This window comes from Cohnella laeviribosi DSM 21336, assembly GCF_000378425.1.
GTDB classification, from domain to species: Bacteria; Bacillota; Bacilli; order Paenibacillales; family Paenibacillaceae; genus Cohnella; species Cohnella laeviribosi.
This window is the reverse complement of record NZ_KB899808.1, coordinates 1-57343: the sequence shown is the minus strand read 5'-3', so window position 1 is coordinate 57343 and position 57343 is coordinate 1. Positions and strand designations below refer to the sequence as shown.

The following is a 57343-nucleotide window of genomic DNA, read 5'->3' as shown; positions in this document are numbered from 1 at the left end:
AAGGGCGTCAAGATCTCATGGGGAGCTTATTTCAAGACCGGAATCGCCCTGACGGTTCCCGTCCTGTTCGCGACGCTGACCGGGCTCTTCTTATGGCTCAAAGTTGTCGGTTAACCGAACCGTTAAAAAAACAACATTTTACGAAGGAGTCTCAACAGATGAGCAACAAACCGCTTGTTTATTTTCTGTGCACCGGGAATTCTTGCCGCAGTCAGATCGCAGAGGGCTTTCTGAAGGCTCTTGGCGGAGACAAATACGAAGTGAGAAGCGCAGGCCTCGAAGCGCATGGCTTGAATCCGCGTGCGGTGCAAGTCATGAAGGAAGCCGGCGTCGACATCAGCCATCACACATCCGACGTCATCGATCCGGAGATATTAAACCGCGCAACCTGCGTGATTACGCTGTGCGGCCATGCAGACGAGCATTGTCCGGCGATCATGAATCCTAACGCGGCCAAATGGCACTGGGGCTTTGACGATCCGGCGAAGGCGACCGGCACCGAAGAAGAGATCCTGGCGCAATTCCGCGCCGTACGCGACGCTATAAAATCCCGGATTGAGAAGTTTGTTCAAGAGGGACGATAACCATTTGCCCGCCTATTTCGCGGTTTATGAACAAGCCCGAGGAAGCGAACGACGGACGGACCGAACTGTCCGCTCCGTTCATCGTTTCCCCGTCAACGTTTGGCGCGCTTATGGAGCTTTTTCGGGATTTGCCGGATCAAGCGGTCTCTTTCGTCGTATACCAGTATGCACAACCCTTTGACGGAGCGGCGGGTAGCGAAAAAAAGCGCAGTCGCTTCGTCCCGCTTTATCGGCCCTCCGATTCTTTGGCCGTTGTAGCCAAGATAATATGTTTTCACTTTGTACCCTTAATAAAACCAATGAAACAATATAAGTCATATAACTAAATTCTAGCATGCCGTTTCGACATTTCCCGCAATTTCTTTTATCCGCACACGCCCCCTGCCCCGCTTTTTGTCGGACTTCGCCGTTTTTTTGTCGTCCCTTGCCGATCGGATTGCCCGTTATTCGCCAACTGCACTATGCCCGCTCCCGCCCGGTTGCCCCTTTCGCTTCGCTCCGGCATAAGCTGATTGGGCAAGATCGATCTGCCGAAAGGAGCGAGCAAGTATGCCCGATTACCGGATCATCGTCGATTTGTCGGATCGAAAGCTTTATTTGCTGGACGGGGACGTCGTCACCAGGGCGTTTCCCGTCGGCATCGGCCGAATGGTCACCATGACGCCTTCGGGGGAATATACGATCATCAACAAGCAAGCCCATCCCGGCGGCCCGTTTGGGGCGTTCTGGATGGGATTGTCGCGGCCGCATTACGGCATCCACGGCACCAACGATCCTTCTTCCATCGGTCATGAAGTATCGCACGGGTGCATCCGGATGCACAACGAAGACGTGCTGGCGCTTTCCGCTCTGGTGCCGATCGGCACGCGCGTCAGCATCCGCCCCTGATGCCGCCGGCTTCGGGAACGTGCGCCGCGTCGCCCGAAGCCGCGTTTTCGCATGCAAAAAAGAGCCGTTCCCGGGTGACTCTCCCTTCGGACGGCTCTTTCGCGTCGCTCGGCAAGATGGAATGATGCCTTGTTTATTCTTTCATCGGCCTGAGGATATCGCCTATATATTTGGCCATGCGCATGCTGATTTCCGCCCGCATCACTTCCCGGACGATCCCCAGCCGTTCCTGATAGCCCCGGCAGACGAAATGGTGGTACACGACCAGGTCCCCCATTTCCTCGTCGAGGATTTTAATTTTTCTCCTGCTTAGTTCCCGCCGCAACTCGTACATGTCCTTGTTGATCTTGTTCATCAGCACCTGCGTCGCGCCCAAATACAGCCGCTTTAGCAGATGGGACGAATGCTGAAGCTCATCCATGCATTTCTGCACCATCGTCATCATATAAGGAAGCAGCACATAGTCCCGGACCATGGTCAGCTCATCCGGACTGGGATGGCCCGACGGCTTCTCGTGCCGGGAATCGTATTGCTCCTGATGCTCGGGAAGCAGCATTTTGGACTGCCACCGCTCGTTGCCGTCGAGTTTGCTCACTTATAATGACCTCCTATCTGCTCGGCCCGCTCTCTCGCCACCCCGGAGGGCAGCAAGGAGGAGGCGCGCATAATCGCGTCGCTTCCGTACCGGTCCTTAATCTTGTCTGTGGCTTTTTCCAGGCTGTAGACCGCGCAACGATCCTCGAACAGTGTAAGCTGGAACGTGCGGTCGTCCGACAGTTCGGTCAAGGACACGCTCAGATGGCTGACGGGCAGGCCGCTCCAATGCTCGATGAACAACTTGCGGGCGGCGGCAGCCACCTCGTGCGTCAAAGAGCTGGGCTGCGGCAGCGTCATCTGACGGCTGAACCCCGACGTGCGGCTTCCGTCGGTCTCCGCCGCCGCAACCGACACGACGCGCCCCATGCAGCCGTGCCGCCTGCTGCGCCGGCACACCTCCACAACCAGCTCCAGCAGCACCACCTCGATGTCCTCGAGCCTGCCGTACAGGCGGCTTCTGAGCGCTTTGCCGTGGCTGATCGATTTCAGCTTGCCGCGCACGCCCGGCACGACAGGGCTCGGGTCGATGCCCCGAGCCGTCTGCCAGTAATATTCCGCCTGAATGTCGCTTTGCCTGCCCATCTCCCGGCGCATCCGCCGCTTGAATTCGTCGAGCGGAAGCCGCGCGATATCGCCGATCCGGTTCAGGCCCATCCGCATGAAGTGCTTCGTCATCCGCGAGCCCACCATGAACATCTGGTGAACGGGCAAGGGCCACAGATCCGGCTCCAGCCGGTCGAAAGAGAGGGTGAAAATGCCGTCCGGCCGCTTCTTGGCGAAGTTGTCCGTGGCCATCTTGGCCAATATCTTCGTCGGACCGATGCCTACACGCGACCATACGCCTGTCGTCAGGAGAATGCTCCTCTGGATGCTGCGGGCGATCTCTTCGGCTTCGCCGTACTGCATGACCGAGCCGGTTACGTCCAGAAACTGCTCGTCGATGCTGTAGGGCTCCACCTGTTCGGTAAACGATTCGTAAATCTCGGTCATGAGCAGGGAAATGGAAAGGTACGTCTGCATCCTCGGGCGGATCACAACCAGTTCGGGGCACTTGGCCAGCGCCTCGCCCACCCGCTCCGCCGTCGTCACGCCGCGGGCCTTGGCGACCGGGCAGGCGGCCAGAATAATGCCCGACTTGCGGGCCGGATCGCCAACCGCGACCGGCTTGCCGCTCAACTCCGGACGCCCCGCCTTCTCGATCGACGCGTAAAACGACTGGGCGTCGACCAGAAAAATGATCCGTTCAGCAGACATGCCCGCCCACCGGCGCCTGCGCCAAAATCCCGTCCGCATGAAAGGTCCGGAACGCTCTCCTGCCGTAATCGTAAGCCCGCACCCGGCCGCCTTGCACCGAGCGCACGGCGATCAGGCGCTGGGTAATGGCCCCTTTGCGGTCCACGTATATGATCTCCACCGTTCGCCCGATCCATTTCTCCATCGACACGCTCATCGCTCCTATCCGCCATCTGATCCGGGAACGTTTGTTCTCATTCTAATACGAACAATTGTTCCCTTTCAATGAACAATATATTCCTGTTGACGGGATGGGTTGCACACAAAGTTTGAAGCCCGAAGCGCCCTCCCCATAGACGATCCGCTTGGCCAGTCCCGCGCCTGCGTTGCGCCCCGGCCCCAATTGTGCTATCAATGAAAGGAGCGGACCGTAACGGTCCAGAATACGCGCACAAGCGAGGGGAACCCGAAACGTCATGAGAACAGCGGATCAAATCAAACGCAAGTACAACGAGCTGGCTGTCCGCAAGCGGCAGCTGGAAGAGGCGGCGAACGCGGACGGAGGCGAGGCTTCCGCTTCCGCCCGGGAGATGATCGCCCGGCTGGAAGAGCAAATGCTGCTGCTCGAATGGGTGCTGAACGAGCCGGTCGGAAGCTACCATGTTTAATCTTTATTCGCATCTGTTCGCATCGCATCCGCGAAGCCATTTCGCCCCGGCGCCGGATTCGTCGGCGAACAACGCAAAAAGCCCGTCGTAAACGGGCTTTCGGGGCGCTAGTTCGCCAGATTCCACTCCTCGTGGATTTTGGGAACGTCGGAAATGAGCTGCTGCGTGTACCGGTGCTTCGGGTTTAGAATGACATCCTCGGCAGGGCCGCTTTCCACAATCCTCCCTTTCTCCATAATGTACAGCGTATCGCTCACGTAGTAGGCGAGGCCGACGTCATGCGTAATGAAAATAATCGTCATGTTGTTTTCCTTCCGCAGCTTCAGCAGCATATCGAGGATCGTCGATCTCGAACAGGCGTCGATCATGGACGTCGGTTCGTCCGCAATCAGGATTTTGGGATGCAGCATGAAAATCCGCGCGATCATGAGCCGCTGCATCTGTCCGCCGGAAAGCTCGAACGGATATTTGTTGTGCAGTTCCTCGAACTTCAGATTGACGAAGGAGCAGGCTTCTTTCATTTTCCGAAACTGTTCTTCCTTCGTCAGCTTGAGCCCCTGCAGCTTCATGCAATCGGTCAGCAGCTTCTCCACTTTGTGAAATACGTTGAACGACGAGAACGGATCCTGGAAAATCGCCTGTATGTCTTTCCAGTACTTCTTCCGGTCCGCATGGCTTTTCAGCTGCCTCGGTTTTCCTCTGTACCGGACCTCGCCGCTCGTTTCTTTCAGCAGTCCCATGAGCATTTTCGCCAACGTCGTTTTGCCGCTTCCACTCTCGCCGACGATCGAGACGATCTCGCCTTCGTGGAAGGAGAAGCTGACATCCTGAACGGCCGTCTTCTTATGTTTCCCGTACCCGAAAACCTTCGTGATGTTCGTGCCGCTCAGCAGCACGTCAGCGTTCTTCACTCGCATACCACTCCTTTAAGGTGCCGGGCCCGAAGATGCACCTGTAAACGCGCTCGCCCGCCGTGCGGTTATCGATCTTCCCGTGCCTGCACGCGTCCGCGGCGTAGGTGCACCGGTCCGCGAACCGGCAGCCGTCAATGGCCATCTTCAAATTCGGCGGCGCTCCGGGAATGGCGGCCAGCTTGTGCGCTTTCATGCCTTCTTCCGGAACGATAATGGAGCCCATCAGCCGCTTCGTATACGGGTGATACGGGTCGAAGATCATCTGGCGCGCCGTGCCCCGCTCCACGATTTCGCCGGCGTACATGACCATAATGTCGTCGGCGACGTGATAGAGCAGCGGCAGCTCGTGGGTGATGAAGATCAGCGACTTGATGAACTTCTTCCCGATTAATTCCTTGAGCAGTTTGATCACCGCTTTTTGCGAGGTGACGTCAAGCGCCGAGGTCGGTTCGTCCGCAACCAGCACGTTCGGATTCAGAATCGTCGAAATGGCGATCACGGTCCGCTGCTTCATCCCCCCCGACAGCTCGTTCGGGTAGGCGTTCAGGACGTCGGGCGAAAGATGCAGCGTCCGAAAACGCTCGGCAGCCATTTCCCGAACCTGGCTTTTCGTCAGCTCGGGGCGATGCTCCTTCATGATATCCTCGATAAAATGAAGGATCTTCAGCGTCGGATTGAGCGCGTTCATCGCCGCCTGCGGAATATAGGCGATTTCCCGGCCCAAAATCCGCTTCCTTAGCTGCTCCTTGCTCAGCTGCATGATGTCGATGCCGCCAATCATGATCGACCCGCTGCTATAGTAAAGCGGCGGAAAATAAAATCCCATGAGGCTTAAAGCGAGCGTCGACTTCCCGCAGCCGGATTCGCCGGCGATTCCGAGCGTCTTTCCTTCCTCAAGCGCAAAGCTGACGCCGTCCACGGCATGAACCTTTTCTTTCAGACGGGTTTTGTAGTAGGTCTTCAGTTCCTTGACTTCCAGAACGGTTCGGCGGGCGGCGGGAACATCGCTTTGGGCAATCTCCAGCATGTTTGGGCTCATGCGCTAGCTCCTTATCTTCGGATTGAAAATCTCGTCCATTCCCGTATTCATCATATAGAGGGAGAACGTGATCACGGCAATGGCAAAAGCGGCCGGAATGAAGGCCCACCAAGCGCCGGAGACCGGAGCCTCGAAAACGAGCGCCCAGTTCATCATGATCCCGAGCGATATCGTATTGTAAGGTCCGAGCCCCAGCATCGAAATCGACGCCTCGGCCAATATGCCGGAAGCGACCTGGAGGATAAACGCCATGACGACGTAAGAAGCGATATAAGGAAGAATCTCGAAGGCGATAATTCTCGGCGTGCTGTGCCCGGAAATTTTCGCGAGGTTCACGTGGTCGCGGTTGCGCAACGATACCGTTTGCGCCCGTACCGCCCGCGCCGTCCACGGCCAGCTGGTCAGCCCGATGATGAGCGCCACGACAAGCGAGCTTCGGGAATTGACGCTGACGGAGACGAGAATCAGAATTATAAAAGAAGGAATGACGATAAACATGTTCGTAACCGCCGTCAGGACGTTATCGATCCATCCCCCGACATAGCCCGAAGCGAGACCGATGATAAGACCGATCGCGGTGGCGCACAGGCCGGCGATAAGGCCGACCGCGACGGAAGTCCGGATTCCGTACACGAGTTCCAGAAACAAGTCCCTGCCGAAATTGTCGGAGCCCAGCGGCAAGCCGGAACCGGGAGGCTGAAAGGCAAGCGCCTTCATCTCGAACGGGTCGCTCTTATTGACGAGCGGATAAATCACGACGAGCGCGAGCATGAGCAGCGTCGCAATCGCGCCGATCAGAAATTTGGGCGATTTCAGCAAGATGCGGACGGAATGCGTCATCTCAGTTTTCCTCCATTTGAGCCGCCTTGATCCTCGGATCGACGATGCCGTATATCATCTCGATCGTAAAGTTGGCCAGCAGCACGGTCAGCGCAATCAGCAAGGTGCAGCCGGAGATCAGCGGGTAATCGAGCTGGCGAATGGCCGTAAACAGCCACGTGCCGATGCCCGGATAACTGAAGACGATCTCGCAGATCAGCGACCCGCCGACCATCGTGCCGAGCGACAAGGCCAGTCCCGTGATCTGGGGCAGCATGGCGTTCTTGAATACGTACCTGGCGACGCGGGAGTCCCGAATGCCGAGCAATTTGCTGTAGAGCACATAATCGGCGTTCAATTCGTAAATCGACATCTCCCTCATCCCGATCGCCTGGCCGCCGATCGTCACGAGCACGATGGAAAGAAAGGGCAGCGTATGGTGTCTGATGACGGAACCGATAAATTCGAGACTGAAATGCGGCGCCATCTGAAAGTCGTAGCCGCCGGAAATCGGAAACCATTTCAGCGTAATCCCGAACAAGTACAGCATCATAATCGCCAGCGTGAAAAAAGGAATCGAGTTGATGAACAAAGCGGCGGGAAACAGCACTTTATCGAAAAGGCCTTTGCGGTACGCCGCCACGGCGCCGAGCACGTTGCCGAGAATCCAGCCGACCAGAATGGCGGGAAGCTGCAGTCCGACCGTCCAAGGGACGGCCGAAGCCAAAATATCCGACACCTTGCGCGGATACAAACCGAACGAAGTGCCCAAATCGCCCATGAAGAGATGCTTCAAATAAATCCCGAACTGGACGATAAGCGGCTTGTCGATCCCGAATTCTTTCATGAAGTTTTCGTATACTTTCTTGATCGAGTCGCTGTCCGTCATGCCCTGCGAGACCTGGGAAGCGATCGTGCTGACCGGGTTGCCTTCAATCAGCCGCGGCAGCAGGAAATTGAGCACAAGCGCGACAAGCAGCGTAGCCAGATACCATCCCGATTTCTTTACAAAATATTTCGTGTAGGCATTCAAGCGTTCCGCACCCCCGCGCTAGTTCGTGATTTTGTACAGCGCTTTGATGCCGGCTCCGTCCATTGCGATTTGCGGCGGGATGTTGCTGCCGTCGCCGTCGACCGGGAACCCTTTCCATACCGATTCGTTGACCGTATAGAACACCCACGGACGGTACATGAGCGGGATGGAAGGAACGTCCTGCAGCCAAATTTTCGTCAGCTCCGTGTACAGCGCCTTGGCTTCCTCATCGGTTGCGGTCGGAATTTGGTCGATGATTTCGTCCGCTCTGTCGTTTTTATAGCGGCCCCAGTTCCAGAACGCCATTTCCCCGATCGGGGCGACGCCTTTCGAGTACATGATCGTTCTTGCTCGGCTCCAAGGGTTGGCAGGCGTGACGCTGCCGGCCGGCGTATTCATGATGATGTCGAATTTGCCCGTCTGCAGATCGTTGTTCCATACCGGAGCTTCCGGGAATTTCGTTCGGATTTCGATGCCGATCGCCTTCGCGCTTTGCGCGACGATTTCCAGCGCGGCGTTCCAGTCGGACCAGCCGTAAGGGCATTCGATATCGTACGGCCCCAGCCGCTGGCCGTTCAGCACGCGAATGCCGTCTTTGCCTTTCTTGGCGCCGATGCTGTCCAGCAGTTCGTTCGCCGCCTTGACATCGGTCGTCCACTGCAGCGGCCGAATCGCATCCTGGTCGACGAATTTGGATTCCGCCGGCGTATCCAGCGTCAAGGACGGCTTCATGTCGGCGGAATAGCCGCTCATCGCGAGCTGCGAAATTTTCTTGTAGTCGATCGCCATCGCGATCGCTTTCCGGACGTCCGCGTTGTCAAGCCCTTTCTTCGACAGATTGAAGAAGATGGACGGCATCGAGCCCGGCAAATAGTACGGCGCGTCCTTCAAATACGTTTTGACCGGCGCTCCGCTCTCCCACATTTTCCATACCTGAGGCGTAAACTGCTGCGACACGTCCACTTGGCCGTTCTTGAACGCCAGGTCTCCGGCCGCGTTGTCCTTGTAGATGACATGGGTGATGTACTTCGGTGCGGGAAGCTTGCCGAACAGCGATTGGCCCCAATAATTGTCGTCGCGGATGAGCGTGATCTTCTGGTCGTTGTAAAAATAGATTTTATACGGTCCGGTGCCGACCGGGTCCGCATTGAATTCTTTGCGGATGGCAGCTAGGTCGTTGCCCGCTTTCTTCTCGATTTCTTCCCAAATGTGCTTCGGCAGCATCGGGATCAGCTCGATGCTTTCCGTCACGGTCAGCTTGTTGGGGTTATCCGGCTTTAGCGTAATGGTGACCGCATGAGGGCCGTCCGCCACGACGTCTTGGATATAATCCCAGTAGCTGGTCCAGTTAATCTCATATTTCTGGCCGAGCTTATACGTGTACACCACGTCGTCGGACGTAAACGGCTGGCCGTCGCTCCATTTGGCGTACTTGTTGAGCTCGATTTTCAGCGTTTTGTCGTCGGTCCACGTATAAGAGCTGCCGAGCAGCGGTTCCAGCTTGCCGTCGATCATATTGATCATGAACAGCGTTTCGTAAATCAGTTCCCGCGAGTTTCCGTAGTTGATCGGAAAAGCCGGGTTGCCGCTGAGCAAGTTGAAGTTGGTCGGGGCGCCCCATTGCAGGCCGTTGATATAAAGGGTTTCATTCCGGGGCGTTTCCTTCGCGTTGTCCGCTAAGGCCCCCTGACCGGTATCGCCCGCAGCCGCGCCGATTCCCGACGGATTCGCCGTGCCGCTGCCGGTGGATGGATTGTCCGTTTGCGCATTCGTCTGCGACAGCGATTCTTGCGAGTTCGAACATGCGGCCAAAAGCGAAAAGGTCATCAGCAAACCGACAAGCACAGCCGTAGCCGCTTTCATTTTCATGCTTCCCGCTCCCCCCTATGCGCTTTCGCGTTTCCCTTCCCAAACGAAAGTAAACGCTTTCAAAAATGAGTATAAAATGGCGCCCCGGCACCGTAAATCCCTGTACTTTTGTGATTATATCCATTTTTTTGCGATCGCCGTCAGGGCTGTTCTACGGCGAGGCTGTAGGTGTCCTGGATTTGCCGCGCCAACGTTTCGGGCGTCAGCTTCGAACCCGGCGTCAGGAGCTCCTGCAGCCCTTTGTTGAGAGACTGAACGACTTCGGGCGGCAACCGCACGTCGTATACGGGCGTCATGTCCGCCTTCTCCAGCAGGTCCAAATATTCCTCGAACAGCGCGGAAGAGCGGCTTCTGTCGTAGCTTGTCGCCAGCGATGCGGAGATATCGCCCCGCTCCGCCGCCATATTCGCCGCCGTTTCGCCAGTCAACAGCTTCACAAGTTGAACCGCCGCTTCCAGCTTCGCTCCCGTCAAATTCGCATTGAGCGCAAGCGCCCATCCGGAGCCGCCGGATACCGCTTCCGCCCTTCCTTTTCCGCCGGTCACGGCAGGCAGGACGGCCAGATGCGTACGGTCCAGAATCGGCTTCGGCGCATCGGCCACGACAGATGAGACCGCCCAGCCGCCCTCGAGGAACATGGCCGCCTTGCCGACATAATAGGCCGTCCGCTGCTGGATATTGTCGAGGCTGTTGAGGTTGGCGTTGAACGCCCCGATGTCGGAAAGCCGTTTGACGGCCGCCAGCGCGTCGACAAACGGCTTGTCCGTAAACTTCGCGCCGCTGTTGTCTTCGATGGATGCAAACCACTCCGTTCCGGTAAACCGGTCTCCGAGCGTGCTGAGCAAGCAGGAGACGGCCACCCACTGGTCTTTATTCCCCATCGCAATCGGCGTAATGCCCATCGCCTTGATCTTCTCCACCGCATCGACGAAGGCGTCAAATGTCGCAGGAAAAGCGTCGTAACCGGCACGTTTGAAGATCTCCCCGTTGTAATACACGATGGACGTCGCCGTCATCTGCATCGGAACGCCGGCGAGCGCGCCTCCGATCCGAAAATCGTCGAAGGCTTCCGGGCGAAATCCCCGTTTCCATGCCGGATCCTTCGCCAGCAAATCGTCAACGGGCATAATGAGTTTGTTTTCCAGAAACATTTCGGCATCCGATCCGAGCATCATAAACACGTCCGGCAGCACGTTTCCGGCGGCCAGCGTTTTGATTTTCGTCTTGAGCAAGGCGTTGTCGAGGATATCCTCGGAAATTTCGATCTCCGGATTCTCTTGCTTGAACCGCTCGATCAGCGTCCGATGAACGACATCCACGGCCGCCGTCGACGTCGTCGTCCATGAATCCGTCAGCGTAAGCGTAATTTGGGAACCCGGACCGGCTCCGAAGCTGTGGTTCGCGGTTGCAACATTCCGGAAATCATGCGGACCGCCGCAGCCGGACAAAGCCGATGCCGCGGCGAGCAAGGCGCAAAGAAGCGTTGCGGCGATTTTTCTCATACGGTTCCCCCGTTTCCGTTTCCGCCGGAAAACCGGTCTTGCCGGTTTCGGTAGTCCCGCGGAGAACAGCCGGCATACGTTCTGAAGATCAGCGAAAAATATTTATAATCCCGATAACCGACTTTTTCCGCGATTTCATAGGTTTTAAGCCAGGTGTCCGCCAATAGCCGCTTCGCCTCTTCCACTCTGATCCGGTTCAGCCATTTCATGAACGTAACCCCCATCTCTTCCTTGAACACTTTGCTCAAATGGGCCGGCGTCACGCACACGTGGTCGGCCGCTTCGCGAAGTCCGATCGGTTCGCCGTAATGGCTCAAGACGTACCGGATCGCCTCTTTCACCAGCTTGGATTGGGCCTTCGCTTGTTCGGACGCCACAGCAATCGTTTTTCCCGCTTCGCTGCAGGCCTTGCGCCGAATGGCGTTGGCCGCTTCTTCATAACAGCCGGCAATGGCCGAAAGGCGGCGTACCGGCTGCCCGGTGTAGATCGATACGGGCAATTTCAAATATTGCAGGAGGTTCGAGCGGATCTCTTCGCAGACGGCCTGTATCGACGTTCCCGGCTGAAGATTGATCAGGCCGATCAGCGTTCCGGGCTCCCCGAAGCTGACAAATCCCGGAAAACGGGAGACCAGCGTTTCTTCCGTAATGTTGAGAAAGGCGAACGCGAGAGCTTCGTATTCCTTCCTGGACAGGCGCTGCGCATGAAGCCAATCGCCATCCGCTTTCACGACAATCACTTGGTAAGCCGGTCCCGTAAGTTGGATCTGCAGCGTTCCGGCCTTTTCGAGAATGTCTCCGGCATCCGATTGTCGATCGATCAGGCTGTTCATCAGCTTCGATTTCATGAAGGGCAAATGTTCGTTGAACAGCTTGTTCTTGATGAGTTCTTCCTGCTTGGCGAGCCGCTTGCTCCGCTCCCGGTCGCGGAACCCGGAAAGGAGCTCGACCAGTTTCTCGGCGATGACCGGCTTGAGCAAATAATGGCGGATGCCGATCGACATCGCTTCCTTGGCATACTGAAAATCTTCATATCCGCTCAGCAGAACCATCTCGATGTCCGGATATTCGCTTTTTACCGTTCTTGCCAGCTCGATTCCCGACATGACGGGCATCCGGATGTCCGTTAAGATCAGATCAACGGGATGCTGTTGCAGTTTGTCCAACGCCTCTTTGCCGTTTCGGGCCTCTGCCGCGATCGCGATGCCGTGCTCGGACCAGTCGATGGAAGTCATGATGCCTTTGCGCACGATGATTTCGTCGTCTACAACCATCACTTTATACATCCTTCATCGTTCCTTTCTCAAAGGGTTGCCGGATGGTCACGGTCGTCCCTTCGCCAGGCACGCTTTCGAATGTGACGCCGTACCGGGCGCCGTAATTGAGCTTGAGCCGGTCATGAATGTTTTTCAGCCCGAGCCCTTGATGCTCAGAGGCCGGCCGGTCCAGCACCGCCTGAACGGCCGCCGCGTCGGCGCCGGCTCCGTCGTCGCTCACCCGATAGACAAGGTCGTTCCCTTCCCGGAAAATGCGGATCTCGATCCGGCCGCTGCTGCCCTTTGGCTCGATGCCGTGGCGGATCGCATTTTCCACGACCGGCTGCAGCACCATCTTGGTCACTTTGCAGCCCGATGTTTCCGGCTCGACGGCAATCGCAAACGCAATCGTTTCTTCGTAGCGTTTTTGCTGGATCAGGATGTAATGCCGAAGGTGTTCGACCTCTTTTTCGACCGTCGTAAACCGGCTTCCGCTGTTCAGTCCGATCCGGAACAGTTGGGACAGGGCGCTCACCATGACCGACGTCTCGAAAGCCTTCTCCATCCTGCTCATCCAATAAATAAGATCGAGCGTATTGTAGAGAAAATGGGGATTGATCTGCTCCTCGAGCGCTTTTAATTCCGCCTCCTTCTGCTTGATCTTGGACACGTGCACTTCATTGATCAATGCATTCAGCCGGTGCGACATGCGGTTGAAGCTTCGGGCGAGCAGGGCGATTTCGTCGTTTCCCCGCACCTTCATCTCCATATGGAATTGTTCCCGCTCCACATGCTTCATCAGCACGCGGAATTGCTTGAGCGGTTCCAGCACTCTCGCGGCAAATAGAAGGATAAAACCGAAGCAGACGGCAAGGCTGGCTAAGATCGAATAGAAGGTGACCCTTTTAATGACGTTGCCGGGCTTCGAAATCCGTTCGTACGGCGTCAATTCGACGATGTGCCAATTTTGCGTTTCCATCCGGTAGAAAATCCCAAGGTACTTCCGTCCGTCGATGCTCGTGTTGAAAAAGCCCTCCGTCCGGCCGTCCATGCCCGAATGCATCCGAAACGGTTCGATCCGTCTTCCGACCTCATCGGCTGAAAGCGCCGACAGAATGACCTTCTCCTGATCGATCAGGTAAAAGAGGCTCCGGTCCTGCATTTTCGTTCGGTACAGTTCCCTGACGCTGCTCTCGAGCACGTTGATTTTCAATATGCCGAGGGACCGGCTGATATGATGGATATCCCGAATGTCGCGAATCATGGAAATCACGTTCACTTCTTTGTTCTGCACGAACACGCTGTCGAAATACCAGCTCTCTTTGCCTCTTAACGCTTTCGCTTGAAGCAGCCTGTCGTCCGGGACCAGATTCACCGCCCCCCTGTTGTCGATCCCCGTTTCGCTTCGATCCTGGATGTAAATGGAGTAAATATACTTCTTATTGAAGGCCTGGTCGTTGAGAATGGAAAGAATCCGCGCGTAATATTGCTGTTTGGATTCAGGGCTCGGAGCCGTAAGATAGGCGGCCACCTCGCGGTTTTGAATCAAATTTAACGAAATGGTGTTGACATCGTTGATGATCATATCCAGAGTGTTGGAAATTTGTTTCGCGTTGACCAGATTCAGCTCGATGGCTTGATTGCGGACGACCTTGACCGCTTCGAAATACGAAAACCCGCTCACAATCAGAATGGGAAACACCGTGAGGACAATGGAGAAGAGCATGACTTTGGTACGGATGCTGATAAAACGTTTTTTTCTCACGTTCCGACACCGCCGCTATTTGGGATCGTCTTGGCCCGCCCGTTCCCGGATGTAAGCGCATACTATTCTTTGTTTTATGTTCGCCGCAGAACGTTTCGACTCCTTCGCAAACGGGCTTGGGGTTCGCCCATTGGACAGAGATTTGGATAATACTCCTGTCCAAGAATCGCGTTGTACTGAAAAGAACATGCGCTTCCGCGCGGAGCTTCAGCATAGCCGTTATTGCGGGACTGAGCGAAAGCGGCATCATACCGCTTGGAAGAAAGTTCGTTCATCGCAACCGCGGCCATACAGCAGCCGATGAGCAACCGCAGCCTATGCGTCTATATCCCCATTGTGAAACTATATAGCAACTTGATAGCAACTCGGCTACGCGTATAGGCTGCGTGGCTACATTGGAAAAATCCAACCGAACACACCGTTCAGGCGCCGGAAGCCGGTCTATGTTGGATATATCCAGTCATTTGGCCCGCAGAAGCCGAATCCGCAAGGCTCTCGGGCCCTTTCATTGGAGAAAATCCACCATACGTTCCGGTAAGTGGCGAAAGGAGCCGGTATCCTGTACAAAATCCAATATAGCCGCCGTTCAGGGCCATGAGAGGTACTGGACGGTCTACTTGGCGGCTGAGCACCGCGGCTCGGGGCGGCCCCCTCCAAGCGGAACTCCCATTGCGAACGGGCTTTAACGCGTGGATGCCCCATCTTTTCAAGCTGAACGGCAGCGCGGGTTCGCTCGTTGATCAGAAAGGAACCCAGCGAAGACGGTTCAGAAGCCATCCCGAACATGACCTTCAAATAACGGAAACCAAATAGGGGATGTTAAGGTATCCGTCGCCAAGAAAAAAACGCCCCGAAGGGCGTCGAAACAGACATAAGCCAAGCCCGCGCCAACCCGCTAGCCGATCCCGTAAAACCGCTTGGCGTTCGCCGCCAGCCGCTCGGCCGTATCCTTCTCGCCAAGCCCGCGAATCGAGGCGATTTCGCGCGCGACGGCGAGCACCATCTCCGGCACGGTCTCCCGCCCCGAGAACGGACCTTCGAACGGCCACGGGCCGTCCGTCTCGGTCATCAGCAGCTCCAGCGGCACGTTCGCCGCAAGCTCGCGAATCTCCGGTTCGTACAGCACGTCCGGCGTTATCGAAATCATATACCGATTGGCGGCGATCCGGCGGACGGCAGCCTCGCTCCCTTTGAACCAGTGGAAGTGCGCGCGCCTTACCCGGTACCGCTCCAGCAGGTCGAGCGCCTTGTCGGCATCCTCGTACACCGCGTGCAGCGCGATCGGCCGGTCCAGCTCGGCCGCCAGCTTGACGAACGCTTCCAGCTGCGCAAGATAGGGCGCTTCGTCGAACGGCTCGCCGGAAGCTTCCGCTTCCGTGCGCATATAATACGGCAGCCCCACTTCCCCGATGGCAAACGGCTCGTGCTTACGCTTCCGAATCCAGGCGAGCATCCGGTCCAGCTCCTCCGCCTTCAGCGGCGGCTGCTCGGGATGATGGCCGTAAGCCGGGAGAATGAGGCCGGGATAACGCGACGCCAACTCCCCGAGAACGGCAAACGATGGAAATCCCATCGAGACGGCGACCATGCCTTCCACGCCGGCGCTTGCCGCCCGGCCGACGAGCGGCAAGCGCCGGTCGTCCGGATATTGGTCGAGATGAATATGGGCGTCAACGGCCATGAGCGGCACCCTCCCCCAACATCGCCAGCACCCGTTCCTTCAATTCGACGAACGCGGGGTCCTTCCACACGCCGACCCGGCGGGGCCGCGGGAACGGAACCGCAAGCTCGGCCAGCACGCGGGCCGGAGCCGGAGACAGCACGTAAATCCGATCCGACAGCGTCAAGGCTTCCTCGATGCTGTGCGTGACGAACAGCACCGAGCGGCGCTCCGCCTCCCACAACTGCAGCAGCCACGCTTGCATATCGGCTCTCGTCAGCGCGTCGAGGGCGGCGAACGGCTCGTCCAGACACATGATATCGCGGGGCATCAGCAGCGCGCGCAAAAACGACACCCGCTGCTGCATGCCGCCGGACAGCACGTGCGGATATTGCTTCGCCACGGCGCCGAGACCGATCCGCTCCAGCCATCGGCTTGCAAGCGTTTCGGCCTCCTTCGCGGGAACGCCGGCGGACGCCAGCGCCGAGGAGATGTTGGCCGCAACCGACATCCACGGAAACAGCGACGCTTGCTGCGGCATGTAGCTGATCAGCCCGCGGCGGCCGGTCGCCAGCTCTCCGCCGATATAGATTTGCCCCTCGTCGGGACGTTCCACGCCGCCGATCAGCCGGAACAGCGTCGTTTTGCCGCTGCCGGAAGGGCCGATCAGCGTCACGAACTCGCCTTCCCGCACCGTCAGCGAAATGCGGTCGAGCACGGGATGCCGCTGCTTGCCGCGCGCGTAGCTCTTGCTGACGCCGTCGAGCCTAAGCTTCACTTCCTGCTCCCCGTTCATGCCGCTTTGCCTCCTTTTTCCTCGGACCGCGGCGGACGCCAGCGGATCACCAGCCGTTCCAGCAGCGCGGCGATGCCGTAAAACAGCAGCGACAGCGCGACAATGCAGATGATGGCGGAAAATACGCCGGCGGTATCGTAGCCGTTCTTCTTCAGGACGAGATAATGGCCGATGCCTTCGCTGCCGCCCAGCCATTCCGCCACGATCGCCGACGAGATGCTGTAGGTTGCCGTGATTTTCAGGCCGGAAAAGAAATACGGCAGCGAGGCGGGCAGCTCCAGCCGGCGAAGCACTTCCCAGCGCTTCGCGCCGATCATGGCCAGATATTCGCGCAAGTGCGGTTCGGCCTGCCCGAGTCCGGCCAGCATCGACCAAGCGACCGGAAAATAACAGACGAGCACCAGCAGGATGAGCTTGGGCAAAATCCCGAAGCCGAACCACAGCATCAGCAGCGGGCCGAGCGCGATTAACGGAATGTTCTGCGTGATGATGATGACGGGCGATAAGGCCGTCCGCACTCCCGGAATGAGATGAAACAAAATCGCCGACACAACGCCGAAGCCGACGCCCAGCCCGATCCCCTTCAACGCCAGCGTCAGCGTGGCCGCGGACTGCTCCGCGAGCCGGGCGGCGTCCGTCCCCATTCGCTCCGCGATGTCCAGCGGGCTCGGCAGCATCCACGGATCGATCGCAAACAGCGAGCAGGACGCCTGCCAGACAAGCGCAAGACCAAAAAGCGTCGCGACCGGAAGCAGGACGGAGCGGTACGATTTATTGGCCATCCGGATATTTCTGCAGCAGCCGAGCCATGGAGGCGCCATCCTCCCGGTCGACCAGCAGTTTGATTTGGGAGAGGACGGACGGGCTGCCGAGTTCGAACATCGCGGCGTTCATTTGCTTGACGATGTCGAGCAGCGTGTCCAGATCGCCCTCCATCGTCGTTTCCAGCGGTCCGACCCGGTACGGGACGCCGGAGGCTTTGATGATTTCGATCGCCCTGTCCACATAAGGATAAACGTCCGTATCTTCCGGTTTCGTCTTCGGCAAAATTTGGATGCTTAGCAGCGCTTGCGCCATGATGGTTCCCTCCGTTAGCGGCGCGGGCAGGCGCTTCGAACGCGCGTTGCCCGCCGCCTGTTTTGTTCAAAGCTTATTGCACCGCAGCGGGTTCTCCGCCGCTCGTCTTCCGACGCTCGTCCTCCGCCGTGTCCGGCCTCCGTACGGCCTTGTACGGCTCGCCGTTATTTCGGCAAAAATTCGTTCGTAAACATCGCGTCGATGTCGAGATCTTTCGTCAGAATGCCGTGCTCCTTCAAAAACTCGGTATACCCGGCCCATACTTCCCGCTTCTGCTCGCCCCAGCGGGGAGCGTCGTCCTGGTATTTGTCCGCGAGCCATTTCTGGCTGGCCTTGACCAGATCCGCGTTCAAATCCGGCACGGCTTTCAGCAAAATGTCCGCCGCCTCGTCCGGATGCTCGATCGCGTACCGGTATCCTTCGGACGCCCCTTCCACAAACGCGCGCACGACATCCGGCTGCTCCTTGATCATGTCTTCGTTCGTTTCCAGCAGCGGCGTGTAATAATCGAGCTTCTTATTAAAATCGGACAGGTAAACCATGTTGATCGGGATGCCGCGCAGCTCGGCTTCAATGCCGGTCCAGCCATAGAAAATCCATTCGAAGTCGATATCCTTTTTCACCGCTGTGAAGAAGTCGGCCATGCCCGCGTTGACGAACTTGACCTTGCTCACGTCGGCGCCCTGCGCCTTCATCATCGAGCCGATGACTGCTTCCTCCGCGGGCGAGCCCCAGCCGCCGTACGTGTGGCCTTCGAAATCTTTCGGTTCCTTGATATTCTTCTCTTTCAGCGAAGCGAAGCCCGACGTGTTGTGCTGAATGATGGCGGCCAGCGAGACGAGCGGAATGCCCTGCTGCCGCGCCATCGTCAAGCCCTCCTGCGCCCCGACGCCGAATTCGGCTTCGCCGCTGGCCACCATTTGATCCGCGCCGCTTTCCGGCGGCTGCACGATCTCCACCTTCAGCCCGCGTTTCTCCCATAGCCCTTGGGCGGCGGCCACATACAGTCCCGTATGGTTCGTGTTCGGCGTCCAGTCGAGCACCACCTTCACTTCCTTAAGCGGGGCGGACGAAGCCGAAGACGAGGGAGCGGGCGAAGCGGAGCCGTTCCCCTCTCCGCCGCCGTTGCCGCCGCAGCCCCCCAGCAACAGCAGCGCCGCCGCCGCGGCGATCCCCTTTGTTTTCCAGCTTGTCCACATTCCTTGCCAGCGCATGACCATCTCTCCGTTTCCTCTCTTTTCCGTTGGGCGTTACCGGACAACATAAAAAACCGCCCCCCGATACCGGAGGGCGAGCTGATGTCTATCCAAACGCATATCGATCGAATGCGTTCGCGGCCACCTTCCTACGCTGGAATTATCCAGATCAGGTTTACCGGTCGAAAGCGGACTCAGCTTTCCTCTCAGCATAGTTCCCTAAGCTCCCGGGGCGGTATGCGGTTGTCCGAAAAACGAATCCATGCTCTTTGAATATACCGCGTAAACACCTTCCCGTCAATTGAAAGCGGAACATTGAAAGCGGGATAACGCCGCAAGACGGAATCGCAGCGCCAGCCTGCCGTTCACCGCTATTGCGCAGGCAGGACTGGCTTCGATCCGGAATTCCGAGTAGGATAAACATAACGATTCCATTCGACGTTCCTGCAAGGAGGAAAAAGGGACATGTGCGGAAGATATACGATCACGGTAACGCTGGAGGAGCTGATCGCGCGGTATAGGGCCGATCACGTCGCCGTCCCGTTTCACGCCCCCCGCTACAACGTGGCGCCGGGGCAGCTCGTGCCCGCCGTCGTCAACGACGGAAAGGCCAACCGGCTGGGCGTTTTGAAGTGGGGGCTTGTGCCGCCGTGGGCCGACGATGCCAAAATCGGCAGCCGGATGATCAACGCGCGGGCCGAGACGCTGACCGAGCGTCCCGCCTTTCGCGGCGCCATTCGGAGAAAACGTTGCCTGCTGCCGGCCGACGGCTTTTACGAATGGAAGGCTTCGGCCGGGCAGAAACGTCCTTACCGCATTCGGCTGCGCAGCGGCGAGCTGTTCAGCATGGCAGGCTTGTACGAGACGTGGACGTCTCCGGACGGGGACGTTCTGCATACGTGCGCCGTCGTGACGACCGCTCCCAACCGGCTCATGGCGGACATTCACGACCGGATGCCGGTCATCCTGCGGAAGGAAGACGAAAGCTTATGGCTGGACCGGCGGGTGCAGAACCCGGCCGAGCTTCGCCGGCTCTTCGTTCCGTTTCCGGAAGACGAGATGGAAGCCTACGAAGTCGACGGGCGGGTCGGCAATCCCGCAAACGACGATCCGCTCTGCATCGAACGGAAAGCTACCTGAACATCGACCACAGCTTGATCAGATGCAGCGTATTTTGGGGATCGATTTTTTGGCTCAAAATAAAGTTGACGATCTGCTCTTCCTGCACATGAGTGAGCGGTTCGTTCAAAATTTTGGCGGCCGCCTTGACCAAACGCGCGACTTTGAGCCGGTCCTGCAGGTCGTATTTGTTCAGGCCCTCGATCAGCCGTTTGATTTTATCTCTCGTGACCGGATTTTTCATTTTGAACTTGATGCGTTCCACCAGTTCGGGCTTGATGCCGAACTTTTGCCAGCTGGCCATCCGTTCTCACGTCCTTTCGGCATTCTTGACTATCTTATGCCAAACGTCCGGCGAGGATGACCGCACCGGGCAAAAAACGCTCCGCCGCCCGCCGCATCATTCGGCCGCTCCGTCTTCGGGCGCGGATCCGTTTCAGCCGGGGACGCGCCTAATCCAGCGGCTCGCCGTTAAACTGCGCTTCGCGCTGCAGAAAATCCCGCAAAGGCGCGTAGACCGGGGACGACCAAAATTCAGCCCTTGCCGTCAGCTCGGCGGCATCGTCCCGGGCCCGTTCCAGCACCTCGAAATCCTCCGCCAGATTGGCGATCCGGAACTCGGGCATCCCGCTCTGCTTCGTTCCGAAAAATTCCCCGGGGCCGCGAAGCTCCAGATCCCGCCGGGCAATCTCGAAGCCGTCGTCCGTCTCCGTCATCGCCTTCATCCGCTCCTGGCCGGTTTCCGACTTCGGGTCGGCAATCAGCACGCAGTACGACTGGTGCTCGCCTCTTCCGACGCGCCCGCGAAGCTGATGCAGCTGTGACAGTCCGAACCGGTCCGCGTCCATCACGACCATCAGCGTCGCGTTCGGCACGTCAACGCCGACTTCGATGACCGTGGTCGACACAAGCACCGCCGTCTCTCCCCTCGCGAACGCATCCATCGCCGCCTCCTTCTCCGCCGCCGTCATCCGGCCGTGCAGCAGTCCGATGCCGAGCTCCGGCAGCGCCTGGCGAAGCTGGGCATGCAGATCGATCGCATTTTGGACGTCCAGCTTCTCGGACTCCTCGATGAGCGGGCAGATAAAAAAAGTCTGCCGTCCAAGCTGCGCTTCGCGCCGGATCAGCCCGAGCACGCGGTCCATCTTGTCGTGCTTGACCCAGTAGGTCAAGATCGGGAGCCTGCCTTTCGGGCGCTCGCGAATGGTCGACACGTCCATGTCCCCGAACATCGTAATCGCCAGCGTCCGCGGAATCGGCGTCGCCGTCATCGACAGCACGTCGGGATTCATGCCTTTGCGCCGCAGAATGCTGCGCTGCTGAACCCCGAAGCGGTGCTGCTCGTCCAGCACGACAAGCCCCAGCCGGCGGAAATGAACATCCTCCTGAATGAGCGCATGCGTGCCGATCACGATGTCGATCAGCCCCATTTGCAGTCCGGCGATGACATCCCGGCGCTTGCGCTCGGTCAGGCTGCCGGTCAGCAGCGCAATTTGAATGCCGTACGGTTCGAACAACTTGCCGAGCGACCGGGCGTGCTGCTCCGCCAAGATTTCCGTCGGCACCATCAACGCTCCCTGGCACCCCGCCTTCACCGTCGCATAGAGCGCCACCGCCGATACCACCGTTTTTCCCGACCCGACATCGCCCTGCAGCAGCCGGTTCATCGCATAAGGCTGCCGCATGTCGCGGGTAATCTCATTGATCACTTGCTTCTGCGAATCGGTGAGCTCAAACGGCAGCCCGGCCGCAAACGCCCGTATGTCCTCGCTGTCGATCTTGTGCGCGATGCCGTCCGGCTGTTTCCGGTTCATCGCCCGATAGGCCTGCAGCTTCAGCTCGAACAGAAAAAGCTCCTCGTACACCATCCGCCGGCGCGCTTCCTGACCGGCCTGCGTATCCTCGGGTCTGTGAATGCGCAAAATCGCCTCGCGGCGCGGCAGCAGCTTGTACCGCTCGATCAGCTCCGGAGGCAGCAGCTCGGGGATCATCGCTCCGTACTGGTCCAGCGCCTGCCCGATCCGCTGCCGCATCCACGCCTGCGTCAAGCTGCCGCCGACGGAATAAACCGGCTGCAGCGTGCCCGACTTCGCGTTCCGGCGATCCGGAAACTCCGATTCCGCCACCGTGATTTGCCGGCGCCGCTGATCCCATTTTCCCGTCAGGACGATCTCCCGCCCCAGTTCGAGCTGATCCTTCAGGAAGGCGCGGTTGAACCAGACGGCCGTCACGATCATACCTTCGATCGCCACGCGGCACAGCAGCCTCGACTTGCGGCCATAACGTTGCAAGGACGGCAGCGTGGCGATCGTCCCCCGCACCGTCACCTTCTCGCCGTCCTTGACTTCGGATAGCGAGCGGATCCGGTAATCCTCGTAGCGGAACGGATAGTATTCGAGCAAATCACCCACCGTATAGATGCCCAAGGCGTGCAGCTCCCCCTCTTTCCGGGCGCTCACGCCTTGAAGTCGTTTGATCGGAATCGAAAATAAAGATGAAGACATGTCCGAACCCTTCCCCGTCAAGCTCGCGTTTCCTGTCCGTCCAAGGAAGCGGATCTGACGAACAATCCCACGGTGCCCGGTCCGGCGTGCGTGCCGATGACCGGCCCGATCTCCGAGCGGAAAAACCGGCGGATGTCAAAACGCTGTTGCAGCATGCCGATCAACTCGTCCGCCATCGCCGTATCGCCCGGCGTCACGACTGCGGTCAGTTGCAGCGGATTCGCGCCGAATTCCGCTTCCAGCATTTCGGCAATCCGCGCGAACGCGCGCTTCTGCCCTCTCGCCTTGTCGAGCGGAGTGATGACGCCCTCGTCGTCAATCGTCAAAATCGGCTTGATGTTCAGCAGCGTGCCGAACAGAGCCGAAGCCTTGCCGATCCGGCCGCCCTTGTGCAAATATTCGAGCGTATCGACGAGAAAATACAGCTTCGTCTCCTTGCGCATCCGCTCGATCCGGTCCACGATATCCCGTACGGACGCCCCCCGGCGCGCCATCTCGGCCGCCTCGACGGCCAGCATGCCGAAGCCGTAGGAAGCGGACTTGGAATCGATGACGGTCACGTCCCCCTCGCCTTCCAGCATCGACTTCGCCAGCAGCGCCGACTGATACGTTCCGCTGAACGCGGACGAAAGATGAATCGAAATCACCGGACGCCCCGCCTGAACGTGGCGGCTGAAGACCTCATAGAAATCGGCGGGCGAGGGCTGCGAGGTTTTCGGCAGTTCGCTCGACGCCTTCAGCTTTTCATAAAACTGCGCAGGCTGAAGATCGACGTTGTCGAGATACGACTGCTCGCCGAAATGGACTTTTAACGGAATCATATCAATGCCAAGCCGTTCCCGGACATCGCGGGGAATATCCGCCGTGCTGTCCGTCACGATAGCCGCGTTCATCGGCAATCCTCCATTATGGTCAAAAATATGGTCAAAATTTGCGGTTCTTCCTAATCCGACTCGATCATAAACCAATAAGGATACAAAGGCTGGCCGCCCTCGTGCCGCTCGATTTCCGCCTCCGGATACCGGTCTTCGAGCCAGGCGAGCAGCTCTTCCGTAACGGATTCTTCGGCGCCTTCGCCGGTCAGAATCGTGACCACCTCGTCGCCCGAAGCGATCAGGTCCGCAAGCAGCTTGCGGCAGGCTTCGCCCAGATCGTCGGCGGCCGCCACGATCGTCTTGTCCTTGATGCCGATATATTGGCCGCTGCGAATATCGACGCCGTCCATTCGGGTGTCGCGCACCGCCCGCGTAATCTGCCCCGTGGCGACCCGGTCGATCGCCTGCAGCATCCTTTCCTTGTTAAGCGATGCGGAGTCCTCCTCCCGGAAGGCGAACATGGCGGCAAGCCCCTGGGGAACGGAGCGCGTCGGGATGACCGTGACCGGACGATCCGCCAGCCCCGCGGCTTGCTCGGCGGCCATCAGAATGTTGGCGTTGTTCGGAAGAACGAACACATGTTCGACCGAGAGCGAGCGGATCGCCTCCAGCAAGTCTTCCGTGCTCGGGTTCATGCTCTGCCCGCCGTTGATGACAACGTCGACGCCGAGGCTGCGCAGCAGATTCCCGTTGCCCTCCCCCGCGCTTACGGCCACGACGCCGAAAGCCGCGATTTCGTAGGCGTTCGGATGGGGCGCTTGTCCGGGCGGAAGCCTATCCGCGCCGAACGGGTCCTCCACCGCGGGAACGCCGGAGGCGGCTTCGACGCCAAGCGCTTCTCCCCAGGCTCCCGGCCGTTCTTGTTCCGTCTCCGCCCGCGGACGTTCGTCCGCCGGCCGAAGCAGGTCGCGGTGCTGATCCCGCATGTTGAGAATATGAAGATTCGTCAATTCCCCGTAGGCGAGCGCCGCGTTCAGCACGTCGCCGGGACGGCGGGAGTGCACGTGCACCTTGACGATGTCTCCGTCGTCGATCAGAATGATCGAATCGCCGTCCTTCTCCAGCTCCTTGCGGAAAGCGGCCTCCGAAAAACGGCTTGATGCGGAAGCCGTCTTGCGGATAAAAAACTCCATATCGTACGGAAAACGAATCGACTCCGTGTCGATTTTGGACTGGGCCGATTGCCGGACCGCCGCGGACGAGCCGGGCGCGAACGCGCCGGACGCGGCCCGGAAATCCGCCGACCTGCCGCCCGCTCCGGACACGTGCGCGCCGCCTTCCCGGCCGCTCTCCGGAGCGGACGCGCCGGACCGCAAATAAGCCGCAAATCCTTCGTAAAGATAAACAAGCCCCTGGCCGCCGGAATCTACGACGCCGACCTGCTTCAGCACGGGAAGCATATCGGGCGTGCGCGCGAGCGTTTCCGCCGCCTTGTCGCGCACTTGCTGCATCCACTCGCCGATATCCGCCGTCCGGCGGGCCAGGGCAGCCCCATGGCGCGCCGCCTCCCGGGCGACCGTCAGAATCGTCCCTTCCACGGGCTTGACGACGGACTTGTAAGCGGTGTCAACTCCCTGCTGCAAGCCGGCGGCGAACAGGGGCACTGTCAATTCCCGCTGCCCCGCCACCGCCTGGGCAAACCCCCGGAACAACTGGGAGAGGATGACGCCGGAGTTCCCTCTGGCCCCCATCAGCAGGCCTTTGGACAACACCTCCGCGGCACGTCCGATTTCGCTTTGCGGCTTCCGCCGAAGCTCTTCCGCGCCGGCTTTCATCGTCATGCTCATATTCGTTCCCGTATCGCCGTCCGGCACGGGAAATACATTCAGTTCATTGACTTGCTCGGCATGCCTCGCAAGATGGTCCGAACCTGCCAGCACCATGGCCGACCAGTCCGCTCCGTTCAAGCTGCGTCTAGTCAAATGTAAATTCTCCTTCCAAAGATACGATCGGCTTATCGGGGTGTTCGCTTTCTCCGGTCGTGTCCTAGCGGTTTACGCGGACGCCTTGAACAAAAATGTTGACATAATCGACCTTGAGCCCTACCACTTCATCCAACACGTATTTGACCTGCGTCTGAATGTTATGTGCAACTTCCGAAATTTTGGTTCCATAGCTGACAATCACATACAGATCCAAATGCAGTTGCTCGCCTTCGCGTCGAACTTCGACACCGCGCGACAGATTTTCCCGACCGAGCAATTCGGCGATCCCGTCTTTCAGTTGCTTGCGGGAGGCCATCCCCACCAATCCATAACAATCCAACGCCGCCGAACCGGCAATAACGGCGATCACTTGATCCGAGACGTTGATTTTTCCGTTTTCGTTCGCCAGTTGCATGGGCATGGAAATTCCTCCTTCAAGCCTATTGTGGATCATAACCCATTTTACTATAAAAAAAGTTCGGTTTGAAGCGAATATGATCGATTGCAACGCCACATGGCGTATGCTATGATAGGGAAGTGTTTGCAAGGTCTTCGGCAGGGAGGTGGAGTTTGAAATGGCACGCAAATGCTTCTTGACGGGCAAACGTCCGGGATCCGGCAACCATGTGTCTCACGCCAACAACCATACCCGCCGCACTTGGGGGGTTAACGTTCAAAAAGTGCGCATTCTGGTGAACGGTAAACCGAAACGGGTTTACGTCAGCACCCGCGCGCTCAAATCCGGCAAAGTGACTCGCGTATAATCGGCCTGCATACGGCTCATGACAAAAGCACCTGGTTCCAGGTGCTTTTTGTTGTCGTTAGGCGCTATTTTATAGGGTATGCGGACGGGTGCCGGCAAAGCCGGCGCCTCCCGGGGACGTTGGCGTTCCCGGCGAGGCGTCAGTTTTTCTGGAACGTGTTCAGGATCGCTTTGACAAATCCGCCCAAAAACTTAGGCAGCTTGATGGTGTAAAATTTCATCCTTCCACCCTCCTCCGGTCCCTTCGCGGCAAAGCAGACGTTGGTCCGCGCAGCGGCGGTCGATCCGCAGTGCGCACGCTGTTGATACCATTGTATGCAGCCGCCGCATTGTCCTATACCGGGAACGGAGGCGGTTTTTCAACTTTGGGCGGACCGCCGCAAGGCCGAAATCGCCGCGGCGCGATCCTTCTGCGAGAAGATCGAATTGCCGGCAACCAGCACCCCGGCCCCGTTCTCCGCAACCTGCTTGGCCGTCTCCGCGTTGATCCCGCCGTCGACCTCGATATGGACGTGAGACAGCCCGCGGGCATCAAGCGTCTCGCGAAGCGCGCGGATTTTGGCGAGCGTGGCCGGAATGAACGCCTGGCCGCCGAAGCCCGGATTGACCGTCATGACCAGCACCAGGTCAACGTCTTCGAGCACGTAATCCAGCACCGAAATCGGCGTGTGCGGATTCAGGGCGACGCCGGCCTGAAGGCCGAGCTCGCGGATCGCATGCACGGTTCTGTGCAGATGGACGCAGGCCTCCGCATGAACCGTAATCCGGTCCGCTCCCGCCTGCACAAGATCGGCAAACAGCCGCTCCGGCGTGTGAACCATCAAATGAACGTCAAAGGGAAGCTTCGTATACGGGCGGACCGCCGCCACGACCGGAGGCCCGAACGTCAAATTCGGAACGAACTGGCCGTCCATAATATCGATATGTATCCAGTCCGCTCCGGCTTTTTCCGCTTCCCGGATTTCCTCCCCGAGTCTGGCGAAATCCGCCGACAGAATAGAGGGCGCAATAATGGCCATCGCTTAGTACCTCCGTCGATTCTCTTTCCACTCCGTCATAAATTCAAGATAATTCGCATAGCGGCTCTCCGCGATTTCGCCCCGCTCTTTGGCGGCGAGGACGGCGCACCCCGGCTCGTGCACGTGGGTGCAGCCGCGGAATTTGCAGCCCTCGGCAAGCTCCCGGAACTCCCGGAAACAGGAGCCGATCTCATCGACGCCCAGCTCCGCGAAGTCAAGCTGGCTGAAGCCCGGCGTATCCGCGACGTAGCCTCCGCCCGGAAGCGGCACCAGTTCGACATGCCGCGTCGTGTGGCGTCCCCGCCCGAGCTTTTTGCTGATTTCGCTCGTTTCCAGCTTCAGCCCCGGAACAAGCGCGTTGAGCAGCGACGACTTGCCGACGCCGGACTGCCCCGCGAACACGCTGATCCGTCCGGAGAGCCGACGCTTTAGCTCTTCGATACCTTCCCCCCGCCTTGCGCTCGTCACAAGCGACCCGTAGCCGATCGATTCGTACAACTGCCGGGCCGCTTCGACCGACTCGACGATGCGTTCCCGGTCCGGTTCCCCGTCGGCGGCATCGAACTTCGTAAAGACGATCAGCGCATCCAGGCCGGCGGATTCGGTATGAACCAAAAACTTGTCAAGCAGAAGCAAATTCAGATCGGGATGAACGACCGAGAAGACGAGCACCGCCAGATCGACGTTGGCGACCGGCGGACGGACCAGCTCCGTCGAGCGGGGCAAAATCTCGTCTACGATCCCTTCGCCGTTCTCGGTTTCGCTGAACTTGACCCGGTCGCCGACCAGCGGAGAGACGCCCCGCTTCTTGAAAATGCCGCGGGCGCGGCATTGAACCGGGTCTCCGCCTTCGTCGGGCCGAACGTAATAATAACCGCTAAGCGCCTTAATAATCATGCCTTCGGGCATGGACGATCCCCTTTGCTCATGGCTAATCTCCCTGTGTTTCATCCGTATCCGGCGTATCGGATTCTCTATCCTTATCCTTATCTTTATCCTTATCCCTGTTCCTGTCTCGATCCGGCTCGCCTGCCGAAGCCTGCGGGCCCTCCGAATAGGACGGGTCGACGGTAAAGGACGACGTCTGCGTATCCTCGTACGGAATGGGAATATCGGCCAAAAATTGGTCGTCCCGGTAAACCGTGATTTTCCCCTGCTTGCTCGGCGACAGCACCAGCGTCACCGGAAACGTCTCCGTTCTGGTGATCTTTTGGGTCCCCCACTCGATATTGTCGCCGCGCGCATCCGAGTAAACGATGCGGATTTTGCTTTGGACGCCTTCCGCCGCAGGGGGAACGGTCACGTTGTACGTGATCGTCTTCGCATCGGCCGGGTAGCCGCTGCTGACCCAGATCTTCACTTCCGTTCCGGCTGTGACCATCTCGTTCTGCTCGGTCGGAAGCTGCTTGAACACCTTGTTTTCCGTCGTGTAGCTGGGCTCGTAAATAATGTTTTCCTTCGGCAGCACCAGATCCTTCTGCATAATGGCCGCCTTGGCCTCGCTGAGCGTCATGCCGATCAGGTTCGGCATGAGGAACGATTCCTCGCCGAGGCTGACCGTCAGCTCGATCGTATCCGTCTCGGGATTAAGCTCGGTTCCTTCTTCCGGCGACTGATCGATGACGGTGCCCGGATCGCTTTTGTCGTGCGTTTCGTTTTTGGCGATCTTGTCCCGGTCGAAGCCCAGACCGACCAGCCTTTCCACCGCCTCGTCATAGGACTCGCCCTCGACCTTCGGCATTTCGACCAGCTCCGGTCCGCTGCTGACCGTCAGCTCGATGACCGCGCCCTTCTTGACCGCCATGTCCTGCTTGTTTTGCTTGATGACGACGCCCGGATCGTAGTCGGAGCTGGGCTCGGTCGCCACCTGCCGTCCTTCGAGACCGGCGTTCTCCAGCATTTGCTGGGCTTGTTCCAGCGGATAGCCGACGACGGTGGGAACCTCCACGTCGTCCGGGCTCAACTGCCCTCTTAACGTCATAATCGCCCAAATGAGGATGCCGATGAGCACAACCGACAGCACGCTGAGCACGGTCGGCATCACCCAGCGCCGCTTCGGCTCCTCCTCTTCTTCCTCTTCCTTGGGCTCCGGCTCCTTGCGGGCGGCCGTTTCCTGTCCCGACATCCGCATCTCCGGCTTCAGCGCCGGAATCGCCCGCGTTTGCTCCTCTTCTTCGTCCTCGTCGCTGTCGAACGACAAGGGCGGTTCGTTCAACCGTTCCGGCAAAAGGCACGTTTCCAGATCGGCCAGCATCCGCTTGGCCGATCCGTAGCGTTCGTGCGGATTTTTGCGCATCGCCCGAACGATGATATTTTCCACGCTTTGCGGGATATGCGGGTTGACGAGCCGCGGCTGCTCGAACGGCTCCTGAAGATGCTTGAGCGCCACGCTGATCGGGCTTTCCCCGAGAAACGGGAGCCGCCCCGTAAGCATCTGGTAAAGGACGATGCCGAGCGAATAAATGTCGGATTTCTCGCCGGTGGCTACGCCCTTGGCGTGCTCGGGCGAGAAGTAGTGCACCGATCCGACGACGGAGCCCGTCTGGGTGATGGTCGAAGAGGTAACCGCTCTGGCGATGCCGAAATCGGTCACCTTCACCCTGCCGTTGTTGCCGATAAGAATATTATGAGGCTTGATGTCGCGATGAATGATTTGGTTTTGGTGCGCGTGGTCGAGCGCGTCGCAAATTTGCGACGCGATGCGCACCGCCTCCTCGACCTGCAGCGGCGCCCGTTCGCGGATGATTTCGTTCAGGTTGTGGCCGTTCACGTATTCCATGACGATATAGTGCACGTCATCTTCTTGCCCGACATCGTAGATGCTCACGATATTCGGATGCGAGAGCGACGCCGCAGCCTGTGCTTCTCTGCGGAAGCGGCGGACGAACTCGTCGTCGTGCATGAATTGCTGCCGGAGCACTTTTACGGCAACGTACCGGTTCAGCAGATTGTCCTTCGCTTTGTAGACGAGCGCCATACCGCCGCCGCCGATTCGGTCGAGCAGCTCGTACCGCCCTCCCAGCGTATGACCGATCATGACGCGCCTCCTTCCGCATCGTCGTCTGCTCCGTAATCAATGAGCGCAACCGTAATGTTGTCGTCGCCTCCGGCGAGCAGCGCGAGCGTGATCAAACGCTCCGCAATCTGATCCATATCGGCTCTCGGATCCTTCAGCGCCTCGAGAATCAGCCTTCTTTCCACCAGCGAGCTAAGCCCGTCGCTGCACAAGAGAAGCCGGTCGCCGCGCTGCCAGTCGATCCGGCTGACGTCGACGGCTACGTCCCGGTCGGTGCCCAGCGCCCGGGTCAGCACATTGCGGCGGGGATGGTTGGCGGCCTCCTCCTCGCTCAACTGGCCCGACTTGGCCAATTCGTTCACGAGCGTGTGATCTTCCGTAAGCAGCTCGAGCTCCCCGCCGCGCATCCGGTACGCGCGGCTGTCGCCGATATGGCCAATCATGGCGGCCCGCTCGTTGGCCAGGGCAAGCACGACCGTCGTGCCCATATTGGACCATTCCTCATTGCCGGAGGCCATCTCGTAGACCGCCAAATTCGCCTTGCGGACGATCTCCCTCAGCCGCTCGGCGCTTGTCTCCGAGGAAAGATCTTCGTTCCATGCGGACAAGGACTGCGTCAGACTGTCGATCGCAAGACCGCTGGCCACGTCCCCGGCCTTGTGGCCCCCCATGCCGTCGGCGACCACCGCCGCCGTGATGCCGTTTTCGAGCTTGCCGGTCCAGGCCCGGTCCTCGTTGACCTGCCGGACTTTGCCTACATGACTGCGCCATGCCGTCCTCACACCAATCACCTCGCCTGGGTCTCCATGTGCTTCGCCCGCAATTGGCCGCAGGCCGCCGCAATGTCATGACCTTGCTCTCTGCGAATCGTCGCATTGATCCGGTTGCGGACCAGAATGCGATGAAACTCGAAGATATCGTCCCGCGGCGTGCGCACGTAATTCCGCTCCGGCACGTAGTTGACCGGAATCAGGTTGACGTGGCACAGCATGTTCCGAAGCACCTTGCTCAGCTCCTCCGCATGCTCGGGACGGTCGTTGACCCCGCCGATGAGGGCGTACTCGAACGTGATTCTTCGTCCTGTCTTCTCGATATAATAACGGCAAGCGTCCATCACTTCGCTGAACGGATACCGGCGATTGACCGGCATCAGCTTGGATCTCAGCTCGTCGTTCGGCGCATGAATCGAGACGGCCAGATTGATCTGGGTATTCTCATCCGCGAACCGGAACATGTTCGGAACGATGCCGCTTGTCGACACCGTAATGTGGCGCTGTCCGATATTCAGCCCCTTCGGGTGCGTCATCAGCCGAAGGAACGTCATCGTCGCCTCGTAATTTTCGAACGGTTCGCCCGAGCCCATGATGACGATGCTGGATACGCGCTCGTTTTCCGGGTCGAGCAGCTTCTGCGCCTTCACGACCTGCGCGACGATCTCGCCCGGCGTCAAATTCCGCTTCAGGCCGCCCAGCGTGGACGCGCAGAACGTGCAGCCGATCCGGCATCCGACCTGCGTGGTAACGCAGACGCTGTTGCCGTAATTATGGCGCATAATGACCGTTTCGATCGCGTTGTTGTCGTGCAGCCCGAACAGAAATTTGACGGTTCCGTCCTTGGACTTCAGCTTCGTAATTTCCGTCAGCGTCACGAACTGGAACGTCTCGGCCAGCTTCTGCCGGAGCCTTTTGGGCAAGTTCGTCATTTCCTCGAAGGAGTCGACGCGCTTGACATAAAGCCAATCGAAGATTTGGCCCCCGCGAAAAGCGGGTTCCCCCTGCTCCTTTACCCAATCCTGCAGTTGTTCAAGCGTATAGTCGTAGATAAAAGGTTTTTCAGGTTTGTAATTCAGCCTGTCGGCCAAGCTTAACGTGTTTGTTTGCTTATCCACTTTGTCACCACCATTCCTTACATTTTAACATAGACGCCTGCAGGGCCGAAAGCGAACGGACGCTTTCTGAGCCTATGTTAATCTTCGGATCTTCGCAGTCTGGCGATAAAAAAACCGTCGCTGCCGAACTGGTCGGGCAGAAGCTGCAGCATGCCCTCGAACCCGTCCGTCAGCACCCCCGCTTCGCGCAAAGGGCGCGCCGCTTCCTCCGGCCAGCCGGGATCGAGCGAGAACCCGGGCGCGTTCGCCAGAAACCGCCTGACCGTCTCCTCGTTTTCCTCTTTCGCGATCGTACAGGTGCTGTATACCAGCGTCCCGCCCGGCCGCACCAGGGCGCTCACGCGCTCAAGCAAGCTGCGCTGCAGCGCGGCGAGCTCCGCGATATCCTCCGGCCGCTTGTTCCATTTGATCTCCGGTTTGCGCCGGATGACGCCGAGCCCGGAGCAGGGCGCATCCAGCAGCACGACGTCCATGGAACCGGCCGCAAAACGGCTCGGCAGCTCCAGCGCGTCCGACACGACGGTCCGGATCGAGGCCAGCCCGAGCCGCTCCGCCTGCTGTGCGATCAGCGCCTCTTTATGGGCGTGGATATCGTTGGCGAACACTTCGCCGCTGTCGCCCATCCGCTCGGCCAGATGCGTCGTTTTGCCGCCCGGAGCGGCGCAGCAGTCGAGCACGCGCATACCCGGACGCGGATCGGCGACGGCGGCGACGAGCATCGAGCTCTCGTCCTGGACGGTCAGCATGCCGTCCCGGTACCACGGCGTCGCCGCCAGATTGCCCGAGCGGACGGCGACGATGCCGTCCGGCGAAAGCGGCGACGGCCGCACGTCCAGCCCGGCCTCGGCCATCTCGGCCAGCAGCCGGCCGCGGTCCGCCCGCAGCCGGTTGACCCGGGCGGAAGCGTGCGGCGGCTCGTTGCCCGCCGCGCAGAGCGACTCCGTCCGCGCGGCGCCGTAGGCGGCCAGCCAGCGCTCCACCAGCCAGCGCGGGTAGCTGTGCGCGAGCGCGATCCGCTCCGCTTCCGAAAGCCCGGCCGGCAGAACCGGCTTCACGCCGTCCCGCAGCAATCCCCGCAGCACCCCGTTGACCAGCCCCGCGATTCCCGCATGGCCGCGCCGCTTGGCGATGCGGACCGCCTCGTCGACGACCGCATGCGCCGGCACGCGGTCCAGCCAGCAAAGCTGATAATAACTTAATCTGAGCAGGCTGCGGACCCACGATTCGATTTTGTCCGGCCAGCCTTTGACCTTGCCCGCAAGCACGAAATCGATCGTCTTCAGCCGCTGAATCGTGCCGTAGACGATCTCGGTCGCCAGCGCCGCGTCCGGCTTGGACAGACCGGCTTTCGCAAGCGCCCGGTTCAGCTCCAGGCCGCTGTAAGCCCCGTCCCGGTCCACGCGCGTCAGTACGGCCAGCGCCGCTTCGCGCGGACCGCCCGGTCCCGGCTTCTGCGCGCCTTCCCGCTTGCCCGGCCGCTGCGCCCGATGCGCCTTGCCCGGCCGCTGCGCCCGATGCGCCTTGCCCGATTGAATCCTCCCGTTCGCTTGCTGTCCGTCCAAACCCGGCACCTCCATTTCGGTTGGCCTCGTCGGCCACCGCCATCGTAAAATCGTATAAACCTCTCGGTTTGCCCGCACACGGAAAAACGGCGCCCGATTTAACCGAGCGCCGTTCCGGGGGCGATGCGCGCCCCTCTGGCATACTCCGCGGCGGGCAGCCTTTTTTTGCCGGCCGGCTGCACCTGCGTCAGCACGATGCTGCCGTCGCCCGTCCGCACCCGGATGCCTTCCGCGCCCGCGTCCAGCACCGTTCCCGGCTTATGGCTTGCCCACTGCGCGGTCAAACGGCCGTCCGCTTCCTGCGGCGCGCGGCACCCCCATATTTTGAACACTTCGCCGTTCAAATACGTAAATGCCCCTGCCATCGGATACAATCCCCGGACTTGGTTGAAAATCTCCCTCGCGGTCCGGTTCCAGTCGATCCGCTCGTCGTCCCGGGTCAAATTCGGCGCGTACGTCGCCTCCGATTCGTCCTGCGGGATGCGCGGCGCGGAGCCGTCGACGAGCCTCGGCAGCCATTCGGCCAGAAGCGCCGCGCCCGCCTCGCTGAGCTTTTCGAACATCGAACCCGCCGTGTCCTCGTCCGTAATCGGCACTTCGACCTTGGCGATCATATCGCCGGTGTCGAGCCCTTCCGCCATGTACATGAGCGTAACGCCCGTCACCCGTTCCCCGTTCATGATCGAACGCTGGATCGGCGCTCCTCCGCGGTAGCGGGGCAGCAGCGAGCCGTGCACGTTGACGCAGCCGAGCCGCGGCAGCTCGAGCACCGCCTTGGGCAAAATTTGTCCGTACGCCGCCGTTACGATCAGATCCGGAGCCAGCTCGGCGATGGCCGCAACGGCTTCCGGCGTCCGCAGCTTTTCCGGCTGCAGCACCGTAAGCCCCCGCTCCAGCGCAAACACCTTGACCGGCGGGGGCGTCAGCTCGCGCTTGCGGCCTTTGGGCCGGTCCGGCTGGGTGACGACCGCAACCACGTCCAGACCTTGATCGAGCAGCGCCCGAAGCGAGGGAACCGCAAAATCCGGCGTTCCCATAAACAATACTTTCATTTCTTATTCTCCGTCCTCTTCCGCCTTGCGCGCCTCGTACACCGATTCGGCAATATCGATAAACAGCACGCCGTTCAAATGATCGACCTCATGCTGGAACGCGCGCGCCAGCAAACCGGTTCCTTCGTATTGGACCGGGTTGCCGTAACGGTCCTGACCGCGGATGACAACCTTGTTCGCCCGGCGCACATCCCCCTGCAGCCCCGGTATGCTGAGGCATCCTTCCGGACCGAGCTGCTCGCCCTCTGCCGATACGATTTCAGGGTTGACCAGCTCGATCAATCCGTGCTCTTCGTCCGCATCGACGACGATGACCCGTTTCAAAATGCCGATCTGGGGCGCGGCGAGGCCGACCCCGTTCGCATCGTACATCGTGTCCGCCATGTCGTCCAGCAGCTTGTGGAGATTCGAATTGAACTTGGTAACCTCCTGAGCCCTCTCCCGCAGCACTTCGTCGGGGTGTTTGACGATCAATCGAATCGACATGAGTTCATCATTCCTTTTTAACCAGACTGGCGTTGCAAATGCCTAAAGCATCATCTGGGGATCGACATCGACGCTGACCTGCACGCCGTGTTTTTTGGCGGCGCCCGTCAGCTCCAGAAGCGTTTGCGCCGTCCAGGCATGGGCGTCAACGTCTTCTCCCCGATATTTTACCATACATTGAAAACGGTAGCGATCTTTCAGCCGCGGAATAGGCGAAGCGACGGGCCCGAGCACTTCAAAACGCGGATATTCCCCGCTCCCCGCCCTTGCCGCGCCGGCCGCTTCCGCGCGGGCGCGCAGCCTCGACGCGAACATTTCCCCCAGCGACAGCAGCAGCGGCACCTGCTCGTGCGCAAGCGTGATCGCGATCAGCCGGCCGTAGGGCGGATAGGCCATCAGCCGCCGGTGCCGCAGCTCCTCGCGCGCAAAGGCGGCGTAATCGTGATGCTGCGCGGAGGCAATCGACAAATGTTCGGGCTCGTAGGTTTGAATGATCACCTCGCCGGGCAGCTCGTGCCTGCCGGCCCGGCCCGCCACCTGCGTCAGAAGCTGGAACGTTCGCTCCGGCGCGCGGAAATCCGGCAGCCGCAGCGCGGAGTCCGCCGCCAGCACGCCGACCAGCGTCACGTAGGGAAAATCCAGCCCCTTGGCGACCATCTGCGTACCGAGCAGCACGTCGGCGCGGCGTTCCCGGAACGCCGTGAGCCATTTTTCGTGCGCGCCTTTTTCCGAAGTCGTGTCCACATCCATGCGGATGACGCGAATGCCCGGGAACGCGAGCGCGAGGGCTTCCTCGACCTTCTGCGTGCCGGTTCCGAAAAACCGGATATGCGCGCTCCCGCAGGAAGGACACGCTTCCGGCTCCCGTTCCGCATAACCGCAGTAATGGCAGCGCAGGTTGCGCGATCCGCGGTGGTACGTCAGCGCGATGTCGCAGTGCGGGCATTGCGCCGTGTAGCCGCACGAGCGGCACATGACAAACGTCGAGTAGCCCCGCCTGTTCAGCAGCAGCACGGTTTGCTCCCCTTTTTGCAGACGGTCGGCCAGCTTCTCCTTGAGCAGGTTGCTGAACATTGCCCGGTTGCCCAGGCGCAGCTCCTCCCGCATGTCGACAATCGTCACCTTCGGCATCGGCCGGTCCGCCACCCGTTCCGGCAAACCGATATATACGGGGCGCACGTCCGTCTCGGGGCGGGTTTCCGGATATTTCGCCGCGGCATACATCTCCATCGAAGGCGTCGCCGATCCCAGCACGACGGCGGCTCCGTGCCTTCTCGCCCTTTCCGCCGCCACGTCGCGGGCGTGGTATTTCGGGCTCTCCTCCTGTTTGTAGGAGGATTCGTGCTCTTCGTCGATGACGATCAGCCCGATCCGCCCGAACGGCGCGAAGATCGCCGAACGGGCGCCCACCGCCACCCGCGCGCGGCCTTCGCGGATTTTGCGCCACTCGTCATAGCGTTCCCCGTTCGACAGCCGGCTGTGCAGCACCGCGACCCAATCGCCGAACCGGCTTTTGAAGCGTTCCACCATCTGCGGAGTAAGGGCGATCTCCGGCACGAGCACGATCGCTTCCTTGCCTTGCGCCAGCGCGCGCTGAATCGCCTGAAGATAGATTTCCGTCTTGCCGCTGCCCGTCACGCCGTGCAGCAGAAACACGCCGCCGCGTCCTTCGTCGACCGCCCGCGCGATGGGCGCGAACGCCGCCGCCTGCGCTTCGGTCAGCCGCATCGGCGCGGACGGCTCGAACGCGCGGTCCGCGTACGGATCGCGGTTTGCGGCGACGGCTTCGAGCGCGACGTACCCTTTGTCCGCCAGCGCCTTGATGGTCGAAGCGGTCGTTCCGACCGCTTCGGCAAGCTTCTGCTGGCCGATCGGCTCCGGATGGGCCAAGAGATACGCGATCGCTTCCCGCTGCTTGACGGCCCGAAGCGGGATGGACGCAAGCGCTTCGCGCAGCTTGTCCTCCCCCGGCGGAATGACGGTCAGCACTTTTTTGACCGACAGGCGGTCTTCCACTTTTTGCCGTTCCGTCAGTTTTCCCTGCTTAAGCCACCGTTTGACCGCGTCCGCGGCGCCCGGGAACTGGCGCGCAAGCGAAGACAGCTTGAGCGGGGCCTGGCGCTGCAGCGCGGCGATCAGACCGGGGTACGCCCGCCGGTCTTCTTCCGTCCACGCCGCATCCGGCGCGGGCGCGATGTATTTCTCCGTCTTGCCTTTGAGGGCGGACGGAAGCATCGCCTGCAGCGCCACCGAAAGCGGGCAGAGCCAGCGGCGGCTCATCCACTCCCCGAGCTCCACCAGTTCCGGGGAGAGCGGCGGCACCGGATCGAGGACGTCCTCGACCGGCTTGAGCCGGCTTGGGTCGATCTCCGCGCCGGCCGGGCAGGCGACGACGATGCCCTGCAGCAGCCGCCCCCCGAACGGAACGGCAACGCGGCTGCCCGTCTCGATCCAATCGGCGAGATGGTCCGGAATCGCGTAATCGAACGGCCGGTCCGCATCCCGGCTGGGCACGTCGACGATGACCCGGGCCACCTTCATCGGGACGGAGCCTCCCGCGCGTCGGCCGCAGAGCCCGGCCAGTCCGGGCGGGACGCCGCAATCCGCCAGATCCGCTCGGCTACAGAGCGCTTCGATTGCAGCGGCAGCGACTCCACCAGGCCTTCCTTTCCGTACACGCGGACGATGTTGGTGTCGACGCCGAACCCCGCTCCGGCCTGCGTCACGTCGTTGGCGACGATCAGGTCGCACCGCTTGCGCCTCAACTTGTCCAGCGCGTGCTTTTCCACATCGTCCGTTTCCGCCGCAAACCCGATGACAAACGGCGCCTTGCCCGCGCGGCCCGCTTGCTGCTTCCAATCCCCGATCGCCTGAAGAATGTCCGGATTGCGAACCAGTTCCACCGTCATCGTCTCCGACCCTTTTTTCATCTTCCGGTCCAGCGTATGCTTCGGCCGGTAATCGGCGACCGCGGCCGCCTTGACGATCGCATCCGTCGCCTCCAAGCGCTTCATCACCGCCTCGTACATGTCCTCGGCCGACTGCACGGGAACCAGCTCCGCCCCCGCAGGCGGGGTTCCTTCGGTGCGCGCGTAGACCAACGTCACCTCGGCGCCCAGCAGAAGCGCGGTCTCGGCGAGCGCAAAGCCCATTTTGCCCGACGAATCGTTGGTGATGTAGCGGACGGGGTCAAGCCGCTCCACCGTTCCTCCGGCCGTCACCAGGACGCGCTTGCCCGCCAGCGGCTTGTCCGCGGCCAGCATCCGCAGCACGGCCTCCGCGATATCGTCCGGTTCGGCCAGCCGCCCCTTGCCGACGTAGCCGCAGGCGAGCTGTCCCGTTCCGGGCTCGACGAACCGGACGCCCCGCCTTGCCAGCGTCTCCATATTGTGCACGACGGCGGGATGCTCCAGCATGTGCACATTCATCGCCGGCGCGACCAGCACGGGGGCCGTCGTCGCCAGCAGCGTCGTGCTCAGCATGTCGTCCGCGATGCCGTTGGCCATTTTCCCGATGATGTTGGCGGTAGCCGGAGCCACAACGACAAGGTCGGCGGCGTCCGCCCAATCGATATGCTGCACCTTCGACGGGTCCCGCTCGTCGAACGTATCCGTAGCCACCGGATGACGGGACAGCGTCTGCAGCGTCAGCGGGGTGATGAAGCGGGTCGCGCCTTCCGTCATGATGACCCGGACGCTCGCGCCCAGCCCGACAAGCCGGCTGCACAGCGCAGCGGCCTTGTAGGCGGCGATGCCGCCGGTGACGCCGAGAACGATCGTCTTTTCCGACAGCGGCTGATTCATGGCGGTCCCTCCTTTCGGCCAAATCGCCGGACCGTCCGGCCCAACGTTCCGCCTTTCTGACGATCCCTTTGACAACTGTTTGGACAATGGCCCGAATCGCGCAAAAAAACAACCGCGAGGGTTGTTTTTTTCATTCGTTCTCCGATTCGGCTTGCTTTGCGGCGCCTTCTTCCGGTTGAGCCGTTTCCACGCTAATCAGATCGTGATAGATTTCCTCCAGCGCCACGCCGACGAATTTATGCGATTTGGGCGAGAGCAATTGCGACGGCTTGCCTTCGCGCAAGGCCCTGGCTCGCTTGGAGGCCGCGACGACAAGCGTGTACTTGCTGTCTACTTTCCGCACCAATTCATCAATAGAAGGGTAAAGCATGCATCATCTCTCCGATCCTTTTTTGGCTGCGGTCAAATTTTGCAATTCGGCGAGCAGCTCGTGCTGGAATCGCTGGCGTTTGCAATGCTCGGCCGTAATGATCGCCTGGATCCGGTCGCAAGCGCGATCGATTTCGTCGTTGACGACCGCGTAATCGTACTTGCTGAGCAGGTTCATTTCCTCGACGGCGACCGACAGGCGGTGGTCGATGATCTCCTGGGTTTCCGTGCCGCGCCCGACGATCCGCTGCTTCAGCGCGCCCAACGACGGAGGCAGCAAAAAGACAAAGACGCCCTCCGGGAACTTCTCCTTCACCTTGAGAGCTCCCTGCACCTCGATTTCGAGAATGATATCTTTGCCTTCGGCGATCGTCCGCTCGACAAATTCGCGGGGCGTTCCGTAGTAGTTCCCGACATACTCCGCGCTTTCCAGCAAAGCGTCGGAGGCGAGCATTTCCATAAACTGCTCCCGCGTCTTGAAGAAATAGTTAACGCCTTCCTTCTCGCCTTCCCGGGGAGGCCGGGTGGTGGCCGAAACCGAATAGACGAGTTCCGGCATCCGGCGGCGAAGCGCGGCGCATACCGTGCCTTTGCCCACTCCGGAAGGACCGGACAACACAATTAACAAACCCTTTTTCATGAACTTCCCCGATTCATTCGTCATGTTCATCGTCTTTGGTGGACAGACGGTGCGCGACCGTCTCCGGTTGAACGGCCGACAGGATCACGTGATCGCTGTCGGTAATGATCACTGCACGCGTGCGGCGGCCATACGTCGCGTCAATCAGCATATGCCTATCCCGCGCTTCCTGAATGATTCGTTTGATCGGCGCCGATTCCGGACTGACAATGGAAATAATCCTGTTCGCCGAAACGATGTTGCCAAAACCGATATTGATCAGTTTGATCACCATGCAACTCTTCCCTCCGGTCAATCCTCTCAGCGCTGCCGAGGCCGTCCGCCAAACTTCCCTACCATTGTTGCCTGAAGCGGCCTCTTGCATACTGCAGGATCACGATACAATCAGCCTGCGCAAACTGACGCTGTCCGCTGTTGAAGCGACCTGGCGCCTCGTCTCCCGGTTGCCGCGCTCTCCAAAAAAAGGAGAACGCATCGGAAGTCATATTGATTAATTGTACTTGAAAACCCTTGCCCGGACAAGAGGTTGAACGGAAGGACCGCGATTTTTAAACCTGTTTTGTCCGTTTCGCCACGACGTAGCGGGTCAGTTCGGCCGTCATTTCATAGAAAAGAAACGGCGTCATCAAATAGATTCCGTTAAAATGCTTCATCGCCGTATCGAGCAGTTCCTTCGCGATCGCGACGCCTTCGGCCCTGCCTTCCGGGCCCTCGAGCCCGTGCATGCGGCGGCGGACCTCGTCGGACAGCTGAATGCCCGGCACCTCGTTGTGCAGATATTCGGCGTTGCGGCCGCTGGCAAGCGGGAAAATGCCGAGAAAAATCGGAATGCGGATGTGTTTCGTCGCCTCGGCGATTTTCTCGATCAGCTCCGCGTCGTACACCGGCTGGGTCATGATAAAGTCGGCGCCGGCCTCCACCTTTTTCTCCAGCCGCTGAACCGCTTTGTCCAGATGCTTGACGTTCGGGTTGAACGCCGCGCCGATCACGAATTTCGCTTTCTGCTTGAGCGGCTTGCCCGAAAACGCAATGCCCTCGTTCAGCTGCTTGATCATGCGGATAATTTCAAACGACGTCAAATCGTAAACGGAGCTGGCGCCGGGCAGATCGCCGAACTTCGCCGGGTCCCCGGTTACCGCCAGCACGTGGTCGATGCCGAGCGCATCGAAGCCCATCATATGGGATTGCGTGCCGATCAGGTTGCGGTCGCGGCAGGCGATATGAACGAGCGGCCGGATGCCGACGCGCTGCTTGACCAGCGCGCCGAGCGCCATATTGCTCATCCGCGTGACGGCCAGCGAATTGTCCGCCATCGTCAGCGCGTCCGCGCCCGCCGCCTTGAGCGCCTCCGCGCCCGCCATAAAGCGGGAGACGTCCAGATCGCGCGGCGGATCGAGCTCGACGATGACCGTGTGGCGCTGCCGCACCAGATCGACGAGCGTCGGCTCCTGCGCCGGCGGCGGCGCGGCGGGCGCGGCGATTTCGATCCGCGCCGGCGCCTGGTCGCCGGGCGCGGTCTCCTCCGGCGCGGACGGCTCGTAATCTTGAAGGGCGGCGGCGATTGCCGCGACATGCTCCGGCGTCGTGCCGCAGCAGCCGCCGAACAGCCGGACGCCCGCGTCGGCGAACCGCCGGGCGATCGTCCCGAAATAGTCCGGGGACGCCGGATACACGACCTTGCCGTCCACATATTCCGGCAGTCCGGCGTTCGGAAACGCCGAAAGAGGCAGGCCGAGCTCGCCCGGAAGCGCCTCCAGCGCGCGCAGGACGCCGACCGGGCCGCTGCGGCAGTTAAAGCCGATGACGTCGGCTCCCTCGGCTTTCAGCCGCTTGAACGCGTCGGCGAGCGGAACGCCGTCGTGCGTCCGGGCCGCATCCCCCACCGCGAACTGGCAAATGACCGGCAGATCGCTCATCTTCCGAATGATCGACAGCGCTAGCGACATCTCCTCCAGCTCCGTAAACGTCTCCAGCATGACGCCGTCCGCGCCCGCCGCGATCAGCGCCCCGAGCTGCTCTTCGAAATCGCGGCGCACCTGGGACGGGCGCACGTCTTTCCGCTGTCCGGCCTTGACGGAGCCGACCGACGCCACCACGTACGCCTTGTCGCCGGCGACGCTTCTTGCGATCTTTACGCCTTCCGCGTTGATTTGCTCCGTCTTCTTCTCCAGCCCGAAGCGGGCCAGCTTCATGCGCTGGGCCGAGAACGTGTTCGTCTCGATCACTTCGGCGCCGGCCGCGATATAGCGGCGGTGAACGTCCGCGATCAGCTCCGGGTTGATCAAATTGTATTCTTCGAAAGATACGCCGATCGGAACCCCAAGCTGATACAAATAAGTCCCCATGGCTCCGTCGCCCACCCGGGTCCGGGTTTGGAGCGCGGTACGCAAATCCGGTCTCACTACGCTTCCCCATCCATTTCTTTTATCAGAGTACCCTTAATGTAGCATATTTTGGCCCAGGCTTGAACACTTTCGGCGATTGCTTCGGCGTTTGCGGAACGATTTCCGGCAACCGGCGCGGACGCCGGCCCGTTTTTCGGAGCCTTCGCGGCCGTTCGCGCAAACGTCCGCGCGCCCCCGCATTCGCGGGCAAAAACGAAACCCGGCGCGGGGCCGGGCCTGGGTTTCGATATGGGCGGTTCCTTCTGCCCGGCTGCGCACGGTTGCCGCGAAGCCGCGTAGCGTTGACTTTCGGCCGAAGGGCGGTCCCCGGTCACACGGTGCCGGTGAACACGGCTTCGGCCGGACCGGTCATATAGACGTGGTTATCGTCTTCGTTCCATTCGATGAACAGGTCGCCGCCGGCAAGCGAAATCGTCGCCTTGCGGTCCGTCAGGCCGTTGAGCACCGACGCGACAAGCGTCGCGCACGCGCCCGTTCCGCAGGCGAGCGTCGGGCCGGCGCCGCGTTCCCATACGCGCATGTCGACCTGGCTGCGGGAGTTGACTTTCGCGAATTCGACGTTGATCTTGCGCGGGAACAGCGGGTGATGCTCCAGCTTCGGCCCCCAGGTCGCAAGATCGAAGCCCACCGCGTCGTCGACGTAGATGACGCAATGCGGGTTGCCCATCGAGACGGCGGTAAATTTGAATTCGCGCCCGTCGACCGTAACCGGGTGCCCGACGACCGGGTTGGCGTCGATCGTCGTCGGCACGTCCAGCCCGTTCAGAATCGGCTCGCCCATGTCGACCCGGACCCGCTTCGCCACGCCGTTCTCGGCTTCAAGCTTCAGCGGCTGAACGCCCGCGCCGATCGTCTCGATCGTAATGTCGGTGCGGCTTACCAGGCCGTTGTCGTAAACGTACTTCGCCACGCACCGGATCGCGTTGCCGCACTGCTCCGCTTCGGAGCCGTCGGAATTGATGATGCGCATTTTGAAGTCCGCCTTTTCCGAAGGCAGAATGTATACGAGCCCGTCGGCGCCGATGCCGAAGTTGCGGTTGCAAAGGCGCTTGGCCAGCTCCGGCGCGTCCGCGGGCAGTTCGCGTTCTCCGTAAACGACGATGAAGTCGTTGCCCAGCCCGTGCATTTTCGTAAAGTTCATCGGGAATCCCCTCCTGAAACGTTTCCATCCACTGTTTGTCCTTTTACCTTTTATCATACCGGATTTCGCCTTTTTTGCGGATGCAGGATTTACGGTTTTGTTTGCACTTTTTCGCTTCCGCCCGCGCCCGCGCTCCATGCGGATAACATTTGCAGTCAAGGAAATAATACCGCCGAATGATCCATTCTTACATTTAAAGAAAAGCTTGGCGATCCTATGGCAAACGACAAACCGAATCAGCCTCAAGACGAATCGAGACGAAAGTTTCTGAAAAATACCGGCGCCGCAGTCGGGGGTCTTGTCGTCGGCGAAAAATTCCGGAAGGGATGACGCTGCAGGATTGGGGGATTACCTACGACGAGCTTATAGGATGCCCTCGGCGAACCTGTCGGAAAACGGCAAAAATCCGCCGGCATAGCGGGCGGCCTGCCGGTACTGCGTTTCTTCGAGCGGTTGGCTCGCGTGAGCGGCGCGCATCCGGGTCCGGACCGGGAACTTGTCGTCCACCTGACCGAGCTGCGCAAAAGATTGATCTACGTCGCCGTCTGGTTTGCGGCGGCGCTGGGAGCAGGCTTCGCTTGGGCGCCCCGCCTGCTCGCCTTCGTCCGCGGCCGGACGGGCGGCTTGCCGCATACGCGCATAAGGAGGTGGAAGCATGTTCAACAATATCGGCGTTTCGGGGCTGGTCATTATTCTGGCGATCGCGCTGATCGTGTTCGGCCCGGCCAAGCTGCCCCAGCTCGGCCGAGCGTTCGGCGACACGCTGCGCGAATTCCGCAATTCGACCAAGGGCCTTGCGGACGACCGGACGGAAGACGACAAGGACGCCGTCTGACGCCCGGTCCGGCCCGTCCGGTCATCTCGCGGCCGGACGGGGGTTGGGGCCGGCCGATCCGTACGAGATGCGGCTGCCATTGCGGCGTCGGCGCGACGAGCCCCAGATGCTGCCGATGCCCATCGCGAAGGTCGGAATGCCGGCGGAAACGAACACGAGCGCCCAATCCCGCAAGGTGAGCGGCACCGTTTTGAAGATCGGCTGCAGCGGCTCCAGATACAGCACGGCCAGCATCAGAAGGAGCGAGGACAGCACGGCGATCACGAGAAATTTGTTTTCAAAAAACCGCCGGTGAAAAATCGAACGCGAGCTGCGGCAGTCGAACACGTGGATGAGCTGCGCCAGGACGAGCGTGGCGAACGCCACCGTCTGCGCGTGCGCAAGCTTCGCGGGATCGCCGGCGCCGCTTCCCAGCGTCAGCACGAACGCGCCCAGCGTGCAGACCCCGATGAGCGTGCCGCGGCTGATGATTTTCCATCCGAGCCGCCGGGCGAAAATATTTTCCGCGGCCGCGCGCGGCTTCTGCCGCATCAGGTCGCTCTCCGCCTGGTCGACGCCGAGCGCCATGGCCGGCAAGCCGTCGGTGACGAGGTTGACCCACAGAATTTGAATCGGCACAAGCGGCAGCGGCAAGCCGAGCATCATCGCCAGAAACATCGTCAATATTTCCCCGACGTTCGACGCGAGCAGGTAGCGGATAAATTTGCGGATGTTTTCGTAAATGCCCCGCCCCTCCTCGACGGCGGAGACGATCGAGGCAAAGTTGTCGTCCGCGAGCACGAGCGCGGACGCTTCTTTGGTGACGTCGGTGCCGGCGATGCCCATGGCGATGCCGATGTCGGCCGCCTTGACGGCCGGCGCGTCGTTGACGCCGTCGCCGGTCATGGCGACGACGTGGCCGCGGCGCTGGAGCGCCTGCACGATGCGCAGCTTGTGTTCCGGCGAAACCCGGGCGAAGACGTAGACGTTGTCGACGCGCTTCTCCAGCTCGGCATCGCTCATCGCCGCCAGGTCGGAGCCGCTCAGCGTCTGGCCGTCGCGGGGCAGGACGCCGATCGTCCGGGCGATCGCTTCGGCGGTCGCCCGATGGTCGCCGGTGATCATCACCGTGCGGATGCCGGCCTGCCGGCATTTCGCAATCGCGTCGAACACTTCTCGGCGGGGCGGATCGATCATGCCGGCAAGCCCGATGAAGACGAGTCCGCTTTCCGCCTGATCCTCCCGCTCGCAGCTCTCTCCCGGCCGAACGTCCCGGTAGGCGAAGCCGAGCACGCGCAGCGCATCCTTCGCCATCGCTTCGTTCGCCTGCAGCACCTTCTGCCGGAGCGTGCCGGTGAACGGCACGACGTTGCCTCCCCACAGCACGTAAGCGCAGCGCTCGATCAGCAAATCCGGCGCCCCTTTGGTGCAGAGCAGCCGCCCTCCCTGATGGGAGACGAGCACCGACATCCGCTTGCGCTCGGCATCGAAGGGAAATTCCTTGACCCGCGGATACAACCCCTCCAGCGACGAGCGGGAATTCCCCGACTTGGCCGCCAGAACCAGCAGCGCCCCTTCGGTCGGGTCGCCCTTGATTTGCCACTCGCCCGCTCCGGCGCTATCCTGCTCCTTGGACGCTTTTTTCCCTTTCGATTCGCCGCTTCGCTCATCCCGCGTCAGCTCCGCGTTGTTGCAAAGCGCGGCCACCTGCGCGATTCGGCGGAGCGCGGCATCCCCTTTGAACTCGACGGTTTTGCCGTTTTCGATAAACTGTCCGGCCGGCTCGTAGCCTTCCCCCGTCACCTCGATGCTGCGGCCGCCGACCCACAGGCGGGTCACCGTCATTTTGTTCTGGGTCAGCGTCCCCGTCTTGTCCGAACAGATGACGGAAGCGCAGCCGAGCGTTTCGACGGAGGGCAGCTTGCGCACGATCGCTTTCCGCTTGATCATGCGCTGGACGCCCAGCGCGAGGGCGATCGTCACGATCGCCGGCAGCCCTTCGGGTATGGCGGCCACGGCGAGGCTGACGCCGGCCAGAAACATGCCGTAAACCGGCTGGCCGTGCAGCACCCCGGCGACGACCACGACGACCGTCAGCGCCAGCGCAACGACGATCAGAATTTTGCCGAGCTGCTCGAGCCGCCTTTGCAGCGGGGTCTCCGCTTCTTCGGCCTGCTGGATCAGCCCCGCGATTTTGCCCATTTCCGTTTGCATGCCGGTCAGCGTCACGATGCCTTTGGCCGTGCCTCGCGTGACCATCGTGCCGAGAAAGCCGCAGTTTTTGCGGTCGCCCAGCGGAAGCTCCGCCGCCGCCAGCACGCAAGCTTCCTTCGACACCGGAACGGATTCGCCGGTCAGCGCGGCTTCTTCGATCATGCACTGGTTGCTTTCGATGAGCCGAAGATCGGCCGGAACCCGGTCCCCGCTCTCCAGCAGCACAAGATCGCCCGGAACCAGCTCGCGGGCCGGAACGATCCGGATCGAGCCGCCGCGAACGGCTTTGGCGTTGGGCGCCGCCAGCTCCTTGAGCGCGCGCAGCGAACGCTCCGCCCGGTATTCCTGGAAGAAGCCGAGCAGCCCGTTCAAGATGATGATCGCGATAATCGTCAGCGCGTCGAGCATTTCACCGAGAAGCCCCGAGATGACGGTCGCCCCGGCCAGAACGAGCACCATGAAATCTTTGAATTGATGAATGAACAGCTTGAAGGGCGATTCTCCCTTGCGCTCCTCCATTTCGTTCAGCCCGTGGATTTCGAGCCGCTTCGCGGCCTCCTCCGGCGTCAAGCCCTTTTTCGGGTCGGTGCCGAGCGACTTCGCCAATTCCGCTTCGCTCATCTGATGCCAAGCCTTACCTTCCACGACGGTCATCCCCTCCCGCAAGTTCGCCGTCCCCCGGATGATGTCGGGACAGCCGTTCTGCCCTATATGTATTCAGACAAGCCGGGAAATATCCCCCGGCTCGTACCCTTTCCCTTTCGGAGCAACTGTGGCATCATAAGGAGACGGGAAAAAACCGAATTTATTCGTTTATAGGAGTTTGAAACCATGTCACTGGACGGCTTCGTCACCCGCGCGATCGTGCACGAGCTGCAGTCGCTCGTCGGCGCGCGTATCCATAAAATCTACCAACCGACCGAACATGAAGTCCTCTTGCACGTAAGAGGGCAGGGCGTGAACCGGAAGCTGCTGCTGTCCGCCCACCCGTCGATGCCGCGCCTTCACTTTACCGAGCAGACGTGGACGAATCCGCAGGAGCCCCCGATGTTCTGCATGCTGCTTCGCAAGCACTGCGAAGGCGGCATCGTGGAAGCGGTCCGCCAATCGGGACTGGAGCGCGTCGTGGAATTCGATATCCGCCACCGGGACGAGCTTGGCGACCTGTCGATCAAGCGCCTCGTGCTCGAAATCATGGGCCGCCACAGCAATTTGATCCTGCTCGATCCGGCCTCCGGCACGATCCACGACAGCATCCATCACGTCACGCCCGCCATCAGCAGCTACCGGGTCGTGCTGCCGGGAGCGGCTTACGTGGCCCCGCCGTCGCAGCACAAACAGGACCCGCTGAACGCGGAAAAGGCGGAATTCGAACGCTTGCTGAGCGAGTCCCCCAAGCCGCTTGCGGAGCTGACGCGCCAGGAACTGGCCAACGTTCTGCTGAACGGCTATACCGGCTTCAGCCCGCTTCTCGCCAAGGAAGTGGTTCACCGGGCCGGAGGCGATCCGGCGAAGCTGTGGGACGCGTTCGCGGCGCTCATCGGCGACGCGAAGCAGCAGCGTTACGCGCCCGCGAGCGTCGAAACGGACAACGGCAAAACCGCTTTCTCCGTTTTCGAACTCACGCATCTGACCGGAAAGGTTCAATCCTTTGCGACGGCGAGCGAGTGCCTGGACGCGTTCTATAAGGACAAGGCGGAGCGCGATCTCGTCCGGCAGCGGACGACCGACTTGACGCGGCTGCTGGTCAACGAATCGGCCAAAAACGAAAAAAAACTCGAAAAGCTGCGGGAAACGCTGCAGGAAGCGGAAGAAGCGGACCGCTACCGCAAGCTCGGCGAGCTGTTGACCGCCCATTTGCACGCGATCCGCAAAGGAGACGCCTCGGCCGAGGTGATCGACTATTACGACGAGAAGCAGCCTGTCGTTTCGATCCCGCTCGATCCGCAATTGACGCCGAACGAAAACGCGCAGCGGTATTTCCGCAAATACAACAAGCTGAAGAACAGCCGTGCCGCCGTCGCCGAACAAATCGCCGCGACCGAGGAAGAATTGCGCTACCTGGCCTCGGTGCTGCAAGGACTTGAAACCGCAACCCCGAGCGATATCGAGGAGATCCGGGAGGAGCTGCAGGAGCAGGGATACATTCGGCAGCGGGGAGCGGGCAAAGGGGAACGGAAGAAAAAACAGGACCGCCCGGCGCTGCTTTGCTACACGTCCAGCGAGGGCATCCCGATCTTCGTCGGTAAAAACAACACGCAAAACGACTACGTCACCAACCGGCTCGGACAGCCGAACGACACCTGGCTCCATACAAAGGACATTCCGGGTTCGCACGTGCTCATTCGGGCTGCCGAGTACGGCGAGCGGACGCTGCACGAGGCCGCCATGCTCGCGGCCTATTACAGCAAGGCGCGCGAGTCGAGCGGCGTGCCCGTCGACTACACCCGCATCCGGCACGTCCGCAAGCCAAGCGGCGCAAAGCCCGGCTTTGTCATCTACGAAGGCCAGCGAACGCTGTTCGTCACCCCGGACGAAGCCGCGGTGAAGCGGCTCCCCTGCACGGTCAAGCAAATGTAGCCCGCGATGCCCGGCCGCCGCGAAGACGGCGGTCAGGCAGGCGTCCGCGCGGCCCTTGCGGGGGCGAGAGGCTTTCATCGTTTTTTCTTCAAACTAAAAAAGCGGAACCGCCCCTGACGGGCGCGCTCCGCTTTTTTAACTACCGCGAACGCTTCTTAGCCGCTCCAGCACCCCTGCCTCTACCGAGCGGTTGCCGATTTGGCCGTGGTATACCTTGCCTTTGCGGGCTCCGTGAAAATCCGATCCGCCCGTAACCATTTTCCCGTAACGCTCCGCCAAACGCCGGAACCGTTCCGCCTGCTCGTCGGTATGGTCGGAATGATACGCCTCAAGACCGTCCGCCCCGCTCTCCAGCAAGCGGACAGCCAGCCTTTCGTCGCCGTACAAGCCGGGATGGGCCACAATGGCCGCGCCTCCCGCCTCGCGAATCCACTCGAAGGCCTGAAGCGGCGATATTCGCGGCGGCGGGTCGACATAAGCGGCCCGGCCTTTGGCCAAATAGCGGTCAAACGCCTCCTGGACGGAGCCTGCCGCGCCTATGCGGACCAGCGCCTCGGCGATATGCGGCCGCCCGATCGTCTCCTCGACGCCCGGCTTGCGCCCCGCCGCTTCCGCCACCTGCTCCATCGTCAGCCCGATGCCCAGTTCGTTGAGCCTGGCGACAATCCCTTCGTTCCGGCTGTCCCGTGCTTTGCGCTGGGAGACGAGCCGGCTGAGCAGCAGGCTGTCCCGAAAATCGATATAGTAGCCGAGAATATGAATATCCTGTCCGTCCAGGGATGTGCTCAGCTCGACGCCGGGAACCGCTTCGATGCCGAAGCGGCGGCCCGCGTCGACCGCTTCGGCGATGCCCGCCACCGTGTCGTGGTCGGTGATGGCTACGGCGGCAAGACCGGCTTCCGCGGCCATCCGGACGACCTCCGAAGGGCGGTGCAAACCGTCGGACGCCGTCGTGTGCGTATGCAAATCAGCCCTGTTCATTCCTCAGCCCCCTGACATAATCGAGCAATGTCGCCGCGTGAAGAGGAAGTTCGGAAGAACTCGACCGGACGGCGAAAAATTTCCTGCGGAACACGACGTCCCTGATCTTGACCGGCTTCAGAAGGCCCAGCGCGACCTCGTTCTTGATCGTCCACTGCGACAGCACGGACAGGCCGAGCCCCGCCTCGACCGCGGATTTGACCGCCCCGTTGCTGCCCAAATTGCTCACGATGCGAAGCGATCCTTCCTCGATGCCGTGCCGCTCCAATTCGTCCACCATCACCTGCCGGGTGCCGGAACCTCTCTCCCGCAGCACGAGCGGTTCGTTCAACATTTCCTCCAGCGTCACTTCGTCGCGCGCGGCGAACGGATGGTTCGGAGGCGCGACAAGCAGCAGCTCGTCGTCCATGACCGGCTCGGAAATGACGTTCGGATCTTCCGTCGGCGCCTCGACAAGTCCGAAATCGAGCGCGTGGCGCGCAATTTCCTCCACGATTTCGGTCGTGTTCATCACCCGCATGTTGACCGACAAATCGGGAAACCGCAACAAAAACGGCCCCAACAGCCGAGGAAGGACGTATTCCCCGATCGTCAGGCTGGCGGCGAACTGCAGCTGGCCCTTTAAGTCTTCCACATATTTCGCCATTTTGGCATCGGTTTCCCGCATCAGCTCAACCGCTTTGCGCGCCTGCGGAAGCAGGCAATGCCCGGCTTCGGACAGCTCCAGCTTCTTGGTTGAGCGATGCAGCAGCTTGACGCCGAACCGCTCCTCCAGCGCCTGAATCTGCATCGTAACGGCGGGCTGGGTCATATGCAAAGCTTGCGCGGCCGCCGAGAAGCTTCCCCGTTCCGCTACCGTGTAAAAAATGTGCAACTGATGAATGTTAAGCGCCATATCGTCCACTCCGCCTCAATGTAAGCTACGATTAAACCGAATTATACCATACCCGGAAGGCCGGCACCCGTTTCAACGGCAAATTCTGCAGGCTTTTGGCGTCTATAGCGAAGCGGGGGGCTGTCTCAAAGGATATTCCCTGCAAAGCCGGTGCCGAGAACAAACATGTAAATGAACCTACGTTCTCACGGTTATCGCCATCTTAAAACACAAAAAGGTCAACCAGACAACTCTGGCTGACCTGATAATACAGCCCGCCGAAGCGGGTAGGCGGGAATTCGCGCCGGTTCGCGCAGGCGGCGGATTGCCGATGTATCCGGTTCTTTACGAACCGCCCAGCGCTTCGATTTTCCGTTTCGCTTCTGCGGCCGCATGCTCGTTCATCGGAAAGGCGTCGAGGACCGTCTGATAGACGTCCAATGCATCCCGCTTTTGGCCTTGCTCCGCATACCGGTCTCCGACCCGGATCAGAATCCGGTCCAGGAACCGGTTGTCGAGCCGGAAAAATTGCTTGAACGCCTGTTCGCCGTCGGAAATGCTCATTTTTTCCTCGATCATCTCGTCGATTTTCGCCTGCGCCCGCTTGAACACCGCCGGCTTCGGAAGCGCAAAAGGATGCTCCCACGTCTCCAGCACCTGCTGGAAGCCGCCGCTGAACACGTAGTTTTTCCCGTCCGGGCTGAGCGTCCGCTCCCCTTTCAGCGCGCTGACAAATTGGCCGGCGGCATATTTGCCCATCGCCTCGTCATAGTACGTTTCGGCCCGCTTGTACGATTCGTACCATACTTGCGCGTATGCGGCGGCAATCACCGCCACGATGACGGCCGGAGCGATCAGATGCTTCCATTTTGCCTTTTTCATGCGCCCGCCCCTATCCGGGGATCGTATGAACCCGTTCGCGCCGACGCATCCGCAAAGCGGAATCCCGCGGCAGCAAAAAAACCGCCCCTGCAATAGGAGCGGCCAACCTTTAACAAGAAATTTCGACGCGATTCCAGAGTACGGCGGCTTGCAAGAAGCGGGAGTCTTCCCCTCACCGGCGTTTGCGGTTGTTTTTGATCAAGGTCATTCTTCTTGAATGTCTGAGCCAGGAATAATAAGTTTTCAAATCCCTCAATTCCATGGTTACCGACATTCGTCCGAGAAAGGTCACCACAATCATCTTGTGGAGCGGGTTGCCCAGCAGATCGACATCCTTGTCCGAAACGACAAATTCCGCCACGAAGATCAGGTCTTCATCGATCATGTAAACGTCCTGCTCGTTGCGGTAATAAGGCGCGATTCTGCCCTGCTTCAGGCATTGCCACAGAAAGTTCGCGATGTCGGCGTAATCCGTTTTCTCGGAATCCACCCGGTCTGCCCAACGAGCGCGCGCATGATTGGTAACGATAATATCCGCAACCTTCTTATCTCCCAACTCCACGTAAAAAGGTTCGTATGTTCTCCATCGCTCGTTTTGTTTGTCTCTCATTGGGCTCCCCCCCTCCGGGCCTATAGGACTATATCATTACCAAAAAAACAGGTATTTTAAGGCTATTTTAACTCACTGTTTCGAGAAGATTCAACAAAAAAATATAACGACCCCATATCTTGCATATTCAGGTTGAATCTCTTTGTATTTTCCTCGAACTCGATGGCCTCGCACAATTCCCGTATTTCCCGGTCCAGCCGCTCGAGCGGCCGCCGCCAGTTGTCGGGGCGCAGCCCTTCCCGCCGAAGCAGCGCTTCCATGGCCTGCGCTTCCTTGAACAAATAGACGGCGGACAAGTTGCCGGCCACGCCTTTGAGCCCGTGCAGCATCTTCAGGCTGCCGGCTTCGTCGCCGGCCGCGAGACTGCGTTCCAGCCGCTCGGCGAACGTCCGGTTTTCCAGCCGGAACGTATGCAGCATATGCCACAATATCGCCTGCTTGCCGTCGACCCGCGCGTTCGCTTCCTCCCAATCGAGCCTTCCCGCCGCACGCAGCGCCTCCTCCACCGCCGCGAACAGCTCTTCCGGTTCGAACGGCTTCGTGACGACGCCGTTCATTCCCGCCTGAAAGCATTTCATCCTGTCTTCCTGGAGCACGTTTGCGGTCATGGCGACGATCGGCAGCTGCCAGCTGTTGCACGCCTTCCGGATCGCCCGGGTCGCTTCGAAGCCGTCCAGGCCGGGCATATGCAAATCCATCAGGACCAGATCCCAATCTTCATCCGCCAGCTTCTCCATCGCCTCAAAGCCGTCGGAAGCGATTCCCGTCTCGTACCCTCTGCCGTCCAGCAATTCCTTGGCCACCTGCTGGTTTATCGCATGATCCTCGACCAAGAGAATGCGCGGCCGTTCGGGCAGCTCGGCCTTCCTTCGCTTCGCCTGCGGCAAACCGCCGTTATGGCGGGCTTCCTCCTCGAGGTTGGCCAGCATGGTTTGCACGGCCCTGCGGTTAACCGGCTTGATCAGCATCCGGTCCGGACGTTCCTCCGGCCGCATCCGCAGCCATTCGTGCTGGCCGAACGGGGTCGTGATCGCGACGGTTTTGGCCGAACGGGCCGCCCGCCGCAAGGTAAACCACGTTTCCTCGCCGTACATGTCGCCCATTTCCATATTAAAAAAAATGTAGTCGAACGCCTGGCCTTCGGGCATTCCGTCGAGCATGTCGATTGCTTTCTTCCAGCTGTCCGCGCATACCGCCCCGATTCCGATGGAAGCAAGCAGTTCCGTCAGCACCCGCTGCATCAGGCCCGGACGCTCGATGCACAAAGCGGTGGCCTGCACGGGGGCGGCGGGAGCCTCCGGCTTCCTGGAGGACGCGACCGGAAACGTCAGCGAGAAGGAAAACCGGCTGCCGACGCTTTGCCTGCTTTCCACCTCCAGCCGTCCGCCCATCAGCTTGACAAGCTCGTCCGAGATGACAAGGCCGAGTCCCGTTCCGCCGTATTTGCGGCTGGTCGACCCGTCGGCCTGAGTAAACGGCTGAAACAGATTGGCGATCTGCTCTTCCGACATGCCGATGCCCGTATCCTCTACGACGAATTCCAGTTCCGCCTCGCCGCCGCGGGCGCGGAACGTCCTGACGCGAAAATGAACATAGCCTATGTTGGTGAATTTGATCGCGTTGTTCAGCAAATTGAGCAGCACCTGTTCCAGCCGCAGCGGGTCGCCGATCAGCCTGTCCGGCATCGGGCCAATGTCGAAAATGAGCTCGATCTGTTTTTTGCCGAGAAAAATGCCGAGCGTATCCGCCAGCTTCCGGAACAGCTCGTCCGGCTCGAACGCCACCGTCTCGAGCTCGACCTTGCCCGCCTCGATTTTGGAGAAATCGAGAATGTCGTCGACGATGCCCAGCAGCACTTCCGAGGAAGAGACGATTTTTTGCGCGTAATCCCTCTGGATCTCCGTCAGCTTCGTCCGCTGCAGCAGCTTGGACAACCCCACGATGCCGTTGAGCGGCGTCCGGATTTCATGGCTCATCCGCGCCAGGAATATGCTTTTCGCATTGCTCGCTTCCTCCGCCATCTGCTTCGCCTGCGTCAGTTCCGCCTGAATCGCCTTTTGCCTGGAAGCGTCGTGGAACAGTTCGATGTAGCCTGCAACCTTGCCGTCGCGGCCGATGATTTTGCTGACGTTGAGAAACACCGGAACCGGGAAGCCGTTTTTGTGCATGTACGTCCTTTCTTCGGAATAGGACATGCGGTTTTGCAGGTTGGCATTAAAATAAGCAATGCCCGGGGCGACCGTCGCTCCGATCTTGGCGGACAGCCGTTTCGCCTTCTCTTCCAGTTCGGCGGGATCGCAAAAATCCACCAGCGTCTTCCGCCCGATCACCTCTTCCGGCCGGTAACCGAGCAGCCGCGACGCCGCTTCGTTAAAGTTCTTCACGACGTAATTGCGGTCCGTAACGACGATGCCGTATTCGCTCTGGTTGCGCACCGCGTTCAGCGGCTCGTAAAGCTCCCACAGCTTCTCCGCCATCGCATTGACCGAGGCGGCCAGCGCTCCGATCTCGTCCCGCGGCTCCTCGTCCAGCTTCCGCACGGCACGCCTGCCGTCGGCTATCGCCTCGGTGGTCGCCTGGATCGCTTTGATGCGCCGAAACGGACGGGCGATCAGCCCAAGCAGCGGTCCGGCCAGCAGCAACTCCGCCGCCGCGCACGCCAGCACGGTGCGCAGAAGCAGATCGTCCAGCGGCTTGTACAGCCGTTTTGCGGAAATGCCCGCAACCCAATACCAGCCGGTGCCTCCGACCGGAGCGGCGAACAGCAGCTCGGAGCCGCCGATTTCGGTCCCTTGAAGGCCGTCGCGCACAACTCGCAGCACGGCTTCGCGCGTTTGCGCGTCCAGAGCCGTCCCTCCCCGGGTGTGGTAAAGCACGCTGCCTCCTTCGTTGGCCAGATAACCGGCCTCGGCCGCCCCCGTACCGTCGACGGCATCTTTAAAGGCGACGTCCAGCGGCACGGAGGCCCGGAGCACGCCCGCAATCCGATAAGACCGGTCGTAAACCGGCACATACAGTCCGATGTTCGCCGTCCGCGGATCGTCTTCCGCGAAATACGGCTCCGAAACCGACGCGTAGCCGTTCAGCGCTTTTTGGAGGGAAGGATCGTACGGCGCTTGCCGGACCGTGCCGTCCGCCATGCGCAGCGTGCCGTCCTCGTCCATAAACCCGAGATCGGCGAATTGCCCCTGCAGCTTTTTCAGCTCGCCGGCCAAAAAACGCTCCCGTTCCTCCGCTCCCCCCGTCCGCATCGCGGTATTCAGACTGAGTTCCCTCGCCTGCTCCATGCGAACGTCAAGCCATGCGGACAGCTTGCCCGCACCGGTCCGGGCGCCGATTACCGCCTTATCCGTCAGCGACGCCCGAATCGTGGCCCGCGCGGATTGAATGTAAACGGCCCCGACGGCCGCCAAGGCGCACGCGGTCGCCAGCATCAAGAGCAGCCATGTACGAAATCGCAGCGATCGAAACACGCCAAGCGCCTCCCAGCCCCACAAGCCTTTGTTCACGTTTCCGTACGGCGACAACCGGAAAACGGAAAACGATTGCCCTATCCTTTTTTAATTCTCCATTCATACAAAAACCTCCTTCCACAGACCGACATTAACGCAGCCTGCAGAAGAAGGTTTTTTGGCGTCCACCCTATTAACGAACGAACAAGCATTTCCAAACGCCCTGTCGGGCTTGGAGCCTATGCGTCTTAATCCTCGTCGTAACGATATAGCAACTCGGCTTTATTCCAGCACCAGCTTGTAGCCGACGCCCCACACCGTCTTGATGTATCGGGGTTCCTTCGGATTCGTCTCCAGCTTCTTGCGGAGATTGGTGATATGCACGTCGATCGCCCGGTCGTTCACGTACGAATCGATGCCGCGAAGGGCGTTGATCAGCTCGTCCCGGGTAAACACTCTTCCGGGGTACTCGAACAGCACCTTCATCAGCTCAAACTCGGAGAACGTCAAATCGACCGCGCGGTCGTGGACAAAAACGAGCCGTTTCTGCGGGTCCAGATGCAGTCCGGCAACGCCCGTTTCCGCTGCGGCCGCCGCCTCGCGATGGATCAGGCTCGCCTTGGACCGGCGGACCGCGACGCCGATGCGCGCCTTCAGTTCCTGCATGCTGAACGGCTTGACCAAGTAATCGTCGGCGCCGGCTTCCAGCGCCTGAATCCGTTCGTGCACTTTTGCTTTCATGGAAATGACGATGATCGGCGTATCGGAAAACCGCCGCACTTGCTCGCACCACAGCATGCCGTCGATGTCCGGAAGCATAAGGTCCAGGAGAACGACATCCGGCTTGAACGTCCGGAGCGCCTCGAGACCGTCCTGGCCGTTTTCGACTCTGCGTACGGAAAATTCTTCATCGGCCAAGTACATCGAGATCATTTCCCCGACGATCTTTTCATCCTCGATCACGAGAACTTTGGTCAACGTCGACACCTCTTGTCGGCATCCTATAATGAAAACGGGTATTTATAAAGCTAACATTTTGTTAATATTTTCATTATAACTTCGAGAAACAACGTTGTCTATTATTCGGCAAAGGCTGAATTTCCATTTATTTCTAAGTAATTATCAAGAGAATATTAGCGCTTTGTGAACGGGAGAAGGCGATATGCAGCGGGTTTCCGGCGCGATCGAGTAGGAGGGGGCGGCTAACCCCCGTCCTCTCACAACACCTAGCATGCGGGTCCGCACTAGGCGTTTCCAAAAGGTTGACAAAGTTCCAGATAACGAGAAAGCAAACTTTTCAGCCCTTTTGCTTCCCAATAGGAAGTTGGAAGGGCGTTGTTTATGGTTCGGGACATTTCCCAAGGACCTCGTCTAGAATTGGCCATCATGAAGACCATCCAATCGGGCATGCCAAGCGCCCGGAGTTCGCGGATGCGGGTTCGTACCCGTTTCCACTGTTTCCATTGGCACATG

At 60.2% G+C, this 57343-nt stretch carries 54 protein-coding genes, 1 pseudogene and 1 riboswitch (1 of these 56 cut by a window edge); of the genes and pseudogenes, 9 read left to right on the top strand and 46 right to left on the bottom strand.

Annotation, left to right across the window (positions count from 1 at the left end; translation table 11 throughout):
• From F560_RS0100290 to F560_RS0100275, 3 genes are all read left to right on the top strand, one after another.
• Nucleotides 1-114: the 3' end of an arsenic transporter gene (locus F560_RS0100290; protein WP_019003687.1), read on the top strand. It extends 1179 nt beyond the left edge of the window; only the last 114 of its 1293 coding nucleotides appear in the window; the start codon falls outside the window, past its left edge; the stop codon is at nt 112-114.
• Nucleotides 115-158: 44 nt separating this feature from the next.
• The gene (arsC, locus tag F560_RS0100285; RefSeq protein ID WP_019003686.1) at nt 159-584 is read left to right on the top strand and encodes an arsenate reductase (thioredoxin); all 426 of its coding nucleotides are present in this window, start codon (nt 159-161) and stop codon (nt 582-584) included.
• Nucleotides 585-1133: 549 nt separating this feature from the next.
• Nucleotides 1134-1472: a L,D-transpeptidase gene (locus F560_RS0100275; RefSeq protein WP_019003684.1), complete on the top strand. Its 339-nt coding sequence runs from the start codon at nt 1134-1136 to the stop codon at nt 1470-1472.
• A 133-nt stretch (nt 1473-1605) separates the two neighbouring features.
• On the opposite strand, the gene F560_RS0100265 is transcribed toward F560_RS0100275, so the two are convergent.
• From F560_RS0100265 to F560_RS22110, 3 genes are read right to left on the bottom strand one after another with little or no spacing between them, the layout of a single operon-like run.
• Nucleotides 1606-2067 carry a YhjD family protein gene (locus F560_RS0100265; protein WP_019003682.1) on the bottom strand — a complete coding sequence of 154 codons (462 nt, stop codon included), beginning with the start codon at nt 2065-2067 and terminating at the stop codon, nt 1606-1608.
• Nucleotides 2064-3323, bottom strand: coding sequence for a DNA polymerase IV (locus F560_RS0100260; protein ID WP_019003681.1), 1260 nt, complete (start codon nt 3321-3323; stop codon nt 2064-2066). The genes F560_RS0100265 and F560_RS0100260 overlap by 4 nt, the downstream gene beginning before the upstream one ends.
• Nucleotides 3313-3519, bottom strand: a complete 207-nt coding sequence (locus F560_RS22110; RefSeq protein WP_019003680.1) for a hypothetical protein — start codon at nt 3517-3519, stop codon at nt 3313-3315. Before F560_RS22110 ends, F560_RS0100260 begins: the two co-directional genes overlap by 11 nt.
• A 259-nt stretch (nt 3520-3778) precedes the next feature.
• On the opposite strand from F560_RS22110, the gene F560_RS0100250 reads away from it, so the two are divergent.
• Nucleotides 3779-3970: a hypothetical protein gene (locus tag F560_RS0100250; protein WP_019003679.1), complete on the top strand. Its 192-nt coding sequence runs from the start codon at nt 3779-3781 to the stop codon at nt 3968-3970.
• Nucleotides 3971-4077: 107 nt separating this feature from the next.
• Here the strand turns inward: F560_RS0100250 and F560_RS0100240 are convergent, their stop codons facing one another.
• From F560_RS0100240 to F560_RS0100180, 13 genes are all read right to left on the bottom strand, one after another.
• Nucleotides 4078-4881 carry an ABC transporter ATP-binding protein gene (locus F560_RS0100240; RefSeq protein ID WP_019003677.1) on the bottom strand — a complete coding sequence of 268 codons (804 nt, stop codon included), beginning with the start codon at nt 4879-4881 and terminating at the stop codon, nt 4078-4080.
• Nucleotides 4868-5923, bottom strand: a complete 1056-nt coding sequence (locus F560_RS0100235; RefSeq protein WP_019003676.1) for an ABC transporter ATP-binding protein — start codon at nt 5921-5923, stop codon at nt 4868-4870. The genes F560_RS0100240 and F560_RS0100235 overlap by 14 nt, the downstream gene beginning before the upstream one ends.
• A 3-nt stretch (nt 5924-5926) precedes the next feature.
• Nucleotides 5927-6763, bottom strand: coding sequence for an ABC transporter permease (locus F560_RS0100230; protein WP_019003675.1), 837 nt, complete (start codon nt 6761-6763; stop codon nt 5927-5929).
• A 1-nt stretch (nt 6764) separates the two neighbouring features.
• A complete protein-coding gene (locus F560_RS0100225; RefSeq protein ID WP_019003674.1) occupies nt 6765-7775 on the bottom strand; it encodes an ABC transporter permease in 1011 nt (336 codons plus the stop codon).
• Nucleotides 7776-7793: 18 nt separating this feature from the next.
• Nucleotides 7794-9644 carry an ABC transporter substrate-binding protein gene (locus F560_RS0100220; RefSeq protein WP_019003673.1) on the bottom strand — a complete coding sequence of 617 codons (1851 nt, stop codon included), beginning with the start codon at nt 9642-9644 and terminating at the stop codon, nt 7794-7796.
• A gap of 140 nt (nt 9645-9784) precedes the next feature.
• Entirely contained in the window at nt 9785-11146 is a 1362-nt protein-coding gene (locus F560_RS0100215) for an extracellular solute-binding protein (RefSeq protein ID WP_019003672.1), read from the bottom strand.
• Complete coding sequence (locus F560_RS0100210) at nt 11143-12432, bottom strand: response regulator (protein WP_156828845.1); 1290 nt, start codon at nt 12430-12432, stop codon at nt 11143-11145. The genes F560_RS0100215 and F560_RS0100210 overlap by 4 nt, the downstream gene beginning before the upstream one ends.
• Nucleotides 12425-14167, bottom strand: coding sequence for a sensor histidine kinase (locus tag F560_RS0100205; RefSeq protein WP_019003670.1), 1743 nt, complete (start codon nt 14165-14167; stop codon nt 12425-12427). Before F560_RS0100205 ends, F560_RS0100210 begins: the two co-directional genes overlap by 8 nt.
• Nucleotides 14168-15062: 895 nt before the next feature.
• Complete coding sequence (locus F560_RS0100200) at nt 15063-15848, bottom strand: TatD family hydrolase (RefSeq protein ID WP_019003669.1); 786 nt, start codon at nt 15846-15848, stop codon at nt 15063-15065.
• The gene (locus F560_RS0100195) at nt 15838-16623 is read right to left on the bottom strand and encodes an ABC transporter ATP-binding protein (RefSeq protein WP_019003668.1); all 786 of its coding nucleotides are present in this window, start codon (nt 16621-16623) and stop codon (nt 15838-15840) included. The genes F560_RS0100200 and F560_RS0100195 overlap by 11 nt, the downstream gene beginning before the upstream one ends.
• A complete protein-coding gene (locus F560_RS0100190; protein ID WP_019003667.1) occupies nt 16620-17405 on the bottom strand; it encodes an ABC transporter permease in 786 nt (261 codons plus the stop codon). Before F560_RS0100190 ends, F560_RS0100195 begins: the two co-directional genes overlap by 4 nt.
• Nucleotides 17395-17700 (bottom strand): thiamine-binding protein, encoded by a 306-nt coding sequence (locus F560_RS0100185; RefSeq protein WP_019003666.1) that lies wholly within the window; start codon nt 17698-17700, stop codon nt 17395-17397. The genes F560_RS0100190 and F560_RS0100185 overlap by 11 nt, the downstream gene beginning before the upstream one ends.
• Nucleotides 17701-17864: 164 nt before the next feature.
• Nucleotides 17865-18920, bottom strand: coding sequence for an ABC transporter substrate-binding protein (locus F560_RS0100180; protein WP_019003665.1), 1056 nt, complete (start codon nt 18918-18920; stop codon nt 17865-17867).
• Nucleotides 18921-19025: 105 nt separating this feature from the next.
• Nucleotides 19026-19137: riboswitch (TPP riboswitch) on the bottom strand.
• 224 nt (nt 19138-19361) lie between these two features.
• Here F560_RS0100180 and F560_RS0100175 point away from each other — a divergent pair.
• Nucleotides 19362-20036, top strand: coding sequence for an SOS response-associated peptidase (locus tag F560_RS0100175; protein ID WP_019003664.1), 675 nt, complete (start codon nt 19362-19364; stop codon nt 20034-20036).
• On the opposite strand, the gene F560_RS0100170 is transcribed toward F560_RS0100175, so the two are convergent.
• The 5 genes from F560_RS0100170 to F560_RS0100150 all read right to left on the bottom strand — a co-directional run bounded on the left by F560_RS0100170 (nt 20029) and on the right by F560_RS0100150 (nt 25740).
• Nucleotides 20029-20319 carry a stage VI sporulation protein F gene (locus F560_RS0100170; RefSeq protein ID WP_019003663.1) on the bottom strand — a complete coding sequence of 97 codons (291 nt, stop codon included), beginning with the start codon at nt 20317-20319 and terminating at the stop codon, nt 20029-20031. The genes F560_RS0100175 and F560_RS0100170 overlap by 8 nt on opposite strands.
• Nucleotides 20320-20467: 148 nt before the next feature.
• On the bottom strand, nt 20468-22519 hold the full coding sequence (recG, locus tag F560_RS0100165) for an ATP-dependent DNA helicase RecG (RefSeq protein WP_026298009.1): 2052 nt from the start codon (nt 22517-22519) through the stop codon (nt 20468-20470).
• Between the two features lie 17 nt (nt 22520-22536).
• Nucleotides 22537-23412, bottom strand: a complete 876-nt coding sequence (locus tag F560_RS22105) for a DegV family protein (protein ID WP_019003661.1) — start codon at nt 23410-23412, stop codon at nt 22537-22539.
• Nucleotides 23413-23462: 50 nt separating this feature from the next.
• A complete protein-coding gene (locus F560_RS0100155; RefSeq protein WP_026298008.1) occupies nt 23463-25316 on the bottom strand; it encodes a DAK2 domain-containing protein in 1854 nt (617 codons plus the stop codon).
• Between the two features lie 64 nt (nt 25317-25380).
• Nucleotides 25381-25740: an Asp23/Gls24 family envelope stress response protein gene (locus F560_RS0100150; protein ID WP_019003659.1), complete on the bottom strand. Its 360-nt coding sequence runs from the start codon at nt 25738-25740 to the stop codon at nt 25381-25383.
• 154 nt (nt 25741-25894) lie between these two features.
• On the opposite strand from F560_RS0100150, the gene rpmB reads away from it, so the two are divergent.
• Nucleotides 25895-26083: a 50S ribosomal protein L28 gene (gene rpmB / locus F560_RS0100145; RefSeq protein WP_019003658.1), complete on the top strand. Its 189-nt coding sequence runs from the start codon at nt 25895-25897 to the stop codon at nt 26081-26083.
• Between the two features lie 139 nt (nt 26084-26222).
• Here the strand turns inward: rpmB and spoVM are convergent, their stop codons facing one another.
• From spoVM to dapF, 16 genes are all read right to left on the bottom strand, one after another.
• A complete protein-coding gene (gene spoVM, locus F560_RS22100) occupies nt 26223-26303 on the bottom strand; it encodes a stage V sporulation protein SpoVM (protein WP_010345573.1) in 81 nt (26 codons plus the stop codon).
• 138 nt (nt 26304-26441) lie between these two features.
• A complete protein-coding gene (rpe, locus tag F560_RS0100135) occupies nt 26442-27101 on the bottom strand; it encodes a ribulose-phosphate 3-epimerase (RefSeq protein WP_019003657.1) in 660 nt (219 codons plus the stop codon).
• Between the two features lie 3 nt (nt 27102-27104).
• Nucleotides 27105-28010 (bottom strand): ribosome small subunit-dependent GTPase A, encoded by a 906-nt coding sequence (gene rsgA, locus F560_RS0100130; protein ID WP_019003656.1) that lies wholly within the window; start codon nt 28008-28010, stop codon nt 27105-27107.
• Nucleotides 28011-28032: 22 nt separating this feature from the next.
• The gene (gene pknB, locus F560_RS0100125; RefSeq protein ID WP_019003655.1) at nt 28033-30138 is read right to left on the bottom strand and encodes a Stk1 family PASTA domain-containing Ser/Thr kinase; all 2106 of its coding nucleotides are present in this window, start codon (nt 30136-30138) and stop codon (nt 28033-28035) included.
• Complete coding sequence (locus tag F560_RS0100120; protein WP_019003654.1) at nt 30135-30899, bottom strand: Stp1/IreP family PP2C-type Ser/Thr phosphatase; 765 nt, start codon at nt 30897-30899, stop codon at nt 30135-30137. Before F560_RS0100120 ends, pknB begins: the two co-directional genes overlap by 4 nt.
• Before the next feature lie 5 nt (nt 30900-30904).
• Nucleotides 30905-32005: a dual-specificity RNA methyltransferase RlmN gene (gene rlmN, locus F560_RS0100115; protein ID WP_019003653.1), complete on the bottom strand. Its 1101-nt coding sequence runs from the start codon at nt 32003-32005 to the stop codon at nt 30905-30907.
• Between the two features lie 77 nt (nt 32006-32082).
• Entirely contained in the window at nt 32083-33582 is a 1500-nt protein-coding gene (rsmB, locus tag F560_RS0100110; protein WP_019003652.1) for a 16S rRNA (cytosine(967)-C(5))-methyltransferase RsmB, read from the bottom strand.
• Between the two features lie 83 nt (nt 33583-33665).
• Complete coding sequence (fmt, locus tag F560_RS0100105; protein WP_019003651.1) at nt 33666-34619, bottom strand: methionyl-tRNA formyltransferase; 954 nt, start codon at nt 34617-34619, stop codon at nt 33666-33668.
• 3 nt (nt 34620-34622) lie between these two features.
• A complete protein-coding gene (def, locus tag F560_RS0100100) occupies nt 34623-35105 on the bottom strand; it encodes a peptide deformylase (RefSeq protein ID WP_019003650.1) in 483 nt (160 codons plus the stop codon).
• Between the two features lie 42 nt (nt 35106-35147).
• Complete coding sequence (priA, locus tag F560_RS0100095) at nt 35148-37646, bottom strand: primosomal protein N' (RefSeq protein ID WP_019003649.1); 2499 nt, start codon at nt 37644-37646, stop codon at nt 35148-35150.
• Nucleotides 37643-38908: a bifunctional phosphopantothenoylcysteine decarboxylase/phosphopantothenate--cysteine ligase CoaBC gene (coaBC, locus tag F560_RS0100090; protein ID WP_019003648.1), complete on the bottom strand. Its 1266-nt coding sequence runs from the start codon at nt 38906-38908 to the stop codon at nt 37643-37645. The genes priA and coaBC overlap by 4 nt, the downstream gene beginning before the upstream one ends.
• Nucleotides 38909-39038: 130 nt before the next feature.
• Nucleotides 39039-39278 carry a DNA-directed RNA polymerase subunit omega gene (rpoZ, locus tag F560_RS0100085; protein WP_019003647.1) on the bottom strand — a complete coding sequence of 80 codons (240 nt, stop codon included), beginning with the start codon at nt 39276-39278 and terminating at the stop codon, nt 39039-39041.
• Between the two features lie 3 nt (nt 39279-39281).
• Nucleotides 39282-39917, bottom strand: coding sequence for a guanylate kinase (gene gmk / locus F560_RS0100080; protein WP_033395592.1), 636 nt, complete (start codon nt 39915-39917; stop codon nt 39282-39284).
• A gap of 13 nt (nt 39918-39930) precedes the next feature.
• Nucleotides 39931-40191 carry an extracellular matrix/biofilm regulator RemA gene (remA, locus tag F560_RS0100075; protein WP_019003645.1) on the bottom strand — a complete coding sequence of 87 codons (261 nt, stop codon included), beginning with the start codon at nt 40189-40191 and terminating at the stop codon, nt 39931-39933.
• Between the two features lie 274 nt (nt 40192-40465).
• Nucleotides 40466-42319 carry a bifunctional homocysteine S-methyltransferase/methylenetetrahydrofolate reductase gene (locus F560_RS0100070; protein WP_019003644.1) on the bottom strand — a complete coding sequence of 618 codons (1854 nt, stop codon included), beginning with the start codon at nt 42317-42319 and terminating at the stop codon, nt 40466-40468.
• A 313-nt stretch (nt 42320-42632) separates the two neighbouring features.
• Nucleotides 42633-43463 (bottom strand): diaminopimelate epimerase, encoded by an 831-nt coding sequence (gene dapF / locus F560_RS0100060; RefSeq protein WP_019003642.1) that lies wholly within the window; start codon nt 43461-43463, stop codon nt 42633-42635.
• A gap of 216 nt (nt 43464-43679) precedes the next feature.
• Here dapF and F560_RS26540 point away from each other — a divergent pair, with 216 nt between their 5' ends.
• Entirely contained in the window at nt 43680-43793 is a 114-nt protein-coding gene (locus F560_RS26540) for a twin-arginine translocation signal domain-containing protein (RefSeq protein ID WP_019003641.1), read from the top strand.
• Nucleotides 43794-43826: 33 nt separating this feature from the next.
• On the opposite strand, the gene F560_RS0100050 is transcribed toward F560_RS26540, so the two are convergent.
• Nucleotides 43827-44120, bottom strand: a complete 294-nt coding sequence (locus F560_RS0100050) for a hypothetical protein (protein WP_156828844.1) — start codon at nt 44118-44120, stop codon at nt 43827-43829.
• On the opposite strand from F560_RS0100050, the gene F560_RS0100045 reads away from it, so the two are divergent.
• Entirely contained in the window at nt 44119-44298 is a 180-nt protein-coding gene (locus F560_RS0100045) for a twin-arginine translocase TatA/TatE family subunit (protein WP_019003639.1), read from the top strand. The two genes, F560_RS0100050 and F560_RS0100045, sit on opposite strands and share 2 nt — an antisense overlap.
• 21 nt (nt 44299-44319) lie before the next feature.
• On the opposite strand, the gene F560_RS0100040 is transcribed toward F560_RS0100045, so the two are convergent.
• Entirely contained in the window at nt 44320-47136 is a 2817-nt protein-coding gene (locus F560_RS0100040) for a calcium-translocating P-type ATPase, SERCA-type (protein WP_033395590.1), read from the bottom strand.
• A 186-nt stretch (nt 47137-47322) separates the two neighbouring features.
• On the opposite strand from F560_RS0100040, the gene F560_RS0100035 reads away from it, so the two are divergent.
• On the top strand, nt 47323-49071 hold the full coding sequence (locus tag F560_RS0100035) for an Rqc2 family fibronectin-binding protein (protein WP_019003637.1): 1749 nt from the start codon (nt 47323-47325) through the stop codon (nt 49069-49071).
• 135 nt (nt 49072-49206) lie between these two features.
• On the opposite strand, the gene F560_RS0100030 is transcribed toward F560_RS0100035, so the two are convergent.
• The 7 genes and pseudogenes from F560_RS0100030 to F560_RS24785 all read right to left on the bottom strand — a co-directional run.
• Nucleotides 49207-50052 (bottom strand): PHP domain-containing protein, encoded by an 846-nt coding sequence (locus F560_RS0100030; RefSeq protein ID WP_019003636.1) that lies wholly within the window; start codon nt 50050-50052, stop codon nt 49207-49209.
• Nucleotides 50039-50947, bottom strand: a complete 909-nt coding sequence (locus F560_RS0100025) for a selenium metabolism-associated LysR family transcriptional regulator (protein ID WP_019003635.1) — start codon at nt 50945-50947, stop codon at nt 50039-50041. The genes F560_RS0100030 and F560_RS0100025 overlap by 14 nt, the downstream gene beginning before the upstream one ends.
• Nucleotides 50948-51271: 324 nt before the next feature.
• On the bottom strand, nt 51272-51808 hold the full coding sequence (locus F560_RS0100020; protein ID WP_019003634.1) for a tetratricopeptide repeat protein: 537 nt from the start codon (nt 51806-51808) through the stop codon (nt 51272-51274).
• A 172-nt stretch (nt 51809-51980) separates the two neighbouring features.
• A complete protein-coding gene (locus F560_RS0100015) occupies nt 51981-52418 on the bottom strand; it encodes a hypothetical protein (RefSeq protein WP_019003633.1) in 438 nt (145 codons plus the stop codon).
• Between the two features lie 62 nt (nt 52419-52480).
• Nucleotides 52481-55891 (bottom strand): response regulator, encoded by a 3411-nt coding sequence (locus tag F560_RS24385; RefSeq protein WP_156828843.1) that lies wholly within the window; start codon nt 55889-55891, stop codon nt 52481-52483.
• 261 nt (nt 55892-56152) lie between these two features.
• Entirely contained in the window at nt 56153-56848 is a 696-nt protein-coding gene (locus tag F560_RS0100005; protein WP_026298005.1) for a response regulator transcription factor, read from the bottom strand.
• A gap of 266 nt (nt 56849-57114) precedes the next feature.
• Nucleotides 57115-57343: pseudogene (locus F560_RS24785) on the bottom strand (group II intron reverse transcriptase/maturase); the annotation flags it as partial.

Excerpts from the sequence above, each read along its gene's own strand:
- F560_RS0100195 (WP_019003668.1), bottom strand. The coding sequence starts at position 16,623 with ATGAACGGGGAGCAGGAAGTGAAGCTTAGGCTCGACGGCGTCAGCAAG.
- F560_RS0100150 (WP_019003659.1), bottom strand. The coding sequence starts at position 25,740 with ATGCCCATGCAACTGGCGAACGAAAACGGAAAAATCAACGTCTCGGAT.
- F560_RS0100200 (WP_019003669.1), bottom strand. The coding sequence starts at position 15,848 with ATGGCCGTTGACGCCCATATTCATCTCGACCAATATCCGGACGACCGG.
- spoVM (WP_010345573.1), bottom strand. The coding sequence starts at position 26,303 with ATGAAATTTTACACCATCAAGCTGCCTAAGTTTTTGGGCGGATTTGTC.
- F560_RS22105 (WP_019003661.1), bottom strand. The coding sequence starts at position 23,412 with ATGAACGCGGCTATCGTGACGGACAGCACGGCGGATATTCCCCGCGAT.
- F560_RS0100170 (WP_019003663.1), bottom strand. The coding sequence starts at position 20,319 with ATGGCCAGCTGGCAAAAGTTCGGCATCAAGCCCGAACTGGTGGAACGC.
- pknB (WP_019003655.1), bottom strand. The coding sequence starts at position 30,138 with ATGATCGGTCATACGCTGGGAGGGCGGTACGAGCTGCTCGACCGAATC.
- def (WP_019003650.1), bottom strand. The coding sequence starts at position 35,105 with ATGTCGATTCGATTGATCGTCAAACACCCCGACGAAGTGCTGCGGGAG.
- F560_RS0100180 (WP_019003665.1), bottom strand. The coding sequence starts at position 18,920 with ATGGTCATGCGCTGGCAAGGAATGTGGACAAGCTGGAAAACAAAGGGG.
- rpmB (WP_019003658.1), top strand. The coding sequence starts at position 25,895 with ATGGCACGCAAATGCTTCTTGACGGGCAAACGTCCGGGATCCGGCAAC.
- coaBC (WP_019003648.1), bottom strand. The coding sequence starts at position 38,908 with ATGAATCAGCCGCTGTCGGAAAAGACGATCGTTCTCGGCGTCACCGGC.
- F560_RS0100050 (WP_156828844.1), bottom strand. The coding sequence starts at position 44,120 with ATGCTTCCACCTCCTTATGCGCGTATGCGGCAAGCCGCCCGTCCGGCC.
- F560_RS0100210 (WP_156828845.1), bottom strand. The coding sequence starts at position 12,432 with ATGTATAAAGTGATGGTTGTAGACGACGAAATCATCGTGCGCAAAGGC.
- F560_RS0100025 (WP_019003635.1), bottom strand. The coding sequence starts at position 50,947 with ATGGCGCTTAACATTCATCAGTTGCACATTTTTTACACGGTAGCGGAA.
- F560_RS0100035 (WP_019003637.1), top strand. The coding sequence starts at position 47,323 with ATGTCACTGGACGGCTTCGTCACCCGCGCGATCGTGCACGAGCTGCAG.
- fmt (WP_019003651.1), bottom strand. The coding sequence starts at position 34,619 with ATGAAAGTATTGTTTATGGGAACGCCGGATTTTGCGGTTCCCTCGCTT.
- F560_RS0100230 (WP_019003675.1), bottom strand. The coding sequence starts at position 6,763 with ATGACGCATTCCGTCCGCATCTTGCTGAAATCGCCCAAATTTCTGATC.
- rpe (WP_019003657.1), bottom strand. The coding sequence starts at position 27,101 with ATGGCCATTATTGCGCCCTCTATTCTGTCGGCGGATTTCGCCAGACTC.
- rpoZ (WP_019003647.1), bottom strand. The coding sequence starts at position 39,278 with ATGCTTTACCCTTCTATTGATGAATTGGTGCGGAAAGTAGACAGCAAG.
- F560_RS0100015 (WP_019003633.1), bottom strand. The coding sequence starts at position 52,418 with ATGAGAGACAAACAAAACGAGCGATGGAGAACATACGAACCTTTTTAC.
- arsC (WP_019003686.1), top strand. The coding sequence starts at position 159 with ATGAGCAACAAACCGCTTGTTTATTTTCTGTGCACCGGGAATTCTTGC.
- recG (WP_026298009.1), bottom strand. The coding sequence starts at position 22,519 with ATGTCTTCATCTTTATTTTCGATTCCGATCAAACGACTTCAAGGCGTG.
- F560_RS0100045 (WP_019003639.1), top strand. The coding sequence starts at position 44,119 with ATGTTCAACAATATCGGCGTTTCGGGGCTGGTCATTATTCTGGCGATC.
- F560_RS0100020 (WP_019003634.1), bottom strand. The coding sequence starts at position 51,808 with ATGAAAAAGGCAAAATGGAAGCATCTGATCGCTCCGGCCGTCATCGTG.
- rsgA (WP_019003656.1), bottom strand. The coding sequence starts at position 28,010 with ATGCCCGAAGGCATGATTATTAAGGCGCTTAGCGGTTATTATTACGTT.
- F560_RS0100185 (WP_019003666.1), bottom strand. The coding sequence starts at position 17,700 with ATGGCGCAAGCGCTGCTAAGCATCCAAATTTTGCCGAAGACGAAACCG.
- gmk (WP_033395592.1), bottom strand. The coding sequence starts at position 39,917 with ATGAAAAAGGGTTTGTTAATTGTGTTGTCCGGTCCTTCCGGAGTGGGC.
- dapF (WP_019003642.1), bottom strand. The coding sequence starts at position 43,463 with ATGAACTTTACGAAAATGCACGGGCTGGGCAACGACTTCATCGTCGTT.
- F560_RS26540 (WP_019003641.1), top strand. The coding sequence starts at position 43,680 with ATGGCAAACGACAAACCGAATCAGCCTCAAGACGAATCGAGACGAAAG.
- F560_RS0100175 (WP_019003664.1), top strand. The coding sequence starts at position 19,362 with ATGTGCGGAAGATATACGATCACGGTAACGCTGGAGGAGCTGATCGCG.
- F560_RS0100250 (WP_019003679.1), top strand. The coding sequence starts at position 3,779 with ATGAGAACAGCGGATCAAATCAAACGCAAGTACAACGAGCTGGCTGTC.
- F560_RS0100275 (WP_019003684.1), top strand. The coding sequence starts at position 1,134 with ATGCCCGATTACCGGATCATCGTCGATTTGTCGGATCGAAAGCTTTAT.
- F560_RS0100215 (WP_019003672.1), bottom strand. The coding sequence starts at position 11,146 with ATGAGAAAAATCGCCGCAACGCTTCTTTGCGCCTTGCTCGCCGCGGCA.
- F560_RS0100030 (WP_019003636.1), bottom strand. The coding sequence starts at position 50,052 with ATGAACAGGGCTGATTTGCATACGCACACGACGGCGTCCGACGGTTTG.
- rsmB (WP_019003652.1), bottom strand. The coding sequence starts at position 33,582 with ATGGAGGTGCCGGGTTTGGACGGACAGCAAGCGAACGGGAGGATTCAA.
- remA (WP_019003645.1), bottom strand. The coding sequence starts at position 40,191 with ATGGTGATCAAACTGATCAATATCGGTTTTGGCAACATCGTTTCGGCG.
- F560_RS0100190 (WP_019003667.1), bottom strand. The coding sequence starts at position 17,405 with ATGGCCAATAAATCGTACCGCTCCGTCCTGCTTCCGGTCGCGACGCTT.
- F560_RS0100220 (WP_019003673.1), bottom strand. The coding sequence starts at position 9,644 with ATGAAAATGAAAGCGGCTACGGCTGTGCTTGTCGGTTTGCTGATGACC.
- F560_RS0100235 (WP_019003676.1), bottom strand. The coding sequence starts at position 5,923 with ATGAGCCCAAACATGCTGGAGATTGCCCAAAGCGATGTTCCCGCCGCC.
- F560_RS0100260 (WP_019003681.1), bottom strand. The coding sequence starts at position 3,323 with ATGTCTGCTGAACGGATCATTTTTCTGGTCGACGCCCAGTCGTTTTAC.
- F560_RS22110 (WP_019003680.1), bottom strand. The coding sequence starts at position 3,519 with ATGAGCGTGTCGATGGAGAAATGGATCGGGCGAACGGTGGAGATCATA.
- priA (WP_019003649.1), bottom strand. The coding sequence starts at position 37,646 with ATGAAGGTGGCCCGGGTCATCGTCGACGTGCCCAGCCGGGATGCGGAC.